This window comes from Flavobacterium pectinovorum, assembly GCF_900142715.1.
Classification (GTDB): Bacteria; Bacteroidota; Bacteroidia; order Flavobacteriales; family Flavobacteriaceae; genus Flavobacterium; species Flavobacterium pectinovorum.
In genome coordinates this window covers 1-57671 of sequence record NZ_FRBX01000002.1, presented here as the reverse complement: position 1 = coordinate 57671, position 57671 = coordinate 1, and the positions used below count along the sequence as shown (strand labels likewise).

The 57671-nt window shown below is 34.2% G+C and carries 50 protein-coding genes and 1 pseudogene (1 of these 51 running past the window's edge); 38 read left to right on the top strand and 13 right to left on the bottom strand.

Annotated features, from left to right (window positions below):
- The 6 genes from serS to proC form a co-directional block, all read left to right on the top strand.
- Positions 1-884, top strand: the 3' portion of a protein-coding gene (gene serS, locus BUE22_RS06825) for a serine--tRNA ligase (RefSeq protein ID WP_073394335.1). 388 nt of this gene lie to the left of the window's left edge; 884 of the gene's 1272 nt are visible here — the last part of the coding sequence; its start codon lies beyond the left edge, outside the window; its stop codon occupies positions 882-884.
- A 73-nt stretch (positions 885-957) separates the two neighbouring features.
- Positions 958-2739, top strand: a complete 1782-nt coding sequence (locus BUE22_RS06820; RefSeq protein ID WP_073394334.1) for a tetratricopeptide repeat protein — start codon at positions 958-960, stop codon at positions 2737-2739.
- Between the two features lie 61 nt (positions 2740-2800).
- Entirely contained in the window at positions 2801-3112 is a 312-nt protein-coding gene (locus BUE22_RS06815; protein WP_073394333.1) for a DUF4286 family protein, read from the top strand.
- 214 nt (positions 3113-3326) lie between these two features.
- On the top strand, positions 3327-4112 hold the full coding sequence (gene rsmA / locus BUE22_RS06810; protein WP_073394332.1) for a 16S rRNA (adenine(1518)-N(6)/adenine(1519)-N(6))-dimethyltransferase RsmA: 786 nt from the start codon (positions 3327-3329) through the stop codon (positions 4110-4112).
- Positions 4096-5445 carry a magnesium transporter gene (gene mgtE / locus BUE22_RS06805; RefSeq protein WP_042563528.1) on the top strand — a complete coding sequence of 450 codons (1350 nt, stop codon included), beginning with the start codon at positions 4096-4098 and terminating at the stop codon, positions 5443-5445. Before rsmA ends, mgtE begins: the two co-directional genes overlap by 17 nt.
- Positions 5446-5546: 101 nt before the next feature.
- Entirely contained in the window at positions 5547-6323 is a 777-nt protein-coding gene (proC, locus tag BUE22_RS06800; protein ID WP_073394331.1) for a pyrroline-5-carboxylate reductase, read from the top strand.
- Positions 6324-6547: 224 nt separating this feature from the next.
- Here the strand turns inward: proC and BUE22_RS06795 are convergent, their stop codons facing one another.
- From BUE22_RS06795 to BUE22_RS06780, 4 genes are all read right to left on the bottom strand, one after another.
- The gene (locus BUE22_RS06795; RefSeq protein ID WP_073394330.1) at positions 6548-6967 is read right to left on the bottom strand and encodes a c-type cytochrome; all 420 of its coding nucleotides are present in this window, start codon (positions 6965-6967) and stop codon (positions 6548-6550) included.
- Between the two features lie 68 nt (positions 6968-7035).
- Positions 7036-7557, bottom strand: a complete 522-nt coding sequence (locus BUE22_RS06790) for a hypothetical protein (protein ID WP_073394329.1) — start codon at positions 7555-7557, stop codon at positions 7036-7038.
- A gap of 5 nt (positions 7558-7562) precedes the next feature.
- Positions 7563-8705, bottom strand: a complete 1143-nt coding sequence (nhaA, locus tag BUE22_RS06785; RefSeq protein WP_073394328.1) for a Na+/H+ antiporter NhaA — start codon at positions 8703-8705, stop codon at positions 7563-7565.
- Positions 8706-8708: 3 nt separating this feature from the next.
- Complete coding sequence (locus tag BUE22_RS06780) at positions 8709-9401, bottom strand: aspartate/glutamate racemase family protein (RefSeq protein WP_073394327.1); 693 nt, start codon at positions 9399-9401, stop codon at positions 8709-8711.
- Between the two features lie 104 nt (positions 9402-9505).
- Here BUE22_RS06780 and BUE22_RS06775 point away from each other — a divergent pair, with 104 nt between their 5' ends.
- From BUE22_RS06775 to BUE22_RS06760, 4 genes are all read left to right on the top strand, one after another.
- On the top strand, positions 9506-10453 hold the full coding sequence (locus BUE22_RS06775) for a 2-hydroxyacid dehydrogenase (RefSeq protein ID WP_073394326.1): 948 nt from the start codon (positions 9506-9508) through the stop codon (positions 10451-10453).
- Positions 10454-10680: 227 nt separating this feature from the next.
- Positions 10681-11106, top strand: coding sequence for a DUF805 domain-containing protein (locus tag BUE22_RS06770; protein WP_073394325.1), 426 nt, complete (start codon positions 10681-10683; stop codon positions 11104-11106).
- 26 nt (positions 11107-11132) lie between these two features.
- On the top strand, positions 11133-11510 hold the full coding sequence (locus BUE22_RS06765) for a DUF4234 domain-containing protein (RefSeq protein ID WP_042563521.1): 378 nt from the start codon (positions 11133-11135) through the stop codon (positions 11508-11510).
- A complete protein-coding gene (locus tag BUE22_RS06760) occupies positions 11485-11949 on the top strand; it encodes a DUF2752 domain-containing protein (RefSeq protein WP_042563520.1) in 465 nt (154 codons plus the stop codon). The genes BUE22_RS06765 and BUE22_RS06760 overlap by 26 nt, the downstream gene beginning before the upstream one ends.
- 424 nt (positions 11950-12373) lie before the next feature.
- Here the strand turns inward: BUE22_RS06760 and BUE22_RS06755 are convergent, their stop codons facing one another.
- The 3 genes from BUE22_RS06755 to BUE22_RS06745 all read right to left on the bottom strand — a co-directional run bounded on the left by BUE22_RS06755 (position 12374) and on the right by BUE22_RS06745 (position 16292).
- Positions 12374-13099: a hypothetical protein gene (locus BUE22_RS06755; protein WP_073394324.1), complete on the bottom strand. Its 726-nt coding sequence runs from the start codon at positions 13097-13099 to the stop codon at positions 12374-12376.
- A 440-nt stretch (positions 13100-13539) separates the two neighbouring features.
- Positions 13540-14262 (bottom strand): hypothetical protein, encoded by a 723-nt coding sequence (locus BUE22_RS06750; RefSeq protein ID WP_073394323.1) that lies wholly within the window; start codon positions 14260-14262, stop codon positions 13540-13542.
- 227 nt (positions 14263-14489) lie between these two features.
- Positions 14490-16292 (bottom strand): GNAT family N-acyltransferase, encoded by a 1803-nt coding sequence (locus BUE22_RS06745; RefSeq protein WP_073394322.1) that lies wholly within the window; start codon positions 16290-16292, stop codon positions 14490-14492.
- A gap of 118 nt (positions 16293-16410) precedes the next feature.
- Here BUE22_RS06745 and BUE22_RS06740 point away from each other — a divergent pair, with 118 nt between their 5' ends.
- From BUE22_RS06740 to BUE22_RS06720, 5 genes are all read left to right on the top strand, one after another.
- The gene (locus BUE22_RS06740) at positions 16411-17172 is read left to right on the top strand and encodes an exodeoxyribonuclease III (RefSeq protein WP_042563516.1); all 762 of its coding nucleotides are present in this window, start codon (positions 16411-16413) and stop codon (positions 17170-17172) included.
- Between the two features lie 150 nt (positions 17173-17322).
- Positions 17323-18267, top strand: coding sequence for an OmpA family protein (locus tag BUE22_RS06735; RefSeq protein ID WP_073394321.1), 945 nt, complete (start codon positions 17323-17325; stop codon positions 18265-18267).
- Positions 18268-18453: 186 nt separating this feature from the next.
- Positions 18454-18705 carry a hypothetical protein gene (locus tag BUE22_RS06730; RefSeq protein WP_073394320.1) on the top strand — a complete coding sequence of 84 codons (252 nt, stop codon included), beginning with the start codon at positions 18454-18456 and terminating at the stop codon, positions 18703-18705.
- Complete coding sequence (locus tag BUE22_RS06725; RefSeq protein WP_073394319.1) at positions 18698-18997, top strand: type II toxin-antitoxin system RelE/ParE family toxin; 300 nt, start codon at positions 18698-18700, stop codon at positions 18995-18997. The genes BUE22_RS06730 and BUE22_RS06725 overlap by 8 nt, the downstream gene beginning before the upstream one ends.
- A gap of 210 nt (positions 18998-19207) precedes the next feature.
- Positions 19208-20245 carry an aldo/keto reductase gene (locus BUE22_RS06720; protein ID WP_073394318.1) on the top strand — a complete coding sequence of 346 codons (1038 nt, stop codon included), beginning with the start codon at positions 19208-19210 and terminating at the stop codon, positions 20243-20245.
- 188 nt (positions 20246-20433) lie between these two features.
- Here BUE22_RS06720 and BUE22_RS06715 read toward each other — a convergent pair whose 3' ends face one another.
- The 5 genes from BUE22_RS06715 to panC all read right to left on the bottom strand — a co-directional run bounded on the left by BUE22_RS06715 (position 20434) and on the right by panC (position 26685).
- Positions 20434-22398, bottom strand: a complete 1965-nt coding sequence (locus BUE22_RS06715) for a biosynthetic peptidoglycan transglycosylase (protein WP_073394317.1) — start codon at positions 22396-22398, stop codon at positions 20434-20436.
- Positions 22399-22559: 161 nt separating this feature from the next.
- Entirely contained in the window at positions 22560-23921 is a 1362-nt protein-coding gene (radA, locus tag BUE22_RS06710; RefSeq protein ID WP_073394316.1) for a DNA repair protein RadA, read from the bottom strand.
- Complete coding sequence (locus BUE22_RS06705) at positions 23921-25075, bottom strand: alpha/beta hydrolase (protein ID WP_042563511.1); 1155 nt, start codon at positions 25073-25075, stop codon at positions 23921-23923. The genes radA and BUE22_RS06705 overlap by 1 nt, the downstream gene beginning before the upstream one ends.
- Before the next feature lie 366 nt (positions 25076-25441).
- On the bottom strand, positions 25442-25792 hold the full coding sequence (gene panD / locus BUE22_RS06700; RefSeq protein WP_026727479.1) for an aspartate 1-decarboxylase: 351 nt from the start codon (positions 25790-25792) through the stop codon (positions 25442-25444).
- A 14-nt stretch (positions 25793-25806) separates the two neighbouring features.
- On the bottom strand, positions 25807-26685 hold the full coding sequence (gene panC, locus BUE22_RS06695; protein ID WP_073394315.1) for a pantoate--beta-alanine ligase: 879 nt from the start codon (positions 26683-26685) through the stop codon (positions 25807-25809).
- Between the two features lie 78 nt (positions 26686-26763).
- Between panC and BUE22_RS06690 the strand changes: the two genes are divergently transcribed.
- The 23 genes and pseudogenes from BUE22_RS06690 (at position 26764) to BUE22_RS06575 (ending at position 56760) form a co-directional block, all read left to right on the top strand.
- Positions 26764-27570, top strand: coding sequence for a glycogen/starch synthase (locus tag BUE22_RS06690; RefSeq protein WP_042563509.1), 807 nt, complete (start codon positions 26764-26766; stop codon positions 27568-27570).
- A 22-nt stretch (positions 27571-27592) separates the two neighbouring features.
- Positions 27593-29221, top strand: coding sequence for a BamH family beta-barrel-assembly machinery protein (locus BUE22_RS06685; protein WP_073394314.1), 1629 nt, complete (start codon positions 27593-27595; stop codon positions 29219-29221).
- A 9-nt stretch (positions 29222-29230) separates the two neighbouring features.
- Positions 29231-31078, top strand: coding sequence for a glutamine--fructose-6-phosphate transaminase (isomerizing) (gene glmS, locus BUE22_RS06680; RefSeq protein WP_042563507.1), 1848 nt, complete (start codon positions 29231-29233; stop codon positions 31076-31078).
- Positions 31079-31213: 135 nt separating this feature from the next.
- On the top strand, positions 31214-31660 hold the full coding sequence (locus BUE22_RS06675; protein WP_073394313.1) for a T9SS type A sorting domain-containing protein: 447 nt from the start codon (positions 31214-31216) through the stop codon (positions 31658-31660).
- A 5-nt stretch (positions 31661-31665) separates the two neighbouring features.
- Positions 31666-37923, top strand: a complete 6258-nt coding sequence (locus BUE22_RS06670) for an FG-GAP-like repeat-containing protein (protein WP_073394312.1) — start codon at positions 31666-31668, stop codon at positions 37921-37923.
- Between the two features lie 4 nt (positions 37924-37927).
- The gene (locus BUE22_RS06665; RefSeq protein WP_073394311.1) at positions 37928-38338 is read left to right on the top strand and encodes a WapI family immunity protein; all 411 of its coding nucleotides are present in this window, start codon (positions 37928-37930) and stop codon (positions 38336-38338) included.
- A gap of 560 nt (positions 38339-38898) precedes the next feature.
- Positions 38899-39810, top strand: coding sequence for a tail fiber protein (locus BUE22_RS06655; protein ID WP_073394309.1), 912 nt, complete (start codon positions 38899-38901; stop codon positions 39808-39810).
- Between the two features lie 2 nt (positions 39811-39812).
- Positions 39813-40601, top strand: a complete 789-nt coding sequence (locus BUE22_RS06650) for a tail fiber protein (protein ID WP_073394308.1) — start codon at positions 39813-39815, stop codon at positions 40599-40601.
- A 29-nt stretch (positions 40602-40630) separates the two neighbouring features.
- Positions 40631-40933, top strand: a complete 303-nt coding sequence (locus BUE22_RS06645) for a hypothetical protein (RefSeq protein ID WP_073394307.1) — start codon at positions 40631-40633, stop codon at positions 40931-40933.
- An 8-nt stretch (positions 40934-40941) separates the two neighbouring features.
- Positions 40942-41517 (top strand): tail fiber protein, encoded by a 576-nt coding sequence (locus tag BUE22_RS06640; protein ID WP_073394306.1) that lies wholly within the window; start codon positions 40942-40944, stop codon positions 41515-41517.
- Positions 41518-41519: 2 nt separating this feature from the next.
- Positions 41520-42455: a tail fiber protein gene (locus BUE22_RS06635; protein ID WP_073394305.1), complete on the top strand. Its 936-nt coding sequence runs from the start codon at positions 41520-41522 to the stop codon at positions 42453-42455.
- A gap of 3 nt (positions 42456-42458) precedes the next feature.
- Positions 42459-43397, top strand: a complete 939-nt coding sequence (locus tag BUE22_RS06630) for a tail fiber protein (protein ID WP_073394304.1) — start codon at positions 42459-42461, stop codon at positions 43395-43397.
- A 299-nt stretch (positions 43398-43696) separates the two neighbouring features.
- On the top strand, positions 43697-46507 hold the full coding sequence (locus BUE22_RS06625) for a carboxypeptidase-like regulatory domain-containing protein (protein ID WP_073394303.1): 2811 nt from the start codon (positions 43697-43699) through the stop codon (positions 46505-46507).
- A gap of 87 nt (positions 46508-46594) precedes the next feature.
- Positions 46595-48166 (top strand): SGNH/GDSL hydrolase family protein, encoded by a 1572-nt coding sequence (locus BUE22_RS06620; RefSeq protein WP_073394302.1) that lies wholly within the window; start codon positions 46595-46597, stop codon positions 48164-48166.
- A 233-nt stretch (positions 48167-48399) separates the two neighbouring features.
- Positions 48400-49911 carry a F0F1 ATP synthase subunit beta gene (gene atpD / locus BUE22_RS06615; protein WP_042563499.1) on the top strand — a complete coding sequence of 504 codons (1512 nt, stop codon included), beginning with the start codon at positions 48400-48402 and terminating at the stop codon, positions 49909-49911.
- Between the two features lie 81 nt (positions 49912-49992).
- Complete coding sequence (locus BUE22_RS06610; RefSeq protein WP_073394301.1) at positions 49993-50274, top strand: F0F1 ATP synthase subunit delta/epsilon; 282 nt, start codon at positions 49993-49995, stop codon at positions 50272-50274.
- A 65-nt stretch (positions 50275-50339) separates the two neighbouring features.
- Positions 50340-50870, top strand: coding sequence for a hypothetical protein (locus BUE22_RS06605; protein ID WP_073394300.1), 531 nt, complete (start codon positions 50340-50342; stop codon positions 50868-50870).
- Positions 50871-51035: 165 nt separating this feature from the next.
- Positions 51036-51671: an NAD(P)-dependent oxidoreductase gene (locus tag BUE22_RS06600; protein WP_073394299.1), complete on the top strand. Its 636-nt coding sequence runs from the start codon at positions 51036-51038 to the stop codon at positions 51669-51671.
- A 69-nt stretch (positions 51672-51740) separates the two neighbouring features.
- Positions 51741-52877, top strand: a complete 1137-nt coding sequence (locus BUE22_RS06595) for an aminotransferase class I/II-fold pyridoxal phosphate-dependent enzyme (protein WP_073394298.1) — start codon at positions 51741-51743, stop codon at positions 52875-52877.
- An 88-nt stretch (positions 52878-52965) separates the two neighbouring features.
- Positions 52966-53193: pseudogene (locus tag BUE22_RS06590) on the top strand (GxxExxY protein); the annotation flags it as partial.
- A 270-nt stretch (positions 53194-53463) separates the two neighbouring features.
- Complete coding sequence (gene bioD, locus BUE22_RS06585; RefSeq protein ID WP_073394297.1) at positions 53464-54102, top strand: dethiobiotin synthase; 639 nt, start codon at positions 53464-53466, stop codon at positions 54100-54102.
- 101 nt (positions 54103-54203) lie between these two features.
- Positions 54204-55475: an adenosylmethionine--8-amino-7-oxononanoate transaminase gene (bioA, locus tag BUE22_RS06580; protein WP_073394296.1), complete on the top strand. Its 1272-nt coding sequence runs from the start codon at positions 54204-54206 to the stop codon at positions 55473-55475.
- A gap of 115 nt (positions 55476-55590) precedes the next feature.
- A complete protein-coding gene (locus BUE22_RS06575) occupies positions 55591-56760 on the top strand; it encodes a beta-ketoacyl synthase N-terminal-like domain-containing protein (RefSeq protein ID WP_073394295.1) in 1170 nt (389 codons plus the stop codon).
- A gap of 77 nt (positions 56761-56837) precedes the next feature.
- On the opposite strand, the gene BUE22_RS06570 is transcribed toward BUE22_RS06575, so the two are convergent.
- A partial coding sequence (locus tag BUE22_RS06570; RefSeq protein WP_143165853.1) for a T9SS sorting signal type C domain-containing protein occupies positions 56838-57671 on the bottom strand: 834 nt, incomplete at its 5' end.

The following is a 57671-nucleotide window of genomic DNA, read 5'->3' as shown; positions in this document are numbered from 1 at the left end:
AAGGCGATATTCCGGTTTTACACGAAAGCGCACAGCCACATTGGGAATTGGTAAAAAAATACGACATCATCGACTTTGAATTGGGTGTAAAAATTACAGGCGCAGGATTTCCGGTTTATAAAGGAAAAGGAGCTCGCTTGCAACGTGCCCTAATCAATTATTTTTTAGATAAAAATACGGCTGCAGGGTATAATGAAGTTCAGGTTCCGCATTTGGTAAACGAAGCTTCAGGTTATGGAACAGGTCAATTGCCGGATAAAGAAGGGCAAATGTATCATTCAACAATTGATGATTTATATTTGATTCCAACTGCTGAAGTTCCGGTAACGAATTTATTTAGAGATGTTTTATTAAGTGAGACGGAATTGCCGGTTTTATATACGGCTTACACACCATGTTTCCGTCGTGAAGCAGGTTCTTACGGAGCGCACGTTCGCGGATTAAACCGTTTGCACCAATTTGATAAAGTTGAAATCGTACGCGTTGAACACCCGGATAATTCTTATGCAGCATTGGACGGAATGGTAGAACACGTAAAAGATATTTTAAAAGAATTAAAATTACCATACCGTGTTTTACGTTTATGTGGTGGCGATATGGGTTTCACATCGGCTTTGACTTATGATTTTGAGGTGTTTTCTACAGCACAGGATCGCTGGTTAGAAATTAGTTCAGTTTCTAATTTTGAGACTTTCCAGGCCAATCGTTTGAAATTACGTTTCAAAGACAAAGACGGAAAAAACCAATTGGCACACACACTTAACGGAAGTTCATTGGCTTTGCCAAGAGTTTTGGCCGGAATTTTAGAAAATTACCAAACGCCGGAAGGAATCGTAATTCCAGAAGTTTTACGCCCTTACTGCGGATTTGATATTATAGATTAACTTTATAGTTAAACCTGACGGGTTTTTAAAACCCGTCAGGTTTTCTAAAACCCACGACTAAAAAAACTGAAATATGAAAAACATCTTTATCTATATCGTTTTGTTGTGGTCGACTTTTGCAATATCCCAAAATGAGCAATTGGCTCAATATTACTACGATAAAGGCGATTTCGAGAAAGCAAAAATAGCTTACGAACAGCTTTTAAACAGTTCGCCATCCAACACCCAATATTTTTTAAGAACAGTCGAATCTTACCAGCAATTACAACAATTTGACGTGGCTCAAAAAGTAATTCAGGAAAGATACAATCGCTACAAACAAGGCGTTTTTTTAGTGGAATTGGGTTATAATTACCAGCTTCAAAAAAACGACTCGAAAGCCAAAAATTATTACGAACAGGCTATCGAAAAAATCAAAACAAGTCCGAATGATGTTTACGGAATTGGAAGTTCGTTTGAGAAAAAAGTATTACTGGAATATGCTTTGAAAGCGTATGAAACAGCAATGCAGGTTCAGCCCAACTACAATTTTAATTTTCAAATAGGAATGTTGTACGGTCAGTTAGGAAAAACCGATACGATGATTGATCTTTTATTGACAGAATCCTATAAAAATCCGCAGAATTCAAATTTGATTCAAACGCAATTGTCCCGCTTTATGCAGGGTGAAACAGACAATACAGCTTTTAAAGATGCTATGCGAAAAGCATTAATCCTGAAAACCCAAAAAGATCAGGATGTGTTTTGGAATCACTATTTGAGTTGGTTTTATGTTCAGCAGAAAGAATTTGGTAAAGCCTTTATTCAGGAAAAAGCGATTTACAAGCGCGAACCGGAATCTTTGATGAGTATCGTTAATTTAAGTCAGTTTGCGATGAATGAAGATGACGACGAAACAGCAACTGAAATCCTGAATTTTATTCTGCAAAATACCAAAGATGTAGATTTATTGATTCAGACGAATGCTTATTTGATGCAGATCAAAATTGATAATGCACAGGAAAAAGATTATCCGTTAATCAATACCGAATTGCAACAATTGCTCGCAACTTATGATATAACTCCTTTTACCTTATCTTTGCAAATAATTCAGGCGCATTTCCTGGCTTTTAATTTGAAAAAACCTGAAGAAGGTAAGACGATTTTAAAAAGAGCGTTAGATCTCAATTTAAATGATTATCAAAAAGCAGATGCCAAAATGGAATTGGCGGATATTTTGCTTTTGGAAGAAAAGTTTAATCAGGCATTGATTTATTATTCGCAAATTCAGTTGGATTTAAAGAATGATGTAATGTCGCACGAAGCGAGTTTGAAAGCTGCAAAAACAAGTTATTTTAAAACCGATTTTGAATGGGCTTTAAAACAATTTAAAGAATTGAAATCGGCAAGCACACAATTGATTGCCAATGACGCTCTTGAATATTTTTTACTGATAAACGATAATACGGTTGCTGATTCGACACAAACAGCATTAAAGCAATTTGCAAAAGGTGACTTTTTGATTTATCAGAATAAAAAACCGGAAGCAATTGCGCAGTTTCAGAACATTCTAAAGTCGTTTAAAGGACAGGAAATTGAAGCTGTAACAATGTTGCGTTTAGGTAAAATCTATGAAAGTCTCAAAGATTATAATTCGGCTTTAAGCCAATACCAGCAAATCATTGACAATCATAGCGACGGAATTTACGTAGATGAAGCGCTGTTTTTTTCGGCAGAAATTTACAACGATGAATTGAAAGATGTAGAAAAGGCAAAGCCATTATATGAGAAGGTAATTTTTAACCATCAGGACAGTATTTACTTTGTTGATGCCAGAAAAAAATACCGCGAGTTAAGAGGAGACAAAAATTTATAGTTTGGTTGAACCGTTTATTCGGTTAAACGTTTAACCGAATAAACGATTAAACAAGAAAAAAATGATTATTTACAACGTTACCACAAATATACACGAAAGCGTTCACGACCAATGGTTAAAATGGATGCAGCAAAAACACATACCGGAAATTCTGGCAACAGAAAAATTTTCTTCAGCAAGAATTGTTAGGGTTTTAATTGAAGAAGAAATGGGTGGAATTACGTATTCGGTTCAATATACAACAGACAGCAAAGAAACCTTAGAGAAGTATTATCTGGAAGAACAACCAAAATTTGATAGAGAAGCTTTGGAATTATTTGCCGATAAAATGCTTTCTTTCAGAACGGAGTTAGAAGTTATTTCGGAGCATTAATTTTTGAGTTTCAGTAACAGAAATTGCCCGCTGATTTGACGGATTAAACAGATTTCCGCTGATTTTTAGATTTTAAAATTTGCGATAATTTGTGTAATTGCTTCGACTGTTCGCTATCGCTCGGGTTGTGGCAAAAAAATAAATAATAAACTTTGCGTCTTAGTGCCTTCGTGGCAAAAAAAACATAGTGCCTTCGCGGCAAATAAAAGATAAAATGGAAAAAGTAAAAGCCAAAAAACATTTAGGACAACACTTCCTGAAAGACGAAAGTATCGCAAAAGCAATTGCAGATACTCTAAGCTTAAATGGATACGATGAGGTTTTAGAAATAGGACCAGGGATGGGTGTGTTGACTAAGTATTTGCTTGATAAACCAATAAATACGCACGTAATCGAAATTGATACCGAATCGGTAGTGTATTTAGGTGAAAATTATCCAAAATTAAAAGATAAGATTATCTCTCAGGATTTTCTGAAATACAATATCAATGAGGTTTACAAAGACAAACAATTTGCTATAATTGGAAACTTCCCATACAATATTTCGACTCAGATCGTTTTTAGGACTTTAGAGTTCAGAGATCAGATTCCTGAGTTTTCCGGAATGTTTCAAAAAGAAGTAGCAGAACGTATTTGCGAGAAAAAAGGATCTAAAGCTTACGGAATCTTATCCGTTTTAGCGCAGGCTTTCTATATTACCGAGTATTTGTTTACTGTTGACGAAAATGTTTTTATTCCTCCGCCCAAGGTGAAATCGGGTGTGATGAAAATGACCCGAAAGGAAGATTATAGTCTTCCGTGTGGCGAAAAGTTGTTCTTTACTGTGGTGAAAACTGCTTTTCAGCAAAGACGAAAAACATTACGTAACAGTTTGAAAACATTAAATTTAACTGATGATTTGCGATTAGACACTATCTTTGATAAACGTCCCGAGCAACTTAGTGTAGAAGAATTTATTGAACTGACTCAAAAAATAGAAGCCGATGGAGTTCAAAGTTAGCAAAGAATTAATACACCAACTAGAAGAGCATATTGTTCAGAAAAACGACAAAGAACTTGAAGTTTTATTGAACGATCTGCACCATGCCGATATTGCCGAAATTCTGGATGAACTGGATTTCGACGAAGCAACCTATATTTTCAGGGTTTTAGATAGTGATAAAACAGCAGAAATTCTTCTGGAACTTGAAGATGATTTGCGTGAAAATATCTTAAGCCGACTTTCGCCTAAAGAAATTGCAGAAGAGCTTGATGAGCTTGAAACCAATGACGCAGCGGATATTATCGGGGAACTTTCGCAGGAAATCAAAGCAGAAGTAATCTCTGAAATGCTTGACGTCGAGCACGCAAAAGACATTGTAGACTTGTTGCGTTACGACGAAAATTCTGCCGGTGGTTTAATGGGAAAAGAGTTAGTAAAAGTCAATGAAAATTGGAATGTACTAACGTGTGTGAAAGAAATGCGTATTCAGGCCGAAAACGTATCGAGAGTACATTCTATTTATGTTGTTGATGATGAAAATCGCCTAAAAGGGAGATTGTCACTTAAAGATTTATTGACAACATCAACCAAAACTCAAATTGGGGATATTTATATTCGAAAATTAAATTTCGTAAACGTAGATACCGAAGATGTTGAGGTAGCGCGTATCATGCAAAAATACGATTTGGAAGCCATTCCGGTCGTAGATGAATTGGGCCGTTTAGTTGGTAGAATCACGATTGATGATATCGTAGACGTAATCAAAGACGAAGCCGATAAGGATTACCAGTTGGCGGCGGGTATTACACAAGACGTTGAATCTAATGACAGTGTTCTGGAACTGACAAAAGCGCGTTTACCGTGGCTTTTAATCGGTATGGTAATCGAAATTGTAGCTTCTTTTGTGTTGAAAGGAAACGAAGAGATATTCAAACTCCATTCTACTTTAATTATTTTCGTGCCTTTGCTTTCGGCAACAGCCGGAAATATTGGGGTTCAGGCTTCTGCTATCGTAGTACAGGGTTTGGCAAACGGAACTTTAAAGGAATTTAGCCGTGGTTATTTTACGAAGGAAATTACCGTTTCGATGATTTCCGGAAGTATTATTTCATTGCTTTTGTTAGGCTATCATTCGATTATGTACCAACAATATTTAGTAGGATTTGCCATTTCAATTTCGATGATTGTTGTTATTTTATTTGCTGCGACTTTAGGAACTTTAGTACCGCTTTTTCTTCATAAAAATAAAATCGACCCTGCTATTGCAACCGGTCCGTTTATTACAACAACCAATGACGTTTTTGGAATCATGCTCTACTTTGGAGTAGCAAAACTGATTCTTGGATTCTAAATTTTTTGCAACAAATTAATAGATTGCAGTGATTTAAGATCTGTAAAATCTGCGTAATTTGTGGCTGAAAAATATGCTATTAACCAGCCAATAAATAAGAAATGAAAGTACACATAATAGGAGGAGGGAACCTTGGGGTTTCTATTGCCTTGGGAATTGCAAAATTTTCTAAAAATAATCAGGTTACAGTAACGAGAAGAAACATTGCCAGTATTCAGTATTTAACTGAATTTGGAATCACGGTTTCTAACGATAACAAACATAATATTCAGGAAGCCGATGTCGTGGTTTTGACCATAAAACCCTATCAGGTTGATATTGTTTTAGCAGAAATTTTACCGGTAATTGCTGGTAAAACAATTGCTTCGGCAGTAAGCGGCTTGTCTCTTGAAGCGCTTCAGACAAAAACAAATAACGAATATCCGGTTGTTAGAATCATGCCGAATATCGCAGCACAATTTGGAGAATCAGCAACTTGTATTTCTTTCCCTGAAAAGGATAGGGAAAAAGCCTTGCCAATTGTTGATTTATTTCAGGATTTAGGAACTGCTCCGGTTATCGACGAAAAATTAATGGATGCAGCAACAGTTCTTGGCGCTTGCGGAACAGCTTATGCTTTAAGATATATTAGAGCTTCAATGCAGGCCGGAATCGAAATTGGATTTGATTCTCAAACCGCTTTGGCAATTGCGGCACAAACCGTAAAAGGAGCCGCAAAAATGTTATTAGAGGAAAAAGTGCATCCGGAACAATTAATCGATCGTGTAACGACGCCTCAAGGCTGTACAATCGTAGGATTGAACGAAATGGAGCATAATGGTTTCAGTTCGTCTTTAATAAAAGGAATCAAGACTTCTTTGAAACAGATTAAAGGATAGGTTTTTAAAGAAATTCCAATATAAAAATTCCAAATTCCAATTCTAATTGGGGTTTGGAATTTTTGTTTAACGCACAGTTTGTCATTTCGACGTAAGGAGAAATCACATTAGAAACTCGACAAAGATTGTCGATTCTGTTTGTAGAATTGCGAGTGTGATTTCTCCTTACGTCGAAATGACAATATTGCTTATAATTGGAGTTTGGAATTTGTTGTTTTTGGAATTTAATAACGTATTGTTGAACAATAATCTATTAATAAAGGAAGATTTTCTTCATTAATAAAATCTTTAAACATCGTTCTGTGATAATCTAATCCTAATTCATCAATTTTAGTACTGTCGATTTTGTGGTTTTTCTCAATCATCCATTTTACATATACCAGTGAATCTAAGTTGCGAAGTGCCGGTCCGGTACTTTTTGCGTCTAGTTTGTGGCAAGCTGTACAAACAGAATTAAATATTTCTTTTCCTTCAGATTGGTTTTCTGTTAATTTAGGACTTGATGTTCCACAAAAAGGGACTGGAATTTGGTAATTCAAATCAGGCTGCGGGTCTTTAATTGTTATTATTAGATATAATATTATCCCAACAAGCAAAATGATCAATGTTATAGAAGAAAAAAGTATTTGATTGATTCTTTTCATTTAAAGTAAAATTGGAATTTGGACTCGAGCACTAGCGAACAGGCGAAGCAATTTAAAAGATTGGAATTTTACTTTTTTACTAGTTGAATATACTTCAAACCACATTCAGAAATCTTAGTATAAGAATTCATCGCATTGCCATAATTCTGAATCGTGAGCGTATCTTTTCCATAACTCGCGTCAATTCCAACAGGAATTTCTAATTCGTGTTTAGGTTTTGAATCGGCAAGAGAATCATTTTCTTCCTCATTGCTAATATCTCCTTCGTATTCATCCCATTTTATTCCTTCCAGAACCAAATATTTTTCGCCTGATTCATTTGTAGAAAAAGTCGCTTTGCCTTTTACTTTGCGAAGATTTGTTTTTAAAAAGTATTGATAACCGTCTTTGTTTTTTGTTATTTCTACAGAAATATCACATTCGGCGGTTTTATAAATCCCTTCAATTGATTCTTCATTTTTATTTATTTCAACAGAAATTTCGGTTTTAGGAATATCTTTTTCAACGACATTCTCAACTTTTTTATTCGTACAAGCTGAAATTAAAAAAACAGAAAGAATGATATAAACGATTGTAAATACTGGTTTCATCGTAATTAAGCTTTTTTCTTAGACAAGATATATTTGAGATAAACAAATCCGAAAATTCCCGAAAGAAGAGAAGCAATCAGAATCGCGATTTTTGAGAAAACAATAACTTCCGGATCTTTAAATGCCAGTATTGTAATAAAAATAGACATTGTAAAGCCTATTCCGCCCAACATTCCTGCGCCCAAAATATGTGTCCATTTTAGTTTTTTTGGCAGAACACAATATCCCGCGCTCACTCCGATAAAAGAGAAAAGTAAAATACCAAGTGGCTTGCCAATAACAAGCCCTAAAATAATACCCAAAGTATTAGAATGATTTAATCCCTGATGCCAGTCAGATCCAATGGCGATGCAGGTATTCGCAACAGCAAACAAGGGCAAAATAATAAAGGCAACCGGTTTATGTAAAAAGTGTTGTAATTTGTATGAAACTGATTTTTCGCCGCCATCTCCAAACGGAATCACAAATGCCAATATAACGCCCGTAATAGTTGCGTGAACTCCTGAATTCAGCATAAAATACCACATTGCAACTCCGCCAATTAAATACGGAATTAGGTTGTGAATTTTCATTCTGTTCAACACAAACAAGAATGCCCAAATTCCTAAGGCAATAGCAAGGTTTACAAAAGCAATAGAAGTAGTGTAAAAAATAGCAATTACAATAATAGCGCCCAAATCATCAATTACGGCAAGTGCTGTTAAAAACACCTTCAATGATGGCGGGACTTTATCGCCTAAAAGCGATAAAATTCCAATTGCAAATGCAATATCTGTAGCCATAGGAATTCCGGCTCCGTTTTGAGTATTGGTTCCGTAATTTAAAGCCAGAAATATGGCTGCAGGAACCAGCATGCCTCCAAAGGCCGCCATAATGGGTAAAGATGCATTTTTTATACTTGATAATTCACCATGATAAATTTCGCGTTCTAATTCTAAACCAATCAGTAAAAAGAAAATCGTCATTAAACCATCATTAATCCAATGCGTGATCGAATGCCCGCCTAAATCTGTTTCCCACAAATCAATATATTCTGTCTGTAATGAAGAGTTGGCAAGACAAAGCGAAAGTATAGTGACAAAAAGCAGTAAAAGACCTCCTGATTTTTCGTTTTCAAAAAAAGCTTTAAAAGTTTTCGTTAGTTTCATATTTTATTTTAATGCAAATTCGACAGCTTTTTTGGCGTGAATTTCTGCAGTGTTAAACAATTCAGCAGTAGTAAATTCATTGTTAATTAAGAGTTCAATTTCTGTACAGCCTAATATAATTCCTTCTGCACCTTTATCAATTAAATCAGATATTATTTCTAAAACAATATTTCTTGATTCATTATTTACAATTCCTTTTACCAATTCATCGTATATAATTCTATGTATTGCTGCTCTTTGGGTTTCATCCGGAATTATGGTTTCTATTTGATGCCTGTTTAATAAACGGCCTTTAAAAAAATCCTGTTCCATAGTAAATGATGTTCCTAATAAACCTACCTTTTTAAAATTCTTTTCTTTAATTTTTTGAGCGGCAGCATCACCAATATGAATTAATGGAATCGAAACACTGGCTTCTATTTCGTCAGATAATTTATGCATCGTGTTTGTACATAATACGATAAAATCGGCACCGCCTTTTTCTAGACTTTGAGCGGCCTCAACCATTAATTCGCCTAGTTTTTCCCAGTTTCCTTCTTTTTGCAGTAAGGCAATTTCATTAAAATCTACAGAATATAATATGCATTTTGCAGAATGTACACCACCTAGTTTCTCCTGCGTCGTTCGATTTATTATTTGATAATATAACGAAGAACTTTCCCAGGACATTCCGCCAATTAAGCCAATTGTTTTCATAAATCCCTTTTATGCGAATTTACGCATTTCTTCCCAAATTTATTTTGTTAAAATAATAAAGGCTATTTTTTGTTACTTTGTTTTCCTAATAAAGTTTTTAATTTATGAGTACTAAAATTCTACATATCGACAGCAACCATCCCATACTTTGGGCGCAATTAGAAGAAGCTGGTTTTGAAAATCACGCCGATTTTAAATCATCAAAAGAAGAAGTCGAAGCAAAAATCCAGGATTATAACGGAATCGTAATTCGAAGCCGTTTTAAAATTGATAAAACATTCCTGGATAAAGCAACCAATTTACAGTTTATTGCCAGGGTTGGCGCGGGTTTAGAAAGTATCGATTGTGACTATGCCGAAGCAAAAGGAATACACTTAATTGCGGCCCCGGAAGGTAATCGCAACGCTGTTGCAGAACATTCACTTGGTGTAATTTTGTCTTTATTTAATAATTTAAATCAGGCAGACGCCGAAATAAAAGCGGGACACTGGAATCGCGAAAGTAATCGCGGTCACGAACTTGACGGCAAAACAGTTGGTATTATTGGTTATGGAAACATGGGTAAAGCTTTTGCTAAAAAACTTCGTGGTTTTGAGGTAGAGGTTTTATGTTATGATATTTTGGACAATGTAGGAGACGAAAATGCAAAACAAGTTTCATTGCAAGAATTACAGCAAAAAGCGGATGTTTTGAGTTTACATCTTCCGTGGACTCCTGAAACAGACAAAATGGTTAATGCTAATTTTATTAATGCATTTTCTAAGCCCTTTTGGATAATAAATACTTCGCGTGGCAAAAACATTGTTACGGCAGATTTGGTCGAAGCTATGAAGGTTAAAAAAGTTTTGGGAGCAGGTTTGGATGTTTTGGAGTATGAGAAATTATCTTTTGAAACCCTTTTTCAGGATAAAAATACGCCGGAAGCTTTTCAGTATTTATTGCAAGCCAAGAATGTTTTATTGACTCCGCATATTGCAGGGTGGACATTCGAAAGTCATGAAAGGCTGGCACAGGTTATTGTAGATAAGATTAAAAAAGTTTATTCTAAGTAAATTGAATAAGTAAATTGAAAATTTTAATATTTCTGCAGAAAAGTCACTATTTACAGTTATTTCGATTGAAGTTGTAATAACAAGCTTTTTCTTTTTAAAAGAAATTTCCATAATTAGTTTTTAAGATAATTTTTTGTTAATATTGTTTCGAATTTTAACAAAATTTTTAAAAAGGAGAAGCCGAAAATCCAAAAGAGGAGGCATTAAACTAACTAATTTTATTAATTATGATTGAATGGTACAAAAAAGTGGTTTTTGAAAACTATGCAAACTTTAAAGGTCGCGCCAGAAGAAGCGAATATTGGTATTTTGCACTTGCAAATGGATTAATTTCTATTTTATTAATTGTTATTGGAGCTATCATTGGAGCCATTTTTGGCGATGCGGTTACAGGAGGAATAATTGGATATGCTTTTTTTGGTCTTTATACGTTAGCAACGTTTATACCAACTTTGGCTGCAGTAGTAAGAAGATTGCACGACGTTGGAAAAAGCGGCTGGTTTTATTTTATCTGCCTGGTTCCGTTTATTGGAGGTATCTGGTTGCTTATTTTGTTGTTTACAGAAGGTGATTCAGGTCCAAATGATTATGGACAAGATCCTAAAAACAATATCGAAGAAATTAATGAAATTGGAAAAGTTGAATTACAATAATAATAACTAAATATAAATAATAGAAAATGGAATTACAAGAAACATCAAACAATTTTAATGAGCCAATCCCAGTATTTAAAGTGGACCCTATTATGGTTTTACTTTTTGGATTTTTATCATGCGGATTGTATTTAATTTATTGGAACATTAAAGTTGCAGAGGTTTTTAATGCTGTAGCAAAGAAAGAAGTTATTTCGCAGCCAATTGCAATTTTTGCAGGATGTTGTATGCCGGTAAATATTTATTTTTATTATTTAGCAGGAAAAGAAGCTTTGCCAAAAGTGTATGAGCAAACTGGTGAACTTCAAAAAGATCAGTCTACTTTATTAATTGTTTTAGGATTCTTTTTTCCTATTGCAGCAGCAATGATTGTACAAGGTGACATCAACAGATTATACAAATAATAGTAGAATAAAACGTAAAATTTACGGAATTATCGGTGCAGCAATTACACTGATAGTTCCGTTTTTTTTAATGCTCAATAATCATAACGATCATTTAGAGTCGGATCAGTCTTTTTGTCCCTTTAAAATGGTCACGGGATTTCCTTGTCCTGGTTGTGGTATTACAAAATCACTGGTTTATTTTTATCAGGGAGATTTATACAAATCTATTAGTTACCACATTTTAGGGCCTTTTGTAATTGCTTTTTGCTGGGTAACTATCATTGTGCTGGTAACAGAAATTATTACCAAAAAAGAATATTTTACAGGATTACTATACAATAAAAAACTAGCCTATAGATTGGCTTATTTTTTAGCTATTTATCATTTTATACGATTGATTCTTTTTGTAAAAAACAATTCAATTGATGATATAATGCATCAGTCGATTTGGTTTTAAACATAAAAAAATCCCATTCAGTCAGAAATGGGATTTTTTTATGTTTCTAAATAATAGGTTTTCTTTTTCTGGTATGCCTTTTTTTAATACAATAATAGCTTATTAGGTACAAAATTAATGCTTGAGGCCTCTAGTTTTGTTTCAGATTTAAAAGGTCGTATAAAGCTTTCTAAAACTATAAAACTGATTGCTCATCATAAATTAGTTTTAAATAAAAATTGTAATTAAAAAAATCCCATTTGCTAACGTAAATGGGATTTTTTATTTTGCCTGTATAGAGAGTGTAAAAAAAGAGCCAGAAAACTGTATGTTCTCTGGCTCTTTTATTTTTTGATTGGCCTTATAAAAGCTAGGTGTAGTACCTTAAGATTGTATTATCAACAACAACAACCAAATTTGTTCGCTTTTTTATTGTAACGTATTTTTATTGTAGTTTCTCAATAAAGATAATAACCTGAGCAGGAACTATTGGTATATTTAGCCCAGTATTAGCATTAATTTGCGCATTACAAATTAGTGATACACGGTAAATTTCTTGTGAATTATGCAAGGTAATCATTAAGTTATACGTATCACGGTTAGCGGGGGTGACACCTTGTCCAGTTGCCACGTACCATGTATTTGCTCCTGCTGAGGTGGTTCTCCAGTTAGCAAAATAATTTCCACCGGCACCTGATACTTCACCAAAGGCAGTAACCTGATTTGGGACTTTTGTTTGAAATTCAATCGAGTTAGCAGAACCTGTGCTACCGCTGTTAAATCGAATTGATAGATTACCAATAGTAGTGATAGAATTTAGAGATGTCTGCGCATTAATTGGTGTTGAAGTACGAGCATATTGTATTGTCTTAATATCAGGTGATGCAGTGATTGCAACACCATCTATAGTTCCTACAACACCATTTGCGTCGACAACTACAGTTTTAACTGCGCTGTAAGTTTGATCTTTTGCAGTAGATGCAGTACCGTCAGTTTTTGTAGTAATTGCATTTGTTGCTCCATTTACCGGAAGACTTCTTAAACGGGTTGTTCCGTTTACGTCTAGCGACTCGGTTGGTGCTTTTACATTAACACCTAGTTTGTTGTTTGTTTGAGAGTACCCAAAAGCACAACATAAGATAAAAAGTGAAGAAAGTACTTTGTTTTTCATATTAATTTAATTTACTGATTAATAATTTTTTTCAAATTTTTAGGTTGTCAACCACACTAAAAAGTCTAATGTTTTAAGTATTAAGACTTAATCAAAGTTGAGACGGCAAAATTAGCTTATGTTTTCAGTGCAATATCACCTCTAAAAGCTTTTAGAGTTGTACTTTAGGGTAAATAACTAAGTTGTTATAATGCAGGTCTTAATATGAAATTATAAACGAAATAAGATATGAATTAGTTCTATAGAAAAAGCCTGAACTATATTAGGCCTGCTGAGCGTTTCTGTAAGTATCTGTCGGAATTATATAGATAATAAGATATTCAAAATACATAAATAAAAAAGCCCCAACAAATGGGGCTTTTAAAATTCTGGATAATTTACTTTGTATTGGAAGTTTTTCTCGAGATTTCCATTAATAGTAGTGATCATGCATGCTTTTGTTATTGTAGTTTCTCAATAAAAATAATAACCTGAGCTGGTACTGCTGGTATTCCACCGCTCGCAGCTATAGAACCATTGCAAATTAATGATACACGATAAATTTCTTGTGAATTATGCAATGTTAGCATTAAGTCATAGGTATCCCGGTTAGCGGCAGTGACACCTTGTGCAGTTGCCGGGTACCATGTATTTGCGGCGGCAGCAGTGGTTCTCCAGTTAGCAAAGTAATTTCCACCGGCACCGGAGACTTCAGCAAATGCCGTAACCTGATTTGCTACTGAGGTGTTAAATTCAATCCAGTTACCGCTGCCGGTAGTTGTACTGTTAAAGCGTATTGATAAAATACCAATTGAAGTTATCGAATTCACAGGTGTCGATGCATTTATTGGTGTCGAAACACGGGCATATTGTATTGTTTTAATAGTTGGTGCTGTAGTAATGGCTATTCCATCAATAGACCCAACAACCCCATTTGCATCGACTACTAAAGTCTTAACGGCGTTAAATGTCTGGTCTTTTGCAGTCGATACTGTACCATCTGGTTTTGTATAAATTGCATTCGGGTTTCCGTTTGCCGGAATGTCTCTTACACGAGCTGTTCCGTTTACATCAATTATTTCGGTAGGTGTTGTGGTAGTAAAACCTACTTTATTGTTTGTTTGTGAATGTACACAACAATAACAACATATAATAAAAACCGAAGAAAGTGTTTTGTTTTTCATATTATTCAGTATTAATGATTTGTATTTATTTTTAAACTGCAATGAGGCAACAAAAATTCAATATTCAAAAAATAGATAATAGGCGAAAAAATGGTATGTTCTTCATATAGCATTACCTTCTAAAGGTTTTTAGGGAAACCTTTAGGGGGTAATAGATAAGATAATTTAGGCTTTTATTGTGCGTTTAGGTAGTACTGTAAAAATCAGCGTATAATTTAAATAGGGTATTAGTCTTCTTTTTCAGATAGTTTACGTTCCAGTTCTATTTGAAACTCTTCGATAACCGGTTTCATTGTACTTTCCGGAATATCTGCAATGCGAATGTACATTAAACCATCGATCGCATTATTAAACAACGGATCAACGTTAAAAGCAACTACGCGGGCATTTTGTTTGATGTACTTTTTAATTAAAACCGGCAAACGTAAATTTCCTGGTTCTAATTCGTCAATAATTTTGTCAAATTTATTAAGATCTGATTCGGCTTCATCAAAAATAAAGTCTTTGTCAGCGTCTTTTAGTTTTACTTTGTAAGCTTTTTTAGGATGAATGTACTGTGCGATATAGGGATCGTAATAATTTGATTTCATAAACTCGATCATCAATGATTTCGAGAAATCAGAGAATTGATTACTGATACTTACTCCACCTAATAAATACTTATGTTCAGGATAACGTAATGTTGTATGAATGATACCTTTCCATAATAAAAACAAAGGCATTGGTTTTTGCTGATATTCCTTAACAATAAAAGCGCGTCCCATTTCGATAGATTTATGCATCATATCGTGCAATTCCGGTTCAAATCTAAAAAGGTCATTTAAATAAAAACCTTCAAGACCATATTTCGGATAAATTTCAGATCCCAATCCCATACGGTAAGCACCTGCAATTCGTTTGGTTTCATCATCCCACAAAAACATATGGTGATAATATTGGTCAAATTTGTCTAAGTCAATAGATTCGTTTGTTCCTTCACCAACTTCACGGAAAGTGATTTCGCGCAAACGTCCAATTTCATGTAAAATGTTTGGAACAGACTTCGCTGTTGCAAAAAAAACTTCGTAGTTTTTACTTTGCAGTAAACGGCAATCGCTGTTTCTTAACGCATTTACCTCGTCAATCATTTTTGATTCGTTTGCCGGAGTAACGATTTTTTTTGGTGCTTTCGGAATTTTTAAACTTGCTGTATCAATCAGTTTGCTGTCCTTTTCAAAAGGATTGGCAAGCATATAGGTTTTCTTTCTTAAAAATTCTGAATACTCTTCAAACGATTCAATTTCGTTTTGCTCGTTTACCGAAATCGGCTTACCAATACGAACTTTAATAACACGATCTCTCTGCGTCAATAATTCCGATGGTAATTTTGCAGTTCGTAAAGTATCGTCAATTTTAGAAAGCCAATAGAATAATCTGCTGTTTTTAGCGTGAAAATAAATGGGTACAACCGGAACTTTTGCTTTTCTAATCAATTTCAATGCACCCTCTTCCCAAGGCTTATCTACTACTAATTTACCATCCTTATAGGTTGAAACTTCCCCGGCAGGGAAAATTCCCAACGGTTTTCCGTCACTTAAATGGCGTAAAGTTTCTTTAATTCCCACCACACTCGATTTTGCGTCCTTATGATTTTCAAAGGGATTAACCGGCATGATATATTTTTTAAGCGGAACAATTCTATGTAATAAAAAGTTGGCAATGATCTTGAAATTAGGTTCTCTTTCAAGCATTAATTTCAATAATAAAATACCGTCAATTCCTCCAAGCGGATGATTTGAGATAGTAATATAAGCGCCATCTTTGGGTAATCGTTTTAAATCTTCTTCAGGAATTTCAAATTTGATTTCCATTTCATCCAAAATTCCGTTTAAAAACGCGACATCCTCTAAATGTTTGTTATGATCGTAAATTTTATTAAGGGTAGAGATCTTAAGAACCTTCATAAGAATCCAGCCTGAAAAAGTACCAAGAACCCCGTACTTCTCAACATTTATTGCCTTTGCAACTTCTTTCGCGGTAACTAAACCCATGTACTATTTTTAATTTATTAGAGCAGCGAACAAAGATAACAAAAAACTCTACTTTTCGTTGATACAAATGCAAACTTTCCACTTTTTTATTACATTTGGGTTCCTAAAAAAAACTTGAATGAAAATTATTTCTTATAATGTAAACGGAATCAGAGCGGCAATTACAAAAGGATTTATAGAATGGCTGCAACAAGCCAATCCTGATGTTATTTGTCTTCAGGAGATAAAAGCGACACAAGAGCAAATTCCCGTTGAAGCAATTACCGATGCCGGTTACCCTTATCAATATTATTATCCGGCTACCAAAAAAGGATATAGCGGCGTGGCTATCTTATCTAAAATAAAACCCAATAATGTCGTTTTCGGAACCGGAATTCAGCATATGGATTTTGAAGGTCGTAACCTTCGTGCTGATTTTGATGATTGTTCGGTAATGAGTTTATACCTTCCATCGGGAACTAATATTGAAAGACTTGATCATAAATTTATGTTTATGGATGATTTTCAAAATTACATCAACGAACTTAAAATTACAATTCCAAACCTGATTATTTGCGGTGATTACAACATTTGCCACGAAGCGATTGATATTCATGATCCGGTTCGTAATAAAACTGTTTCAGGATTTTTGCCTGCAGAACGTGCCTGGCTTGATGGGTTTATAAAATCCGGTTTTATAGATAGTTTCCGTCATTTCAACAAAGATCCGCATCATTATTCGTGGTGGAGTTATCGTGCCGGAGCCCGCGGAAACAACAAAGGCTGGCGTATCGATTATAATTTAGTAAGCGATTCATTAGAACACAGATTAAAGCGTGCTGTAATTTTACCAGATGCCGTGCATTCAGATCACTGTCCGGTTTTAGTTGAAATCGAATAAAGTTTGGTATTGTTATTGTTAAAAGAATAGCAGTTTTAAAGTGAGTCTTTTTGGAATTTGGAATTTAACTTTTGGAATTTTAATTAAGCTCTCCGTAAAACAAGAAATTTTGAATTATTAATAAGCCCCAAATAAAAACCAAAAAATAAGATGATTAAAAAAGCCTCCATCGGATTGCTAGTAGTAGCTTTATCCATGACTTCGTGTGTTTCTAAGAAAATTTACAATGATCTTGAATCTAAATATTCAGATCTGAAAAAAGAAAATCGCTCCATTGCTGATCAAAATGCAGATTTGCAAAAAGCTAAAAATCAATTAGAATTAGATCGTGATAAATTAACAAAAGATTTGGCAGGCACAAAAGACGATCTTGCAAAACAAAAAGCAGATCTTGCCGCTGAACAAAAAAAATACAAAGTACTGCAGGATTCCTACAATGCATTGGAGAAAAACAGCAATGATGCATTAGAAAGCAATATGGCTAAAAACCGTGAATTGCTGGCACAATTAGAAGCAAAATCTAAAAAACTGGCCGAAGAACAAGCGCGTCTTGATAAAACGGCAAACCGCTTAAACGAACTTGAAGCTATGATTGCGGCCAAAGAAGCGGCAATGAAAAAATTAAAGGAAACTTTATCAAAAGCCTTAAACGGTTTTGAAGGAAAAGGTTTGACAGTAGAACAAAAAAACGGAAAAGTTTATGTTTCTATGGAAAACAAATTACTTTTTAATTCAGGAAGCTGGGCTGTTGGTACCGAAGGTAGAAAAGCAGTTGTAGAATTAGGAAAAGTTCTTGGAGATAATCCTGATCTTTCGGTTCTTATTGAAGGACATACAGATGATGATCCGTATGCTGGTTCAGGACCAATTGCAAACAACTGGGATTTATCAACAAAAAGAGCAACAGCAATTGTAAATATTTTGAGTGAAAACACAAAAATCAACAAACAAAAACTAACGGCTGCCGGTCGTAGTGAATTCTCTCCATTGGCAAGCAACGCCACTCCGGAAGGAAAAGCCAAAAACCGCAGAATCGAAATCATCTTAACGCCAAGATTAGATGAAATCGCGGAAATGCTTAATAGTATAAATTAAGTTTTTTAGTTACAAAGGTTCAAAGGAACAAAGGCTCAGAGTTTTAAACTTTGAGCCTTTTTAGTTTCCTGCAAGGTTTCTAAAATCTTGTAGGTTTAATTATGTTGAATTTTAGGTTTGGAATTTAAAATTTAGAATTTCGATTCTTATTATTTTGTAACTTTGAAAATCTTAAAGAATATAATTATGGGACTTCCGGAATTAAAAGATAAAATAAGAAATCAATTAGATTTAGCAGATGAAAAAGTATTGCGCATTGTCTCTTCTGTATTTGATAACTATTTAAATGAAGTTGTTTCTTACGATGCAAAAGGGAATTCTTTAACCTTGTCTGAATATCATAATAAAGTTGAAGAAGGTTTGAATGATGTTAAATACAATCGAATAATTTCACAAGAAGATTTATCGAAAGAAATGCAGGATTGGGATAATGAGTAATATTAAAATTGAAGTTTTCTGGACAGCAAATGCTAAAGAAGATTTGAAAGAAATTTACATTTCACTAAAGAAGAAAATCTCTAAAGAAACAGCAATTAAAATTAGAGATGAATTATTTAATAGTCCAAATAAAATTGTTTTTGCTGAACAATTTCAATTAGACGAATATAGATTGGATTGCAGAAGAATTATAGTAAGGAATTTTAAAATTCTATATCAAATTAAAGAAAATTCTATTTTTATTATTAGAGTTTTTAATTCCCTTCAGAATCCTATAAAAAGTTTGAAATAAAGGGGTTCAAAGTTTTAACTTTGAACCCCTTTATTATCCTGGATTGAAAGATTAATTTCATTATTTAAAATTTTAAAATTCACTTTTTATATCCTTTTTAACCTTTGTCGAATTTTCATTTGAATAATCCCGTTGTATATTTGAAGCTTCTTATTCAAAAGAAAAAACTTAGAAATCTTAGCAACTCAGCACCTTAGCACCTCAAAAAAAATGAAATACACAACTTTACCCAATACCGATATAAAAGTTAGTAAAATCTGTCTCGGAACCATGACTTTCGGGCAACAAAACACAGAAGCAGAAGGTCATGCTCAAATGGATTATGCTTTTGAACGCGGAATTAATTTTTTTGATACTGCCGAAATGTATTCGGTTCCGGCAAGTGAAGCAACTTACGGAAGCACAGAAAAAATCATCGGGACATGGTTTAAAAAATCAGGAAATCGCGAGAAAGTAGTTTTGGCTTCAAAAATTGCGGGGCCAAACGCAAATTTTGGTTATATGCGCGAAAAACTTGATTTTTCTCCTGCAAGTATTAAATATGCTTTAGATAATAGTTTAAAACGTCTGCAAACAGATTATATCGACTTGTATCAAATGCATTGGCCGGAACGTAAAACAAATACTTTTGGTCAGCGTGCTTTTAAAGTTCAGGATGATGCGTGGGAAGATAACTTCAGAGAAGTTCTGGAAACGTTTGAAGGATTAATCAAAGAAGGAAAAATAAAACACATCGGAGTTTCGAACGAAAATGCCTGGGGAATGATGCGTTTTCTGGAAGAAAGCAAATATCAAAATTTGCCAAGAATTAAAACGGTTCAAAATCCGTATAATTTATTGAACCGTCTTTTTGAAGTTGGTTCGGCTGAAGTTGCCATTCATGAGAATGTAGGTTTGTTGGGATATTCACCTTTAGGATTTGGAACATTGACTGGCAAATTTTTAACCGGAGAAGAACATCCAAAAGCAAGGGTTAAACTTTTCCCGCAATATACCCGTTACGGAAGCGATCAATGTACACAAGCAACAAAATTATATCAGGAAATCGCCCATAAACACGGATTAACGTTAACGCAATTATCAATGGCTTTTGTGTTGCAGCAGCCATTTTTAACGAGTGCCATTATCGGAGCTACAACATTGGAACAATTAAAAGAAAATATTGACACGATTGATATTGTACTTTCAAAAGAAATTTTAGCCGGAATTGATAAAGTTCAGGCTATTATTCCTGATCCGGCTCCGTAAGTTATTGCCACGAAGGCGCTAAGACACAAATATTTATTATTTATTTGCATTTTGTGTCATTTCGACCGAAGGGAGAAATCACACTAGAAGCTCGACAAAGATTGTAGATTCTCTTTGTAGATGAGTGTGATTTCTCCCTTCGGTCGAAATGACAATACTTTGTGCCTTGGTGTCTTCGTGGCAATCGTTTACAAATCAAATTCCTCCTCCATCGCCAAAGAATCATTTTTAATTGCTGTCGAATCCGGTGCTTTGATTCGTATTAAAGAACGCGCATTTCCGGAAATATAAACCGGAAACTGGCCAATAGTGTCTTCTGGAATTAAAAGACCTCTGCGAAACATTAAGTTTCTTAAGAATTTTTGATTTTTTACGGCATAATCTTTTAGATTTCCTTCATCATTAAACTGATACATAAATTTTCTTGGCTTTGGAATTATAGTAGCCAGAAATAAACATTCGTCTACATTTAAAGCAGAAGGGCTTTTTTGGAAATAAAATTGACTTGCTTCACCAATTCCGTATACATTTGGTCCCCATTCGATAATGTTGAAATAAACTTCAAGCATTCTTTCTTTGCTTACAACTCTGTTATTTTCTAAAATATAAACCAATAGAATTTCTTCCAGCTTACGCGAAAGTGTTTTTTCACGGGTTAGAAATACATTTTTAATCAATTGCATACTGATTGTACTGGCGCCGCGAGAGAATTTTTTAGTTCTGATGTTTTTCAGAATAGATTGTTTGAAGGCTTCATTTATAAATCCGCGATGCGAAAAGAAAGAAGGATCTTCTGTTGTCAATACTGATTTTCGTAAATAAGGCGAGATTTGGTCTAAAGGTGTATAATTGGGATTTGCACTTCCAACCAAAACCGGACGCTGCAACACATTCTGAATGATAGCGCGATAAACAAATTCTCTGTTTAATTTATTAAGATCGGCTTCACCATATTTCGTGATTCTTAGATCTTGTTTGTTTAGTTTACTGTCAAAAACTAAAGTATTAGGTTTGTTTTTATTGAATTTGAAATCCAATTTATAATCGAAAATTCCCGTCGCTTCCATTCCTTGAAAATGGGTAAACAATCCGTCTGGTAAGGAAACAATAAAATCCTGTGCCTGCATTTTCGGAATCTCGACTTGTAAAGTATAAACCGTGTCTTTTTCCGTATTATACGAAACGTAAGGCTTTACTTTTATTTTATTCAATTGCATTGTCGAAGTGCTGTCAATCGAAATAAAATCATCACCAAGCAAAAAACGATAATCAAAACGGGCATTTTTAATTACAACATCTTTGCTCGCAATTTTTGGATGATTGATTTTTAAATTGGTGATAGAAGTATAACCATCAATATGCAATTCACTTCCGTCCTTATCAATATTGGCAACATTTAATCGAATAGAATCAAAGCTTGCCTTAAAGTTGTAACGTTCGTCAAGATACGGAACGCGAATGGCTCCGGTATCAAGATTAAAAAACCGGATGTCTGCTTTTTTATTTCTTGGGTCAGCAAATCCTTTAATATTCCATTTTTGATCAAAATTTTTACTTTGAACATGAAGATTCGTTTCAAGTTGTTTATTGTCTAAAACGAGTTTATTTATCTCAATAGAGGCTTTTTTACCATTATCATCAATTTTAAAATTCAGGTTTTCCAATTTCATATCTGTTGGAACTAAATTTAATAGCTTTGAAATGATTTGATAAGCAAAAGTGGCGTATTTGCGTTTTTCGTTTGTATCAGAATCTGATTTATCTCTTTTTAGAAAAGCATCAAAATTGCGCACTTTCCCCTTTTTTACTAATTGAATATAACCATCGTTGATTTTTAAGGTTCCAACCTGAACATCTCCAATTAATAAATTCGATAAACTAATACTGGTTTCTATTTTGTGAATGTGGCAAAGCGTGTCCGCATTATTAGGAACTAAAATAACATCAGTTAATTTGATTCCAGATAATCCTTCAAATGAAGCTGATTTTACAGAAAATTTACTGTCATATTCTGTATTCATTTTCAAGGTAACTTTTGCAATGGCTTGTTTTAAAAGTGAATCGCGAAAAAAGTAAAGACCTAAAAAAAGCACTACTAATACCAGGGCAAGTATTAGAAGTGCTTTTAATATTTTTTGTTTTGGAAATTTCATAAAGTAGGTTTATAAAAATTTAAGGAATTTTCGTGGTGTAAATTTTTTGCCACGAATTTCGCTAATTTCTCGAATTATATATGACTTGGATATGTAAGATTTCACATTAAATTTAAATAAAAATTCGTGTTTAATTTGTGAAATTCGTGGCAAACAAAAATTTAACCAAAAAGAAAACTGGCAACATCTTCAATCTTGGCAACAAGTTCAATTTTGATTCCTGTGTTTTTTAAGGCAATTTTATTGTATTTTGAAACAAAGATAGTATTGAATCCTAGTTTTTCGGCTTCCTGAATACGTTGATCTACGCGATTTACAGGTCGGATTTCTCCGGATAAACCAACTTCGCCGGCAAAACAAAAGCCTTTCGTTATTGGGATATCTTCATTTGAAGATAAAATAGCGGCAACAACAGCTAAGTCAATTGCCGGATCATCAACAGAAATTCCTCCGGTAACATTCAGGAAAACGTCTTTTGCGCCTAAACGAAATCCGGCTCTTTTTTCTAAAACCGCCAAAATCATGTTTAGCCGTTTGGCGTTGTAACCAGTAGTACTGCGCTGCGGCGTTCCGTAAACGGCTGTGCTTACCAAAGATTGAATTTCGATCATTAACGGACGCATACCTTCCATGGTTGTGGCAATTGCCGTTCCCGACATTTCCTCGTCTTTATGCGAAATCAATATTTCTGACGGATTGCTTACTTCTCGCAAACCGCTTCCCAGCATTTCATAAATTCCTAATTCGGCAGTAGAACCAAAACGGTTTTTTAGCGAACGCAGAATTCGGTAGACATGATTTCTGTCGCCTTCAAACTGCAAAACGGTATCGACCATATGTTCCAGGATTTTTGGTCCAGCGATATTTCCGTCTTTCGTAATATGTCCAATCAATATAACCGGAATATTGGTTTCTTTTGCAAACTTGATCAGTTCGGCAGTTGTTTCTCTAATTTGAGAAATACTTCCGGCTGTCGATTCAATATAATCTGTATGTAAAGTCTGGATTGAATCTATAATTACAATCTCTGGCTGGATAGCTTCAATTTGTTTGAATATATTTTGCGTTTTAGTTTCCGTCAAAATATAGCAGTTGTCGCTATTTGGCGTTATTCTTTCGGCACGCATTTTTATTTGTTTCTGACTTTCTTCTCCGGAAACATATAAAGTTTTATAAGGCAGTTTTAAAGAAATTTGCAGCAAAAGCGTACTTTTTCCAATTCCCGGTTCACCTCCTAAAAGTGTCAGAGAGCCAGGAACAATTCCGCCGCCTAAAACACGATTCAATTCGCCATCAGTTGTATCCATTCGAATTTCCTGAGCCGAATCAATTTCATTAATTTTTAAAGGTCGCGGTGCTTTACTGGTAGAAGTAGGTTCGCTTTTCCAGGCTACCTTTTCCTGCTTCTGAATAATTTCTTCGGCAATAGTATTCCATTCCTTGCAGGCATTGCATTGCCCTTGCCATTTGGCATATTGGGTTCCGCAATTCTGGCAAAAAAAGGAAGTTTTAACTTTAGACATTATTTGGTTTTTTTAGCAAGCGTATTCATTTCGTCGATTTTCTCGTACATCACATCTTTATTCAAATCCCCAATTGGTTCCATTTGCGATGCATTTTGATATTTTTTTGAAGCTCTTTTTGGATCTCCCATTTTTTCGTACATCAATCCTAATTCATATTCGCCCAACATGGCTTTTGGATAATTTACGTTTCCAATTTCGGCCATTTTGCCTAATTCATCATACGCATTTTTTTTAAGGATAAGGTTTTCAATTATTTTGAAATCACTCATTCTCACCGGAATCTGAACGCCTAAAACTTTAGACATCGTGTTGTATTTATTTTCTAAATAATCAGCATATCCTGTTTCAAGAACAGCAATTTTATCATTATATTCTGCTGAATTGATAGGTTTGTATACTTCAAAAATTTGGTACAAAGCACTCGGAATTGCATGTAAAACCTGAGTGTAATGTGTAGTGCCTTTAAATAAATCGTATTTGTAGTTTACCAAGGGATTATTGGCAAGTTTAATATTGCTGTCTAATTTTTCTATTGGTTCTTTGATTTTTTTATTGTCACCATCTGCAGCAGATAAATAGTAAAATACAGGTTCTGTTACTTTTGCAAATTTCTCCGGAATTCGAACTTCCATTTTAGGAGCCAATTCTGGACTAAAACAAATATAAGCGTTAAACAACGGTTGTTCTTTGTACAAATAAAAGTTGACAAAACTTGCTGTAAGGTCATGACCGGCAATAATTCTAAAAGGCGAAGTGCGGTATTTTTTTTCGATATAAGGAACTAATTCGGCACCAACAAATTCAAAAAACTCCGCGCCTTTTTCAAAAGGAAGTCCTTCATTTTGGTCAATAGTGGTGTCGTCTTCTCTTTCGTCGTTTTTATTTTGATGAATGCCAATGATAATCATTTCGGGCAAATCGCCCCAATAAGTACCATAACTTACAGCACCAGAGAATGGGTCAAATAAATAATCGCCGTCTAACAAATATAAAACAGGATATTTTTTTTCAGGATTGGCTTCGTAAGATTCCGGAAGTCCGATTGTAATTCTTCGTTCTTCTCCAAGTTTTTCAGATTGAATGTTGTCGAATTTCTTCTGGGCAAAAGCCGAGATGGAAATTAAAGCAAATAGTAAGTAAACTTTTCTCATGATTTGGGGTATTTCAGTGGATTAAAAAGTATTGAAATAGTGTAGCAATATAACATTTTATTTGCTTTTTTATTATTGTAGGATTTTTAAAATAGCAATGTAGGTCAGATTTAAATAAATAAATCAAAATTAACCGCAAAGCTCGCAAAGATTTTACGCAAAGTTAAAGATAAAGCTTTGCGAACTTTGTGTTTGCTCAACACAAACTAAATAAAAATTTTGCGAGCTTTGCGGTTATTTTTTTATCACTACGCAGGTTTTCAAATTGATCCTTTAAAATCAATATTGAATTTAAGCCAATAAAATACTGTTTGTACCATCAAAATTGGAACAAACTAAAAGTAGATTTAAGTGTAAAAGGAAAGCTTATGTTAGCGAATTATCGTTTTCATTTGGAAAAATGATCCATGGTTTGAAGGTTTTAGCTTCTTCAAATTCCAGGGTTGCATAGGATATAATAATGATAATATCGTCTTTTTGAACCTTTCTGGCTGCAGGACCATTCAGTGTTATTTCACCTGAATTTTTTTCTCCTTTAATAGCATAAGTTTCAAAACGTTCACCATTATTGATATTTACAATAGATACTTTTTCGCCTTCAATTATGTTTGAAGCTTCTAGTAAAGTTTCATCAATAGTAATGCTGCCAATATAATTTAAATCGGCGCCGGTTACTTTTACTCGATGAATTTTAGATTTTATAACTTGAATTTGCATGTTGCAAAGGTAAATTAATTTAATGAAATGGTGTCAATCAACCTAATAGAATTAACAAATACTGCTATAAATGCGCGGTAATTTTTGCCTTCTCTTTTAAGATCGATAGGTAATAATGTAGATTCGTCAGCAATTACGAAATATTCCAGGTCAAACTTTTTATTGTCTTTGAAAGAATTTTCTACAAATTCGATTGTTTCTTCCGGACTTTTTGTTTTGAATATTTCTTTTGCTTCGGTTAAAATTTTATAAATGATAGCAGCTTCTTTTCTCTCTTCGGGAGTTAAGCGCTCATTTCTGGAGCTCATTGCCAATTGGTTTTCTTCTCTAAAAATAGGGCAGCCCACAACATTTACCGGCAAATGATTTTTTTCGACCATTTTTTTAACGATCTGCAATTGCTGAAAATCTTTTTCGCCAAAATAAGCATTTGTAGGAGTTACGATTTCAAATAGCCTTTTTACGATCGTGCCAACACCATTAAAGTGTCCGGGTCTGAATTTTCCTTCCATTTGATTTTCCAATCCGTCAAAATCAAAATCCTGCGAAACCGTATTTCCTTCATAAATATCTTCTACAGAAGGAGCATAGAGAATCATTTTATCGCTCAAACCACGCATTTTTTTTACGTCCTCTTCTAAAGTTCTAGGGTATTTTGCCAGATCTTCGGGATTGTTAAATTGAGTTGGGTTTACGAAAATACTTACTACAGTATCGTCGTTTTCTTTAAGGGATCTTTGCATCAAAGCCAGATGCCCTTGGTGTAAAGCACCCATTGTAGGAACAAACCCGATGGTCGAATTTGCCGTTTTGATAGTTTTTAAATAGGCTATCAAAGCTACTTTACCGTAGAAAATATGCATGTTGGTAATATTAAAATTTAGTGCAAACATAATATATTAGTTATAAACTGCATAAATTTTTGTAATTTTGCAACGTTTTTATTACCAAAAATTAAGTAAAATACTATTATGAAAGATAAGAGGATATTATATGTATCATCTGAAGTCGTGCCTTATTTGGCTGAAAATGAAGTTTCTTTAATGTCTTATGACGTTCCCAAAATGATTAATGATCAGGGAGGTCAGATAAGAATTTTCATGCCAAGATATGGAAATATCAACGAAAGAAGACACCAGTTGCATGAAGTTATTAGACTTTCAGGAATGAATTTGGTAGTGAACGACTTAGATATGCCATTGATTATTAAGGTAGCTTCAATTCCGAAAGAAAGAATTCAGGTTTATTTTATTGATAATGATGAATATTTCAAACGTAAAGCAACTTTTGCTGACGAAGAGGGAGCACTGTACCCTGATAATGACGAAAGAGCAATATTTTTTGCAAAAGGAGTTGTTGAAACAGTAAAAAAACTAAATTGGGTTCCGGATATTATTCACGTTCATGGCTGGCTGGCTGCTATGTTGCCAATTTACATGAAACATTACTATAAAAACGAAGCTTTATTTTCTGAAACAAAAATCGTAACATCTGTTTACGGGCAATCTTTTGATGAAAATTTAGATTTAGAAATGATTAATAAGGTGAAATTTGACGGTGTTCCTCACGAAGCAATTGCTGATTTGGAAACTCCAAATTATGAGAATGTTCTAAAGGCTAGTATCTTACATTCTGATGCTGTTATCATTGCATCTGAAAATGTATCGCCAAGTTTAACAAAATTTATAGAATCTTCAGGAAAACCTTTTTTACCTTTCGCCACGAAAGATGCATTCGCAGAAGCGTATACAAATTTCTATAAAACGATGGGTCTTTAAATTTTAAACTTTATTTTTAAACATGTATAATACTTCTTTCTTTAAGAAAATTCTATTAATAAGTACTGTAGTTCTTTTATATTCTTGCGACAAAGATTTTAATGCCATTGGAGATGATTTGATTGGAGACGATCATTTTGGTCTTGAATCTGAAAAATATGATGTTTTGGCTTACAATCAGGAAGTAACACCAATTCAGTCAAATTCTTTGACAGTAAATGCTTTAGGTATTTATGATAATCCGGTTTTAGGAACAACAACAGCAAATTATACCACGCAGGTTGCACTTGCTGCTTATGCTCCTTCTATTGGAGAATCGCCGGTAATACAAAGTGTTGTACTTAGCGTGCCTTATTTTAGTCATATAACAGCCACTAACCTTGATGGGAGTAGTACTTATGCATTAGACTCTATTTATGGAGCGCCGGAAGGAAAGTTAAAATTAAGTGTTTACGAGTCTGGTGTTCAAATGCGTGCTTCTTATTTTGATGGTGGTAATCAATTTGCACAATTGTATAATACCGATATGGATACCGATACTGGTGTTCCAGAATATATAAATTTTGATACAAAAAAAGTTGGTAGTCGATTAAATACAGGAGGTGTATTAGAAAATGATCAATTCTTTTTTGACGCAAAACAAATCACTGATGTAACAACTACTGATGGTAAAGAAGTTACCACAAAAGTTGCTCCCGAAATGCGTTTGAATTTAGATAATGCCTTTTTTCAAAGTAAAATATTGAGTGCTCCGGCTGCAAAACTTGCTACTGCTGATGTTTTTCAGGAATATTTCAGAGGATTATATTTTCAAGTAGAAAGGTCAGGGAGTGATCCAAGCAATATGGCTTTGATGGATTTTACAAAAGGTAAAATTACTATTAAATACAAGGCTAAAACTGATATTACGACTGATGGGGAAACTGTAGAAGACAGAACATTGGTTATTAATTTAACAGGAAGTACAGCTAGTTTACTTAAGGATGCCAAAAGTTCTGACTATGCAACTGCAATACAAAATCCGAATCCGGCAGGAGATGAAAGACTTTTCTTAAAAGGAGGCCAAGGATCACTTGCTGTATTAGAACTTAATGGTCTTGCTGCAAAATTAGAAGAAATTAGAGCCAATAAATGGCTTGTTAACGAAGCAAATTTGGTTTTTTACATCGATACTTTACAAATGGCTAAAACAGCTGATGGTAGTACTGATATAAAAAAAATGGCTAAAGAGCCGAAAAGAGTTTACTTGTATGATCTGGATAATAATTTGCCAATTGTAGATTATGCGGCAGATGGTAGTACAAGTATAACAACTGATCCTAGAATGACAAAAGTTATTTACGGTGGAATAGTGAATGTAAATTCTACTACAAAAAGAGGGTCATATTATAAAATCAGGTTGACTAATCATATTCGAAATATCATAAAAGATGCTACTGCTAAAAATGTTAGATTAGGTTTAGTTGCTATTGATGATATTAGTATTACAGCTTCGAATAAGTTGAAATTAAAAAACAGCGTTATTTCAGAAGCTCCAAGATCGACAGTTATAACACCGGTAGGAACAGTATTGTATGGAGGTAATTCAAGTTCAACAATCCCGACTGGTAAAAAATTACAACTTGAGATTTACTACACGAAACCAAATTAATAAATATATATGTGTGGAATTGTTGGATATATCGGTCATAGAGAGGCTTATCCTATTATTATAAAAGGATTAAAGCGTCTTGAGTACAGAGGATATGACAGTGCCGGGGTTATGTTGTATGATAACTCAGGTATAAAACTTTGTAAAACAAAAGGTAAGGTTTCAGATCTTGAAGAGAAAGCAAAAGATAATTTTACAACAAACGGAACTATAGGGATTGGGCACACTCGTTGGGCAACTCACGGAGTTCCAAATGATGTAAACTCACATCCGCATCTTTCAAATTCTGGTGAATTAGTAATTATTCACAATGGAATTATTGAAAATTATGCACCTCTTAAAGAAGAATTAAAAAAGAGAGGATATACTTTTAAATCTGATACAGATACAGAAGTATTGGTGAATTTGATTGAAGAAGTTCAGAAAAAAGAAAATATAAAATTGGGTAAAGCAGTTCAAATTGCTTTAAACCAAGTTGTAGGTGCTTATGCGATTGCGGTTTTTGATAAAAAAAATCCGAACGAAATCGTAGCAGCAAGATTAGGAAGTCCGTTAGCAATTGGGGTTGGAGAAGGAGAGTTCTTTATTGCCTCTGATGCTTCGCCTTTCATTGAATATACCTCTAATGCTATTTATCTGGAAGACGGAGAAATGGCAAACATTAGATTGCATAAACCTCTTAAAGTTAGAAAAATTAAAGATGACTCTTTAGTTGATCCTTATATTCAGGAGCTTCAGATGAATTTGGAGCAAATTGAAAAAGGCGGTTACGATCATTTCATGTTAAAAGAAATATACGAGCAGCCAAGTGTTATTAAAGACACCTACAGAGGAAGACTTCATGCCAATGAAGGAATTGTTCAGATGGCTGGTGTTGAAGATAATTTAGAAAAATTCTTAAACGCAAAACGTATTCTAATTGTAGCATGCGGAACTTCATGGCACGCAGGTTTAGTAGCAGAATATATTTTTGAAGAGTTTACTCGTATTCCTGTTGAAGTTGAATATGCTTCTGAATTTAGATACCGTAACCCAATTATCAATAAAGATGACGTTGTTATCGCGATTTCTCAATCAGGAGAAACTGCAGATACAATGGCGGCTATTAAATTGGCAAAAGAAAATGGTGCTTTTGTATTTGGTGTTTGTAACGTTGTTGGTTCTTCTATTTCAAGAGAAAGTCATGCCGGTGCTTACACGCACGCAGGACCTGAAATTGGAGTAGCTTCAACAAAGGCATTTACAACTCAAATTACGGTTTTAACTATGATCGCTTTGAGATTAGGTAAAGCTAAAGGAACTTTGTCAAATACAGACTATCATACTTACTTGCAAGAATTAGAAATAATTCCTGAAAAAGTAGCAGAGGCATTACAGACAAACGACAGAGCAAAAGAAATTGCAGCAGCTTTTAAAGATGCTCCAAACTGTTTGTATTTAGGTCGTGGATATAACTTCCCGGTTGCATTAGAAGGCGCTTTAAAATTAAAAGAGATCTCTTATATTCATGCTGAAGGTTACCCGGCAGCAGAAATGAAGCATGGTCCAATTGCATTGATTGATGAGCACATGCCGGTTATTGTAATTGCGCCTAAACAAGGTCATTACGATAAAATTGTAAGTAATATTCAGGAAATAAAATCAAGAAGCGGTAAAATTATTGCCGTAGTTACAAAAGGCGATACACAAGTTCGTGAATTAGCCGATTATGTAATCGAGATTCCTGAAACTTCAGATGCGTTATCACCACTTATTACTACGATACCGTTGCAATTACTTTCTTATTACATCGCTGTAATGAGAGGTTGCAATGTTGATCAGCCTCGAAATTTGGCAAAATCAGTTACTGTAGAATAAAGTTTATAAAATATTTATAATGCTATAAAAGCGAGACTTAGGTCTCGCTTTTTTTATGGTTTTATTAACATTTTTTTTGTAGGCATTGAATTATAATTTTATATTTGCCGAAAATACATTATTATACCTCCCTTCATGAAAAAATATTTATTTATTGTTCTTTTTGTACTGTGTTTCTCAGCAAATGCTCAAACAAAACTAACCTTTAGTTACGACGCTGCAGGAAATCAAATTAGCCGAACGCTTTGTATTAACTGTGTCTCAAAAACAGTTGAAGAAATAAAAGAAATCGAAGCCATTACGCAAGATGACTTATTTCAGTTTTCAGAAAAAGATTTTATCTCTTACTATCCAAATCCCGTAAAAGAAGAATTGTATTTACAATGGCAATTGATTAATGAGAATTACATCACTTCAGTACAATTATATTCAGTCACAGGTCAGGTTTTAAGAACATATCAACGAAACAAACAAGAAAACAATCTTACAATACCTTTTCAGCAGTATCCTTCGGGAATTTATATTGTATTGATGTCATACAAAGACGGAGGAGAAAAATCGATTAAAATCATCAAACAATAAAAGCCATGAAAAAACTTTACTTTACACTTCTATTTTTAGTTTTTGGCTTTTTGGTTTCGGCTCAGACTTCTACCGAAGTTGGTGTCACCGAAGGACAATTATCTGTTTCTTTATCGGGAGCTGCCAATTATACCATTCCTATTGCTGTTCCTCCTGGAATTAATGGAGTTGTTCCTCAAATTAGTTTGGTTTACAATAGTCAGGGCGGGAATGGTTTGGCTGGATATGGTTGGAATATTTCAGGAGTTTCTACTATAAGCAGAATTCCGTCCACGAACTTTCATGACGGAGTTATTGATCCTGTCGATTTTAATGTTTTAGATCGTTTCGCCCTTGATGGCCAGCGCCTGATTGTTAAAAACGGAACCTCAGGAGTTTATGGAGCAAATGGGACTCAATACGAAACGGAGAGCTTCTCTAATATCAAAATAACATCTTACGGAGTGAATCCCGACGGAGCTAAGTTTGGGCCTTCTTATTTTATTGTAGAATATCCTGATGGTTCAAAAGCGTATTATGGTAATTCTGCAGATTCCCGATCTATAACAGATTGGGCAATTACATATTGGGAAAATCCGCAAAGTGTGAGAATTAGTTATGCTTATTCTTTAGTTAATAACAGTTTAGATATTGCTTCCATAAAATATGGATCAAAATCAGCAGGAACCCCGATTAACGAAATCAAATTTGAGTATAGTAATAGAAAAAGAGTTCAGCAAATTTATGTTGGTGGATTAAGTATTACGAAAAGAAAAATTTTAAATAAAATTAAAGTTATTGGAAACAGTATTGGCTTTAGGAATTATGTATTAGGATACGATGAAACTACTTTAGACTATCAGAGATTAACTACTATTACCGAAAAAAATGGTGATGAGTCCAAAAGTTATAACCCTACAATTTTTGAATATGAAAAGTCTGGCGTGACAACAATAGCTACTCCAAATATAACAACTATTGGAATGAGTAATATCAACTCTGATACTGCAGCTACTATTTCAGGGGATTTTGACGGAGATGGAAAGATGGATTTTATATTATATCCAACAAAAGGAGATCAGGTAAAGCAAAAATTTTGGCTTTTTACAGATATTAAAAATACTTCGAGAAATATCCCCAAAGAAACTTTGACAGGGGCTTTTGAAGAATTGTTTCCATCAACTTTTTTAATTAATAATAAGATTTCAGATTCTCAAGGGATTACTGCTGTACAGAAGGCAACAGATTCAAAAGCAATAAATTTTAATACTTATTATAATTCTTCCTATGGTGCTGCTGTTTTAAATAAAAAACAAATTGTTTTTCCTGTTAGGAATGTTGCTAATTGCGCTTATGGGAGGCCTAGTTTAGAAGACCAATCACAGGAAAAGAAATATTATAGTGGTGATTTTAATGGAGATGGATTAACCGATGTGATAGCCATAGATAAGGAAGTACCTGAAAGAGACTCATCTTGTAAAATAATTAGATATTTATCTCCAGGTAAAGTTTATTTTGTAGATCTTGACTCAAGGAAAACGAGTAATTTCTGGAGTGAAGCTGGTACTATGTTAGACTATGTGCTTATTAGAGATCAGTTTTCAGACAATGACCAAATTGAAACTTTTGATGTAAATGGCGACGGCAAAACTGATATTCTTCATTTTAAATCTGGAAGTGTAACTGTTTACACACTAGATAGTAATAACAAACTAACATTGTTGTGGAAAATGACAGATCCAAACATTGTTACAAATTTATCTATACTCCCGGGAGATTATAATGGTGATGGAAAAATGGATTTCATTATCCCTAAAAGTGCCGGACTAACTGCTTATGACTATTTTAAATTTACATCAACAGGTGTTGGGTTTGAAAAAACCACTCAATCATACTCTTTTCCTAATGCCGGCACGGGAACTATAGTTGAAAGTGGCGGTGGAGTATCTGTTAATGCTCTTATTCCTCTAGATTTTAATGGTGACGGAAAGACAGATATTGTGCACTTTAGATCTATTTATGGAAATACTTCAAAATTAGGAGCTATAATAATAAGATCATTTAACAATACAGATACCACTTTTAGTTTTTTTTCTGAATCTACAATTGATCCTACGCTAAATATTAAGAGTTACGCTATTCCTGTCTTTTTATCTCCCAATCAAAACAATCAATATGCAGAAGTCGGAGCAATAACTGATAACCTAATATACACTTTTGATTCTCAAAAAGACACAAGCAAGGAAACGTTAATTAATACTATAACGACGGGTAATGGTGTAAAAGAAATAATTACATACAATCCACTGAAACAAGATCAGTACGAACCTTTTTACACACCAACTAGTTTTACGGAAATATATCCGAATATTGATATTACAGTTGCCCCTAATTTTAAAATTGTAACTAAAGTCGAAAAACAAAGCTCATCAGATTATAGTAAACAATTGTTTTTTTATAGCGGTGCGGTTTCCAATGCTGACGGAATAGGTTTTTTAGGTTTTAGATCAATGGTACGAACCAACTGGCATGATCTTGATAGTAACATGATTTCGAGTGTTACCAGAAACGACATGACTTTAAGAGGGGCTAACATAGAGAATTATTCTGTATTAGGGCTTGGAACTGCTTTAAGACCTAATTCGATTCAAACTGAAAGTAATATTATTAAAGAGAAAAGCTATACAGTTACAGGCTCAGATAATTTAGTGGCAACGCAAAGCATCACATTAAAACCTGATACCTGGATTAAGCCGGGTAGTACTTTTTCGGCAAAAATAAATGAAGAGGCTAATAATTCACCAAATACCCCTGTAGATTTTATTACAAAATCCAGATTAACATATGAAAGTGAACTTTTGCCAAATAAAGTATTTAAACTTAAAAATACGATTACAAAGCAACTTAATACTTTAGACAATACAGGCACGGAAACTTATACGGATTTTGATGCAAACAATAATCCGTTAAAGTCTGTTACCTATTTAAAAGAGGCTGGAGCTACAGTTCAAACAACAGTTTCTAATGTAAGTTATGATGCAGCAACATTAACTCCGTATGTACTGGGAAGACCATCGGGTAAAACTCAAAGTGTTGCAATTGCAGGTGATGTTATGACATCTGAAGAGTTATACTTTTATGAAAATAGTTTACTTACCAAAATTAAAAAGAAAGGAACCAATACAGATTATATTACAGAAGATAATGTTTACGATGCTTTTGGTAATATTCTTAAAAAGACGATAACTGCATCAGGACTCTCACCAAGAATTACCAGTTATGAATATGATCCTTCGGGGCGATTTTTGACAAAAAGTACAGATATAGAAGGATTGTCAACATCTTTCGTTTATAATTATTCAAATGGAACGTTAGAATCTGAAACAAATCCTTACGGATTAAAGACTTCTTATTTATATGATTCATGGTTTAAGAAAGAATTTACGATAGATTATTTAGGAAAAAAGAATGCTTATGTCTATACTAAAAAAGGTTTTAGATCAATTGTAACATCAACTGCAGATGATGGAAGTGTAACGGAGGAAACATTTGATGATTTAGGAAGAAAGTTAAAAACGGGAACTAAAAACATAAATGGCATTTTTTCATATGTAGAATACCTATACGATATTCACAGCCGAATTGGTAAAGTGAGTGAACCTTATTTTGGTACACAGGCAACGCAATGGAACGAAACTAACTTTGATGTTTACGGCAGAGTAATTAAAAATATTTCTTTTACAGGAAAAGTGACGGATATTAGTTATTCTGGACTTACCACGATAGTGAACGACGGAACAAAATCAAAAACGTCGACCAAAAATGCAATAGGAAATATTATCTCGATGACAGATACTCCGGGAGGAACAATTAGGTATTCCTATTTTGCAAACGGAAACTTAAAAGAATCTGATTATAATGGAGTAAAAACTACCATTTCGCAAGATGGCTGGGGAAGAAAAACAAAACTGGTAGATTCATCTGCAGGAACCTATACTTATGTGTATAATGGTTTTGGAGAAACAACAAGTACAACGACTCCTAACGGAACAACCAACTATGTTTTGGATGCAGTTGGCAAAGTAACCCAAAAAACAATTTCGGGTACGAATACAAATTCCAAAACAACTTATTCTTACGATCCTTCAAGCAAATTAATTACCAGCAGTAAGTTTGAAGACTTAGCTAGTGGAGCAAATACAATATTTAATTCATTTACTTATGATGCGTCAAAAAGAATTAGCAAAACAGTAGAAACAACACCTTATGCGGTATTTACTAAAGATTTTACTTATGATGGTTTTGGTCGTGCAGATACTGAAACATCAACAGCAGCTACAGGCGGGAAATCCAGTAGTAAAGTCATAAAAAATACATATAGTAATGGATCGCACTGGCAAATAGTAGATAACAATACAAATGAAATATTGTGGCAAACCAATACTGTAAATGCAAGAGGACAACTTACTAGCGCACAAAATGGACCGACAACAATAACAAATTTATATGATACTTATGGTTTAGCCTCTCAGTTTAAATATGACAAAACATCTGGCTCAATTAATATTTTGACTTTAAGTACTGTTTTTGATGCCCAGAAAGGCAATTTAACAAGCAGGACAAATAGTTTGTTTAACAGAGACGAAAATTTTAAATATGATGCTCAAGATCGTTTAACAGAATTTACAAATGTTCAAGGCATACAAGAAAAACAATTGTATGATGATCAGGGTAGAATTACAGAAAACATTTTAGGAAAGTACACCTACTCAAACGAAAAACCATATCAAAACGCATCGATAACCGTTACGCCTGAGGCATTATCGTATTATACCACAAAGCCAACACAAATTATAACCTATAATGCCTTTAAAAGCCCGGTACTTATTGATGAAACAGGAATAGACAAAATAAGTTTTGAATACAACGATAATAACAGTCGTACTGCCATGTTTTATGGAGGCTTGCAGGATGATAAATTAGAAAGGCCTTTACGAAAATACTATTCTGCCGACGGCAGTATGGAAATTAAGGAAAATAAAACAACAGGTGTGTATGAATTTGTCACCTACATTGGCGGAGATGGCTACTCTGCACCAATTGTATTAAAAAGCAACGGAATAACACAAGAATATTTATATTTACAAAGAGATTATCAGGGTTCTATCATTGCTATAACAAACCAGATAGGAACAGTTGTAGAAAAACGATTGTTTGATGCCTGGGGAGCAATAGTAAGCGTGCAGGACGGAGCAGGAAATGTACTGGCAGGATTAACTGTTTTAGATCGAGGGTATACCGGTCACGAACATTTACAAAGTGTTGGTCTTATAAACATGAATGGCCGTATTTATGATCCTAAACTGCATCGTTTTTTACAACCGGATAATAATATTCAGGATTTTTATAATACTCAAAACTTTAATAGATATGGTTATGTTTTAAATAATCCATTGCGTTATACAGATCCTAGCGGAGAGTTTTGGCATATTGTTATTGGGGCAGTAATTGGCGGTGTTGTAAATTGGGGAACTCACGGTTTTAGAATGGATATGGAAGGTTTAAAAGCCTTTGGCATTGGTGCAGGAGCAGGAGCTCTTGGAGCCGCGACGGGAGGAGCCGCATTTGGTCTGGCAGGTGGAGCTGCTGCCGGAACTGGAGGTTTTGCAGCAGGGGCATTTAGTGGCGGTGTAGGTGCTATGTATTCCTCAATGTTTTTAAGTTTAGGAAATAATGCTGCATTTGGCGATCCTTTAATGTCAGGAAAGGACTTTGTTAAAGGAATTGCTATTGGTGCAGTTACAGGAGGCATACTTAACGGTGTTACAGCATTGGCGAATGGCAAAACATTCCTGACAGGAAGTAAGCCAATTGCAGTACAACCAGTAACTTTGCCTGAAGTAGCAGGATTAGCTGAGACGAAAAGTGGGGCACAAATAAAAACAGATGCAAAACTGCCTAGTACAGTTGAGACAAGCGCGAAACCAACAACGCAGACCAATACAACAGGCAAAGCTACCCTAACAAAAAATGTAGATGGCAGTTATAAAATCGAGGGGCTTGAGTATCATCCAAGAGTTGAAGAAGCTACAGATCTTTATCACAATTTTCCGCAATCGTTTGACGAACATATAATTCAAAACGGTGCATGGGCTCAGCGAATTAAAGATGGTGCTAATTGGTTTGAATTGAAAGGTACAATAAATGGAGTTAATGGAACTTATCAAATAGGGATTAATGAGTCAAATGTTATTTTTCATAAAAGTTTTATCCCTTTAAAATAAAAAGATGGAAATAAAAGATAAAGAAGGAAATGAAAGAATTAAACTAAGTAATTTTAAAAAATTATTTAGAGAAGATCCAATTTTTATAAATGTTTCGGTAGAAATAAATATGAATATTGCAAATGCAAAAGAAGAGATAATTATAGAGCTTACGGATTTTGATGAGTTTTTAAAAAATTTAAAGAAGCTTAATGAAACACTAAAATATACTTTTTATTTTCAGCATAACGATGAGCAAATGCAAATTAAATTTGAGGCAGAAAATTCAGGTAATATTAATGTGACAGGATTTTTAAAAGATAATCAATATCTAAATTCATTGAATTTTTCTTTTGAAATGCCTTCAACAGAAATATTAGTTCTAATAAAACAAGGAAAGAATATAATGAAAAGAATATGTAGCGGGGAGCAGTAATTCCCTCTTGGGGAGTTGGAGGTGCTTATGCAGGGACTTATGGAGTTTTGGCTGGGATTGTAATAGATAGTGGATTTTAGGGCTTAGAATATTCATATAATATTATTGTGCTACAAGTCCAATCAAGTTATAATAGTTTTGTAAATAATTATATTCTGTTTCTTATAATGCCCCTGCTGGCGCGAGCATCTTGCTCGTGAACGTAAAAGAAGTTAAGTTTGTTCTAGATGAAATAATTAAACGGATATAAAATGTAAAGAATTGTTGTTTAGGAAATGAACTGATTGATTTTGATTGCGTTTACGAGTAAGATGCTCGCGCCAGTGAGGAGCCACACGAAAGGATTCGTGCGGTAGTGGAGGAAATGGTTTAATGCTGGCAGAGATAAATCTATATTTGCTTAAGAAAATAGAAGAAATCCTACTTTATATGATCGAATGGGTAAAGAAAAGCATAAACAGTCTTTGTAAATTGAGATATTACAAAAAGAAAATGAAGGTATTAGAACTATTTTCGAAAGATTATCTAAAATTGAACAAAAAACTAAAATAAATAAATACATGAAAAGAACATTCCTTTTTTTTACAATACTCTTTTACGCGTCTTCTTACAGTCAAACTTTTGATGGTAATTTGGGGACTAAAAGTTTGAATTGGGCTCAGAATCAAAAAGATTTTACTAGTTCTCCACGAGTTGGTATAGATCCTATGTCCATAAAACTTTGGGATAATTATAATAGTGCAAATTCACCTTCTCAATATGGTTCATTGTTAGAAATAAATGGAAGAGTGAATCATTTAGTTTCTCAGCTTTATTTTGTTGGTACAGGAGCTGACAACGACAGGATAAAGTACAGAACGGCATTTTATGGTCAAAATAACTGGACTGATTGGCGTAACATATTAGATTCAAAAAATGATGTTGAATCTATAGGTAATCTAAAAATTGAAGGGAATGGTTATATAGGTGGAAATTTTTCAGTTGGAAATAATCACGGTGTTAAACTGGCAGTAGGGAATTCTACATGGATAAGTACTTCGATAATTGAAACTGGTTATACTGATGCTTTAGGAGATTTTACAGATTTAAAAGTTGCAAGTTATCGTGATAGTTATGGTTTTATTCGAATCTTGAAAAATGGAAATGTTGGCATTGGCACAACAAACCCAACTTCAAAACTCACAGTTGCCGGAAACATTCATGCACAAGAAGTAAAAGTAACAATTAATGCAGGATCAGTTCCTGATTATGTTTTTGCAAATGATTATAAATTAAAATCATTACAGGAAGTTGAAGAATATATTAAGCAAAATAGTCATTTACCCGAAATCCCATCTGCAACGGAAATAGAGAAAAATGGATTAATGCTGGCAGAAATGAATTTGAGTTTGCTTAAGAAGATTGAAGAATTGACGCTTTACATGATTGAAATGAAAAAGGAAATTGAAATATTAAAAAAAAATAAGAGCTAATTATGAAAATACTCTGCGTGATATTCGTTATTGCATCTATTAATGCATTTTCTCAAAGTGGAAGTAATGGTTTCACTTACAATGGTCTTGCTGATGTGAATTTTAGATTTATAGAAAGGGGATCTGGTGGAAGAGCATTTGTGCATGATATTTATAATGTTTTATCATTAAATTATAATGAGGATTTTACTGGTGGAACACGAATTGGTAAAGAAGTTTATTTTAAAGATGGAGGGAATTCTTTTATTGCATCTGGAAATTTTGGTATTGGTACTTCTGCACCTGATGCAAGATTAACTGTATATGGTGTTTCCAGATTTTATCCAAAAAGAATTGGTACAGGAGATGGAAGAAATATTTCAATAGATTATGTTTTTACTAATCCTGATTTTATAAACAATCTTTACCCTGTTGTTTTAGCTACCGGAGGAGGAAATCAACCTTTAATTTTAGATGCTGCAAGAGTCGGCATTGGCACCACAAATCCAGATTCAAAACTTACAGTTGCCGGAAACATTCATGCACAGGAAGTAAAAGTAACCATTAATGCAGGATCAGTTCCTGATTATGTTTTTGCGAATGATTATAAACTAAAATCATTACAGGAAGTTGAAGAATATATTAAGGAAAATAGTCATTTACCCGAAATACCATCAGCCGGGGAAATAGAAAATAGCGGTTTAATGTTGGCAGAAATGAATTTGAATTTACTTAAGAAAGTTGAAGAATTAACGCTTTATATAATTGAACAAAATAAACGAATTGAAAAATTAGAAAAAGAAAAAAGATAAACTACTATGAAATTTTTTAACTATATAAAATGAAAGTAAATAAATTTTTAATTGCAATTGTACTTGGGGTATTAGGTGTAATAACTGTAAATGCACAAACTTTAAATCCAACTTTTACTATAACCGCACCAGGTGCAGCTGATTCTTTTCGTGGAGGATATACATTTTCGTATATAGCAGCAGGAACTCCATGGAATGGAGCGTTAATAAGTTTCGGAGGAGCTGGAAACAATTATGATTGCCAAATAAGCTCTGATTATCAAAAAACCGAATTTCCTTTAGAACCAGAAATGGAGATTATAGTAATTCTTGGAATCCATGGAATGAATTAGTAACGACATTGGGAGACAATAACTTTAGCGGAAATCAAAATATCGCAGGATCTGTAGGTATATCTACATCGGTATTAACTTCTCCATTGACAGTAGGGGAATTTCATGGGGTAAAATTATCAGTGGGTGGAACAACATGGGCAAGTAACAAAATTCTTTACACAAGTTGGATTTCGGGAATTGGAGATTTTACTGAAATAAATGTTGTAGGTAAATATGCAAATAATGCTTCTATAAGATTAATTGAAAACGGTAACGTGGGTATTGGTGCAGATAATCCCGATTCTAAACTTACAGTTGCTGGAAACATTCATGCAAGAGAAGTAAAAGTAACAGTTAATGCAGGATCAGTTCCCGATTATGTTTTTGCGAATGATTATAAACTAAAATCATTACAGGAAGTTGAAGATTACATTAAGCAAAATAGTCATTTACCGGAAATTCCATCTGCAACGGAAATAGAGAAAAATGGATTAATGCTGGCAGAAATGAATTTGACGTTGCTTAAGAAGATTGAAGAGTTGACGCTTTATATGATTGAAATGAAAAAGGAAATTGAACTTTTAAAAAGCGATAAAAAATAATTATGAAAAATATTGTCACCTTTATCTTCATTATTGCATCCTTCAATGCATTCTCTCAAATTAACTCCCCAAATGGAAGTAATATTTTTAGTTACAATGGTCTCGCTGATGTGACTTTTAGGTTTACAGATAGAGGGTCAGGGGGAAGGGCTTTTGTTCATGCAGACTCCAATGTTTTGGCTTTAAATTTTGAAAATGATTTTAGTGGAGGAACAAGAATTGGTAATGATGTGTATTTTAAAGATAGAGGAAATTCTTTTATTGCTTCTGGAAATTTTGGTATTGGTACCACTAATCCTTTGGCAAAACTTGAAGTAAGGAATGGGAATATAATTGTGAGAAACTTTGAAAATAGGCTTAATGAATCAGCAATTATGATTGCGCATTCTATTAGTATTGGGGAGTATGATACCTTTGGAACTTCTGTTAGAACTTTTACCGAAAGTGCTGATGCAAATACTTATGCGCTGCAGTTTTTTACTCAGCAATCTCATCAAACAGGTCAAACTGAAAAATTGCGAATTCAAGGAAATGGCAACGTCGGCATCGGCACAACGAAACCAGATTCAAAACTTACAGTTGCCGGAAACATTCATGCACAGGAAGTAAAAGTAACCATTAATGCAGGATCAGTTCCTGATTATGTTTTTGCGAATGATTATAAACTAAAATCATTACAGGAAGTCGAAGATTACATCAAACAAAATAGTCATTTACCGGAAATTCCATCGGCAACGGAAATAGAAAAGAACGGATTAATGCTGGCAGAAATGAATTTAAGCCTGCTTAAGAAAATAGAGGAAATGACCCTTTATATGATAGAACAAAATAAGAAAATTGAAAAACAAATCCTGCAAATTGAACAGATAAAGAAAGAAAATGAATCTTTTAAAACTGTTTTCGAAAGACTATCTAAAATTGAACAAAAATTAAAATAACAGATGCATAAAAAAAACGAGACTAGTAAAATAATTATAGTACTGGCAATTGTATTGTTTAATGCAACAAACATGGTAGCGCAAACTTTAAACCCAACTTACAGTATAGCGACACCTGATGAAGCAGATACTTTTAAAGGAGGCTATACTTTTTCATATGCGACTGCAGGGACGCCATGGAATGGTGCATTAATAAGTTTTGGAGGTTTTGCCAATAGGTATGATTGTCAGATTAATGCCGATTACGGCCCAAATGGGGGTAATCGAATTTCTTTTAGAACCAGAAATGGGGATGGAGTTGGGAATTGGAATTCATGGAATGAATTAGCGACCCGAAGCTCAAATACTTTCGATGGAAATCAGGTGATTAATGGGAATATTGGAATAGGTGTATCCTCACCATCGGCTTTTTTAGAAATTTATTCTCCAATTTTGGCACAAGGAAAATATGACACACAAAAGTGGTCGACCAGAGACGTTAATTATAATCTTAAATTACAAACTATTTGGGATAATAATGGAATTAACCAGGAATTTGTACAGCGTTATAATGGTATAGATTATGCTGCTCTCTCTTTTTATTGTGGAAATATTGGGGTAGGTGTTTCAAAGCCAGATTCAAAGCTTACAGTTGCCGGAAACATTCACGCACAAGAAGTAAAAGTAACAATTAATGCAGGATCCGTTCCTGATTATGTTTTTGCTAATGATTATAAATTAAAATCATTACAGGAAGTCGAAGATTACATCAAACAAAATAGTCATTTACCTGAAATTCCATCGGCTACAGAAATAGAGAAAAACGGATTAATGCTGGCAGAAATGAATTTAAGCCTGCTTAAGAAAATGGAAGAAATGACACTCTACATGATCGAACAAAATAAGCAAATCATCGATTTAAAAAACCGATTAGAAAAAGTTGAATCAACTTCAGTAAAATAATAAAAAAACTATAATGTTAAAAAGCGAGATTTTATATCTCGCTTTTTTTATTTGTCAAATATTTTTCTACAACGTTGTATTTTTATTAAATCCTCATATTTTCTCTTAATTTTTATATGTATGCATAGTAATTAATATTTCAAAAGAGATCTTCTTGCTGTTAGTTTAACAAAACAGAATACAGAAAAGTTAAAATACAGGCAAAAAACATGTGTAATATTAATTTTTTTTAACGTTTTTTTATTAATATCAAAATTATTTGTATTTTGGTAACATAAACTAACAAAAAACCTAAACCAATGAGAGTGTATTTGCTAATTATGTTGTTTTTCTGCGGAATTTCCTTTGCGCAGAATACAGTTACCGGTTCCGTAACCGACAGTAACAAACAATCTATTCCTGGTGCCAATATTAATGTAGTGGGAAGTTCGAGTGGAGCTTCAACCGATTTTGATGGTTCCTTTAAATTGAATACTTCTGCTAAACCACCTTTTGTAATTAAAGTTTCGGCAGTAGGATTTGAAACAAAAACAATCAATATTACATCATTAAATCAAAATGTCAGTGTAGTTTTAAAAGATGAAGAAACTAAATTAGATGAAATTGTAGTTTCTGCTTCAAGAACTCCTGAACGTGTAATCGAATCTCCTGTTACGATTGAAAGAATGGGAATTCAGGAAATTAAAAACACCACAGCAGCTACTTTTTATGACGGTTTAGAGAATTTAAAAGAAGTAAATTTTAATACAAGCAGTATTTCTTTTAAATCAATAAATACCCGAGGTTTTGCTACAGTGGCAAATACTCGTTTTATGCAATTAGTCGACGGAATGGATAATTCATCACCAGCCTTAAACTTTGTATTAGGAAACTTAATTGGTGTTTCTGATATTGATGTGGCAAGTGTAGAACTTTTGCCAGGAGCATCTTCTGCATTATACGGAGCAAATGCTTTTAACGGTATTATGTTTATGACTAGTAAAAGTCCTTTTGCTAATGAAGGAATAAGTGTTTATTATAAATACGGACAAACAAGTCAGGACGCTGCCGGAACAAATGATTATAATGATTTTGGAATCAGGGCGGCAAAAGCATTTACTAAACATTTTGCTTTGAAAGCGAATTTCACTTACATGGAGGCTTCCGAGTGGATCGCAGCAGATACGAGAAGTATGACAGGCGGTTCTGTTGGACATGCAATGAATCAAAATTATGATGGATTAAATATATATGGAGATGAGGTTACAACTTTTATCCCGAATGTAGGGCAGGTAAGCAGAACCGGATACCGCGAGCAGGACTTAACTGATAACAAAGTTACAAGTATGAAGGCCGATTTTAGCGCTCACATCAAGCGTTTTGCAGATGATACTGAAATTATATTGCAATATAAAATCGGTACAGGAAGTACAATTTATCAGGGAGCAAACAGATATGCTTTGAAAGATTTCTTAATGCAACAGGGTAAATTTGAAATAAAAGGAAAGAACTTTTTTGGAAGAGTTTATTTTACAAGTGAAGATGCTGGAAATTCTTATGATATGAGATTTGCCGGATGGAATGTAAACAGATTAGCAAAATCAGATAAAAACTGGTTTACAGATTATGGAACAGCATTTCAATTATCATCAGCGGTACTTGGTTTTAATGCAAATGATGCTGCTAATTATGCAAGAAATTTTGCTGATTACAATGTTGCGCCAGGTTTAGGATTAACTCCAAATATTGATCCCCTTAATCCAAGTGCTCCAAGATCAGCAAGATTTGAGCCGGGTTCTGCACAATTTAATAATGCGCTTACTACTGTAACTTCTAATCCTGATTTAACTCAGGGAGCAAAATTTATTGATCATTCAAAATTATATCATTCAGATATAAATTATAATTTCAGAGATCTTATCAAATTTGCAGAAATTCAGGTTGGTGGTTCTTGGAGAAAATATATAATGGATTCAGAAGGAACAATCTTTACAGATTACGATGGTCCGATCGATTATAAAGAATATGGTGCATATGCACAATTGCAAAAAAAATGGATGGACGACAGATTGAAATTTACAGGATCTGTACGTTACGATAAAAGCCAGAATTTTGACGGTAATGTTTCGCCAAGAATTTCATTTGTATATTCTGCAGGTGAATCAAAAAGACATAATTTCAGAGTATCCTATCAAACAGGTTTCCGTAACCCAACTACTCAGGATCAATATATTGGTTTAGATTTAGGACCTTTTGCATTAATTGGTTCTGCAGCTGATAATTTAGATCGTTTTCAGGAAACTCAGCCTGTAAGTCTTGCCGGTCAGGCTTTACCAGGTAATGGGGCAACAGTTGATTTATCAGGTCGCAGTGCTTATGAAAACTCTTATACGTTAGCTTCTGTTCAGGCATTTGCGGCATCTGCAAATCCAGCAGATCTTAAAGTAGCAAATCCTAGATTAGTAAAACCAGAAGAAGTACAGGCTTTTGAAGTAGGGTATCGTACAGTGGTTCAAAACGACTTGTCTATTGATATCAATGGATACTACAATATTTACAACGATTTTATGAATACCTCGAGAGTAATTACTCCTTATTATGGAACAGCAGGATCAGATCCTACAGATCCTAATGTTCAGTTAAGTTATGCTGCTTTGGCTTTTGGTGACAGAAGAGTTTATCAGGTCTATACCAATACTACTGCTCAAATTACATCATTAGGTTTTGGAGTTGGTTTATCTAAAAAAGTATATAAAGACTTTGAATTAGGAGTTAATTATAATTATGCTCAATTTGATTTTGATCAAACAGAAGATCCAAGTTTTGTTGCAGGATTTAATACTCCGAAACATAGAATTAAAGGTTCTTTTGGAAATGCAAAAGTGGCTAAGAACTTAGGTTTTAATGTGAATGTAAGATGGAATACAGAATATTTGTGGCAATCTTCTTTTGGAGACGGAATGATTCCGGAAAACACAGTGCTTGATGCTCAGATTAATTACGGTATTCCAAAATTAAAATCTGTTATTAAAGTTGGAGCAACAAATCTTTTCGGGAAAGATTACCTTCAGGTAGTTGGTGCAGGTATGGTAGGTCAGATGTGGTTTGCTTCATGGATAATCAATCCTTAAAACGAAAATGATTATTTGATCAAAAAGATTTTCTTTCTTTTTACGGCTTACTAATAAGAAAGAGCTAATAATTTAAAAGTTAATAACATGAAAAAAAATATAAAATGGCTATTATTGGTTTCTTTGACCTTTATGGCAGCTTGTAATAATGACGATGATAACAATACTCCCGAAGAAGTTCCTGTAACTCCCGGTTCGGCAGTTTTTACAAAATATGTAGCGCTTGGAGATTCTTTTGCTGCAGGATATAGTGATAATTCATTGTTCAAGAAAGGACAGGAAAATGGATATGCCAATATATTATCTCAGCAATTTGCAGCAGCAGGCGGTGGTACTTTTACGATACCGTATGCAAATGATAATATTGGAGGATTATTGTTTGGAGGTCAGGTAAATCCGGCTTTCGGACCACGTTTGTACTTTAACGGAACCGCACCACTTCCTGTATCTGGCGTGCCAACGACCGAAGTTATGACACATCTTACAGGTACTTTTAATAATTTAGGAGTTCCTGGTGCTAAAAGCTTTCACTTAGTAGCAAACGGTTATGGTAATCCGGCAGGTTTGGCAATTGGGGCAGCGAATCCTTATTTTGTTCGATTTGCAAGTTCACCTTCAACTTCAGTTTTGGCAGATGCATTAATTCAGACACCGACATTTTTCTCTTTGTTTATTGGAGGAAATGATGTCCTGAGTTATGCTACTTCTGGCGGAGTTGGAAAAGATCAGACAGGAAATCCAAATCCGGCAACTTACGGTAGCAATGATATTACAGATCCTGCTGTTTTTGCAAATGTATATTCTTCTATGGCAACTGCTTTAACTGCAAATGGAGCAAAAGGAGTAGTGGCAAATTTACCTTATATCACGGCTTTGCCTTATTTTACAACAGTTCCTTACAATCCGCTTACGGCTAAATCAATTGGACTTAATAATGAAGAAGTAGGGAAAGCTACCATAAAAGCACTTAATACACAATTATACGGTCCGTTAAAACAAGTGCTTACTGCATTGGGAGCCGGAGACAGAATTAATTTATTATCTGAAACTGCTTCAAATCCGGTATTGATAAAAGATGAAAGCTTACCAAATTTAGCAACTCAATTAGCTCAGGCATTTGCGCCAACTTTAGGAGCGCAAACTGCGGGTTTTTATGGTGCTGTTTTTGGACAGGCGAGACAAGCTACAGCTGCAGATCTTGTAGTGCTGCCAGTACGAACTGTGATTGGTACAGTGCCTAGTGCTGCTGACTCGGGAATTGGTATGATTCCGCCTGCCCCATTAGATAAATTCGGAATCACATTTCCATTACAGGATAAACACGTTCTTATTCCAACAGAAAGTGCTGAAATTAAGAAAGCAACAGATGCTTACAATACCACAATTTCTGCAGTTGCAACCGAAAAAGGTTTGGCATTTGTTGATACAAGAGCGGTTTTAACGCAATTGGCAAGTACAGGAATCAAATTTGGAAATTTCAGTTTAACGTCAGCCTATGTTACCGGCGGTGCTTTTTCATTAGACGGAATTCACCCAAGCGCAAGGGGTTATGCATTAATTTCTAATATTTTCGTAGATGCCATTAATGCAAAATACGGTTCAACTTTACGCCATGTAGATTTGAGCGCATATCCAAGTCAATATCCTAAATCATTATAAAAAACCATTTTTTTTCTAAAAAGCCACTCGTTTTTAAAATGTAGTGGCTTTTTTTAATTGTGAAAAAAATTGCCATTTTAGATATTTCAGGCCTCACTTTTAGGAATCAAACAAAATCATGGTATTTTTTATGAAAAAAAAATTGATTTTATATTTTAAAAAATTATCTTTGCGCTCTGAAAAAAGAGGTATTTTCGATAAACCTAAATAGCTATTTAATAAATACATAAGTAATGTCAAAAGTAATAGGAAAAGTTGCTCAAATCATTGGACCAGTAGTTGACGTAGTTTTCAACGGTAAGGATGTTGAACTTCCAAAAATTTATGATTCACTAGAAATCACTAAAAAAGACGGAACATTGTTAGTTCTAGAAGTGCAATCTCACATTGGAGAAAACACTGTTCGTACCATTTCTATGGACTCTACAGACGGTTTGTCAAGAGGATATGAAGTAGTTGGAACAGGAAATCCAATCCAAATGCCAATCGGTCCAGATGTATATGGAAGATTATTTAATGTAATTGGAGATGCAATTGATGGTTTAGGAAACTTGCCAAAAACAGGAGAAAATGGTTTGTCTATCCACAGATCAGCTCCTAAATTCGAAGATCTATCAACTTCATCAGAAGTTTTATTCACAGGTATTAAAGTAATCGATTTAATAGAGCCTTATGCAAAAGGAGGTAAAATTGGATTGTTTGGTGGTGCAGGTGTTGGTAAAACAGTATTGATTCAGGAGTTGATCAACAATATTGCAAAAGGTCACGGTGGACTTTCTGTATTCGCAGGAGTAGGAGAAAGAACACGTGAAGGAAATGACTTGCTTCGTGAGATGTTAGAGTCAGGAATTATTAAATACGGTGATGATTTCATGCACTCTATGGAAAATGGAGGATGGGATTTATCTAAAGTAGATATGCCAGGAATGAGAGAGTCTAAAGCTACTTTCGTTTTCGGACAAATGAATGAGCCTCCTGGAGCTCGTGCACGTGTGGCACTTTCAGGATTATCTATCGCAGAGTACTTCCGTGATGGAGCAGGAACTGATCAAGGTAAAGACGTATTGTTTTTCGTTGATAACATCTTCCGTTTTACACAAGCAGGTTCTGAAGTATCAGCACTTTTAGGTCGTATGCCTTCTGCAGTAGGATACCAACCAACTTTGGCAACAGAGATGGGAGCTATGCAAGAGCGTATTACATCTACAAACAAAGGATCTATTACATCTGTACAAGCGGTTTATGTTCCTGCGGATGACTTAACTGACCCTGCACCGGCAACAACTTTCGCCCACTTAGATGCTACAACTGTATTGTCTCGTAAAATTGCTGAGTTAGGTATTTATCCAGCGGTTGACCCGTTAGATTCTACTTCAAGAATTTTGACTCCTCAAATTTTAGGAAATGAGCACTATGACTGTGCACAAAGAGTAAAAGAAATTCTTCAAAAATACAAACAATTGCAAGATATTATTGCGATCTTAGGTATGGAAGAATTATCAGAAGAAGATAAATTATCAGTATCAAGAGCACGTCGTGTTCAACGTTTCTTGTCTCAGCCTTTCCACGTAGCGGAACAATTTACAGGTATTCCTGGAGTATTGGTTGACATTAAAGATACTATCAAAGGATTTAACATGATTATCGACGGTGAGTTAGATCATTTACCTGAAGCAGCTTTCAACTTGAAAGGTTCTATTCAGGATGCTATCGAAGCTGGAGAAAAAATGTTAGCTGAAGCTTAATATAATTATGATTTATGAGTTATAAATTATGAGTTTCAACTCACTTATAACTCATAACTTATAACTCATAACTAAAAAAAGATGATTTTAGAAATAGTATCACCAGAAGCAAAATTATTTTCAGGAGAAGTAACTTCAGTTACATTGCCTGGAGTTGATGGAAGCTTTCAAATATTGAATAATCACGCTCCTATTGTTTCTATTCTGGAAAAAGGAACTGTAAAAATTACAGCTCCAAAGTTTAATTTTTCTAAAGAGGTAGCGAGCAAATTCACGAAAGTAAACGAACAGACCTATACATTAGAGATCAATTCAGGTACAATCGAGATGAAAGACAATAAAGTAATTGTTTTAGCAGACTAAAACAGTTTCAAAATAAATGAAAAAGCCATTCGCCGCGGTGAATGGCTTTTTTTTATTTTTAGCAAATGGAAGAAAAAATAGATTTCGAAGTTTCGATTTTTGAAAAGAAAAGAAGTTGGTACGAATTGGCTTTGGCAGCTGTGTTATTCAGCATTTTTATTTATTTACTGATATATGTGATATATAGTTGTTGTTTTGATACTTCTGTTGTTATAATTACCAAACGTTTACGAGGTTTAATTATAATAGGAGGCTTTTGTATTGCTTATGGCTTAAAATTTTCCATGACAAAAAACATGCTAATAGATTTGGATACAAGCATAATAGTTTCCAGATATGTTGTTGGGCCATTTTCATACGATGTTAATTCAAAAGTAACAGAATTTGAATATGTTTCTTTCTTTAAAAATAAGTTGGATTGTTATGGAACTAATCTTTGGTATGTCAAAAACAAACATTATAAAATGTATGATTTTAACAACAAAGAAGCAGCTTATCAATTTGCACTTGACATTTCCAATAAATTAAATATCGATCTACTTGACGCTACCGAAAAAGGAAACTTCGTCTGGATAGAAAAAGAAAATCTAAAATAAATAAAAGCCAGACAATTACGAATCGCTTTTATTTTTTACTTTTGAAGTATTAAAATCTCTTTATAAAATATTGATCATTATAAAAGTTCAGTAAGCTTTTATTATTTCGTTTTATCGCGTTGATAAAGCGTGATTTATTTATGTCAAATTTTATAAAGAAACTATATGAAAAATATAAAAAAAGTTGCCGTTCTTGGAGGCGGTGGCAGAACTGGAAAATATCTTGTAAACCAGTTATTAAAAGAAGGATTTAGCATAAAACTTTTGTTGCGACATCCTGAAGATTTTACAATTCAAAATCCAAATATCGAAATTATTAAAGGCGACGCGATTAATTCTAAAAGTATTCAGTTATTACTTGAAGATTGTGATGCCGTTATTAGTACAATCGGTCAGCGTCAGGGCGAACCTTTGGTAGCAAGTTCTGCTACAATAAATGTTTTGAAATCGATGAATGATTTTGGAATAAAACGCTACATTTTATTGGCAGGACTTAATATTGATACACCTTTTGATAATAAAAGTACCAAAACTATTTTGGCTACAGAATGGATGAAAACCAATTTTCCGGTAATTCAGGAAGATCGTCAAAAAACGTATGACCTTTTGGTGAATAGCAATGTAGACTGGACATTAGTTCGCGTTCCGTTTATTGAATTTACAGATGTTAATTCAACCATAATAGTTGATTTGGAAGATTGTCCCAGTGATAAAATCAATGCTGGAGATATTGCAAGTTTTATGGTTGGCCAAATTACAGATGATGAATTCATTAGAAAATCACCATTTATAACCAATTAATAGGCTTTAAAATAAACAGCGGGTGATATCAAACCCGCTGTTTAATATCATTTTCATAACTTTGCTTTTATGAAATTACCTCAAAACCTTATACAGAAATTAGAAATCCGAAAGGAGAATAACTCACTAAGAAAGTTGCCAAGCTTTAATAATCTTGTCGATTTTTCTTCTAATGATTATATTGGTTTTTCAAAATCAGAAAGCATTTTCAAACAAACGCATCATTATTTGATTGAAAATGAAATATTGCAAAATGGCGCAACAGGTTCTCGATTGATTTCTGGAAATCATGATGCATACCAAAACACAGAAATTTTTATAGCGCAATTTCATGACGCAGAATCGGCTCTAATTTTCAATTCGGGTTACGATGCCAATGTTGGCTTTTTTGGCGCTATACCGCAAAGAAATGATGTTATATTGTACGATGAATTAAGTCACGCTTCAATCAGGGACGGAATTACAATGTCGAATGCCAAATCGTATAAATTCAATCACAATGATTTTGAAGATTTAGAACGATTGATACAAAAGTTTCCCGAAACTAATATTTATATTGTTACAGAAACCGTTTTTTCGATGGATGGTGATAGTCCGAATCTGGAAGAATTGGTTTTACTTTCAGAAAAATACAATTGTTATTTAATTGTTGATGAAGCGCATACGTTGGGCGTTTTTGGAGATAAAGGTGAAGGTTTAATGCAGTATTTGAATCTGCACAATCGCATCTTTGCCAGAATAATGACTTTCGGAAAAGGATTAGGCTGTCACGGGGCAGCAGTTTTGGGAAGTTCTGATCTTAAAGAATATCTGGTCAATTTTGCCCGAAGTTTTATTTATACAACTGGATTATCCCCACATTCCGTAATTACAATTCTCACTGCTTATCAACATCTGGAAATCGAAAAAGCAAATATTGAAAAATTGCGCCAGAACATTGTGTTTTTTAATCAGCAGAAAAATTTATTAGGATTAAAGCCAATGTTTGTTCGAAGCAAATCAGCTATTCAATCGGCAATAGTTCCGGGTAACCAAAATGTAAAACAATTGGCTCAAGAGCTTCAGGATAAAGGTTTTGATGTAAAGCCAATATTGTCTCCAACTGTTCCGGAAGGTCAGGAACGTTTGCGTTTTTGCATTCACAGCTATAATTCAGAAGAAGAAATTAATCAGATCTTAGAATTGTTAGGAAATTTCGTATTTTAGCCCGCCGATTAAACGGATTAAGCAGGTTTGCACGGATGATTATGACTGATTTACTATATAAAGAAATTTCTAAACCTATTTCAAAAATAAATTAGTTGGCGAGTTTTATGCTGATTTATTGGTTGAAGACGCAATAATTCTTGAACTCAAGTCTTGTGAGTGTTTAGTAAATGCACATGTAGCTCAATTAATGAATTACTTAAAATCCACAAAAATTGAAGTTGGATTAGTGCTTAATTTTGGAGAAATCCCAGATTTTAAACGCTTAGTTTATACAAATAACAGAAAGCATAATTTGAAGAATCTCTCGGAATGAACATTTAGGAAGTTGATGTTTTTAGTTTAATAATTGTGATAACGAAAATGCAAAAGGAAATCAAAAAGATTTGAGACGAATTAAAAGAAGAATAGAAAAAATAGAACCCATCGTAATGATGGGTTTATTGTTTATTGGTATTTTTGTGGAATAACTCAAGTACAAAACAGATCGAACTGATTTATACAAATTATCTAGTTGGGTTTGTACAAATTAAAAAATAAATCCGCGATAATCGGCTCAATCTGTGTCATCCGCGGTCTATTAATTATGAAAATATTTATTACAGGTATTTCTACCGATGTTGGAAAAACCATAACTTCGGCAATTGTTGTTGAAGCCCTCGAAGCAGATTATTGGAAACCTGTTCAGGCAGGAGATTTAGATAATTCGGATAGTCACAAAGTAAAAAGCCTATTAAGTTGTCATACTGAGCGAAGTCGAAGTACCAAGTCCCAATTCTATCCCAATTCTTATCAATTAAATACGCCCGCAAGTCCGCATTTGGCTGCAGAAATTGATGGAATTACAATTGATTTAAAAAAAATTCAGGAACCAAAAACAGATAATCATTTGGTTATTGAAGGGGCAGGAGGAATTTTTGTTCCGTTAAACGAAGAAGATTCAATTATTGATTTAATTCAGCCCGATTATAAAGTCATTGTAGTTTCAAGACATTATCTGGGAAGCATCAATCATACATTGTTGACCATTGAAGCCATTCGAAATCGAGGATTTGAAGTCGCAGGAATTATCTTTAGCGGAAGCGAAAATAAATCAACAGAAAGTTTAATTCTGAATAAAACCAAGATAAAATTTATTGGTAGAATTGATGAAGAACCGTATTTCGACCAAAATGTAATTCGCGAATATGCCGATTTATTCCGTGACAATCTTCTAAATTTATAGAACAAAGAATATAGAATAAAGAAAATAGACTTTCCTATCTTTGTCAAAATTATAGAAGTCTAGTCTTTTCTCTATACTCTCTACTCTATTTTCTAAATACCATGACTTTAACAGAAAAAGACAGCCAATATCTTTGGCATCCTTATACACAACACAAAACAGCACAAACTCCAATCGCAATTTCAAGAGGCGAAGGAGCATTGCTTTGGGATGAAAACAATAAAGAATATATTGATGCAATCGCTTCGTGGTGGGTAAATCCTTTTGGGCATAGTAATAAATTTATTGCAGATGCGATCTATAAACAATTGACTACTCTGGAACATGTTTTATTTGGCGGTTTTACACATGAACCGGCGATAAAAGTGGCAGAAAAACTAATGGAGATTTTGCCTAAAAATCAACAGAAAGTATTCTTTTCAGATAATGGTTCAACGGCTGTTGAGGTTGCGATTAAAGTAGCTTTGCAATATTTTTTTAATAAAAGCGAAAAGCGAACCACGATAATTGCTTTTGAAAATGCCTTTCACGGTGATACTTTTGCGGCAATGGCGGCAAGCGGCATTTCATTTTATACGCAGGCATTTCAAGGAATGTTTATTGATGTTGTGAGAATTCCGGTTCCGGTAAAAGGGCAGGAGCAAGCTAGTTTTGATACTTTGACAAATGTAATTAAAACTCATAATTGTGCCGGATTCATCTTCGAACCTTTGGTGCAGGGAGCAGCCGGAATGGTTATGTATGAGCCGGAAGCATTAGCAAAATTAATTCAGATTTGTAAAGAGAATAATGTTTTGACTATTGCCGATGAAGTAATGACAGGCTTTGGTAAAACCGGAAAAACTTTTGCGATGGATTATGTTGATGAAAATCCAGACATGATTTGTTTGTCGAAAGCTTTGACAGGAGGAACAATCCCGATGGCTATTACAACTTTTACTCAGGAAGTTTTTGATGCTTTTTATGATGATGATATTAATAAGGCATTATTTCACGGACATACTTTTACGGCAAATCCAACGGGTTGTGCCGCAGCTTTGGCAAGTATTGATTTATTGCAAACTACAGAAATGCAATCTAATATTGAGAGAATAAATGCGAGTCATTTGAGATTTCAAAAGAAAATTGAAAATCACGCAAAAGTTGTAACTGTCAGAACTTTGGGGGTTATTTTTGCAGTTGAAATTAAATCAGATTCAGAAGAAAGTTATTACGGCTCAATGCGTAACAAACTGTATAATTTCTTTATTGAAAAAGGAGTTATTTTACGTCCGGTTGGAAATATAGTATACATTCTTCCACCATATATTATGACAGACGAACAGCTTCAAAAAGTTTACAAAACAATTGAGGAAGCCATTGAAATGGTGTAATTTTGCCCACAGATGGCACGGATTAAACAGGTTTCACCGGTTTTAATAAATTACCAGCGTAAATCAGTTTAATCCGTGTCATCCGTGGTCCATTTTTTTTACTAAATAAAATATTTTGAATACACAAAAAATCTCCATAACAGCTTTTTCTTCTATTTCTCCGTTAGGAAATAATACTGATGCTGTTTGGAAAAAATATGTTGATAATCAACACTGTTTTTCGAAACAATTTTTAGATCAACAAGAAACTTCTGTTGCCGCTCTCGATCAGGAGTCAAAGCAAATTGTTGCTGAAGTCCGCGAATCAGATATTAAATATAAATTTCTGGATGATTCTGTATTGTTTGCTTTAACGGCTTCACGAAAAGCTGTTGAACAGGCAGGCTGGAGTTCGAATGATGTTTTTGGAATTAATATTGGTTCTTCACGTGGAGCGACAGATCTATTCGAGAAACATTATAAAGAATATCTAGATAGCGGAAAAGCACAAACTTTAGCGTCGCCAACAACTACTTTAGGAAATATTTCATCCTGGATTGCTCACGATTTACAAAGTGTAGGTCCGGAAATTTCACACTCTATTACGTGTTCTACAGCGCTTCATGCAGTATTGAATGGAGTTGCATGGCTGAAATCCGGCATGGCCGATAAATTTTTGGTAGGAGGAAGTGAAGCTCCGCTGACTGATTTTACGATTGCTCAAATGCGTGCTCTAAAAATATATTCGCGTATTGATCAGGAAAAAGAACTTTGGCCAAATCTGGCTTTTGATTTTGAGAAAACACAAAACACCATGATTTTGGGTGAAGGTGCTGCAGTTTGCTGTTTAGAAGCTGGAGAAAAAGAAAATGCAATTGCTTATATTACCGGAGTTGGTTATGCAACTGAGATTTTAGAGCATAATATTTCAATTTCTGCAGAAGCAGATTGTTTTCAAAAGTCTATGAAAATGGCTTTAAAAGATGAAAGTTTAGAGGATATTGATGCAATTGTAATGCATGCACCGGGAACAATAAAAGGAGATTTAACTGAGTTGCGTGCGATAGAAAAAGTATTTGGAGAGAATTTACCTTTATTAACAACGAATAAATGGAAAATAGGACACACTTTTGGTGCTTCGGGAATATTGAGTTTAGAGTTAGCTCTTTTAATGATGAAAAATAATACTTTTATAGAAGTACCTTTTTCAGCAAAACAGAATCACACGAAAACAATAAAAAAGGTTTTAATTAATGCTGTTGGTTTTGGTGGAAATGCTGTTAGCATTTTGATTGAAAAAGCATAGTATTTGAATTGAATTTTAGCCATAAAAAAAATCCATTCCGTTTTGCGGAATGGATTTTTTATTTAAGATTGCCACTTTTAATTAAAAATAATCTTTTTAGTTGCAGTAAAGTCATTCTCAAGAGTAACTTTTACAAGCAGTACCTGATTGGATGATTGCAGGTTTTGTATCTGCAGCTCTGTTGTGCCTGCTTTCTTCTTGCTGTAAAGCAGTTTTCCTGAGATATCGAAAACCGTTACCTCTTTTATGTTTTCTGTTGAAGAAGTTACCTTGATGGTTTTGTCTTTTACAGAAACCAGAAGTCCGTTTTCAACATTTTCAAAATCTCCCGTTCCAAGTGTTTTGTTGGTATAACGCAATACCAAGCGATCAGTGAAAGTTCCTTTCTCGGTAGTAAAGGTATAATCGCTTTTTGTCAAATCGTGTATTACCCCGGTTTTCTTGTCTTCCAGATAAATGGCATGGCTGCTCAAATCACCATCGGTCTTATCAATAGAAATCGTAAAATCTCCGGTTATCGTTGTATTGTATCCCAAAGGAACCTGATCTGCATCTGTAAAAGGCAGGGCACGTCCCTGGATTACATAATTGTTTCCGTTGTCAATACTATAGAAGTCAACATACGGATTGGCATTAAAACTCACGCCGTCGTATCGGTCTTCATATTCATTGGTTGCCCCTTGCACGTAACCTACCAGCATTTGCTTGAAAACTCCCTTTGTATTGGTCATATTCAGCCATACGCGGTGCGCATCAGTAGTTTCTTTTGATGCTGATTTGAAAAACTGTGTGTTATCGGCAGCTCCAAGTCGCATATCATTGTTAAAGGTCACTGTTCCGCCAGCTTTGGACGTTGCAAAGAAGGATTGTCCGGCGCCTATGAATCCCGATGGTTCCTCGTTGTTACTTCC

Bases quoted from the DNA above. Each gene is read 5' to 3' on its own strand.
- BUE22_RS06820 (WP_073394334.1), top strand. From the start codon at position 958: ATGAAAAACATCTTTATCTATATCGTTTTGTTGTGGTCGACTTTTGCA.
- BUE22_RS06815 (WP_073394333.1), top strand. From the start codon at position 2,801: ATGATTATTTACAACGTTACCACAAATATACACGAAAGCGTTCACGAC.
- rsmA (WP_073394332.1), top strand. From the start codon at position 3,327: ATGGAAAAAGTAAAAGCCAAAAAACATTTAGGACAACACTTCCTGAAA.
- mgtE (WP_042563528.1), top strand. From the start codon at position 4,096: ATGGAGTTCAAAGTTAGCAAAGAATTAATACACCAACTAGAAGAGCAT.
- proC (WP_073394331.1), top strand. From the start codon at position 5,547: ATGAAAGTACACATAATAGGAGGAGGGAACCTTGGGGTTTCTATTGCC.
- BUE22_RS06795 (WP_073394330.1), bottom strand. From the start codon at position 6,967: ATGAAAAGAATCAATCAAATACTTTTTTCTTCTATAACATTGATCATT.
- BUE22_RS06790 (WP_073394329.1), bottom strand. From the start codon at position 7,557: ATGAAACCAGTATTTACAATCGTTTATATCATTCTTTCTGTTTTTTTA.
- nhaA (WP_073394328.1), bottom strand. From the start codon at position 8,705: ATGAAACTAACGAAAACTTTTAAAGCTTTTTTTGAAAACGAAAAATCA.
- BUE22_RS06780 (WP_073394327.1), bottom strand. From the start codon at position 9,401: ATGAAAACAATTGGCTTAATTGGCGGAATGTCCTGGGAAAGTTCTTCG.
- BUE22_RS06775 (WP_073394326.1), top strand. From the start codon at position 9,506: ATGAGTACTAAAATTCTACATATCGACAGCAACCATCCCATACTTTGG.
- BUE22_RS06770 (WP_073394325.1), top strand. From the start codon at position 10,681: ATGATTGAATGGTACAAAAAAGTGGTTTTTGAAAACTATGCAAACTTT.
- BUE22_RS06765 (WP_042563521.1), top strand. From the start codon at position 11,133: ATGGAATTACAAGAAACATCAAACAATTTTAATGAGCCAATCCCAGTA.
- BUE22_RS06755 (WP_073394324.1), bottom strand. From the start codon at position 13,099: ATGAAAAACAAAGTACTTTCTTCACTTTTTATCTTATGTTGTGCTTTT.
- BUE22_RS06750 (WP_073394323.1), bottom strand. From the start codon at position 14,262: ATGAAAAACAAAACACTTTCTTCGGTTTTTATTATATGTTGTTATTGT.
- BUE22_RS06745 (WP_073394322.1), bottom strand. From the start codon at position 16,292: ATGGGTTTAGTTACCGCGAAAGAAGTTGCAAAGGCAATAAATGTTGAG.
- BUE22_RS06740 (WP_042563516.1), top strand. From the start codon at position 16,411: ATGAAAATTATTTCTTATAATGTAAACGGAATCAGAGCGGCAATTACA.
- BUE22_RS06735 (WP_073394321.1), top strand. From the start codon at position 17,323: ATGATTAAAAAAGCCTCCATCGGATTGCTAGTAGTAGCTTTATCCATG.
- BUE22_RS06730 (WP_073394320.1), top strand. From the start codon at position 18,454: ATGGGACTTCCGGAATTAAAAGATAAAATAAGAAATCAATTAGATTTA.
- BUE22_RS06725 (WP_073394319.1), top strand. From the start codon at position 18,698: ATGAGTAATATTAAAATTGAAGTTTTCTGGACAGCAAATGCTAAAGAA.
- BUE22_RS06720 (WP_073394318.1), top strand. From the start codon at position 19,208: ATGAAATACACAACTTTACCCAATACCGATATAAAAGTTAGTAAAATC.
- BUE22_RS06715 (WP_073394317.1), bottom strand. From the start codon at position 22,398: ATGAAATTTCCAAAACAAAAAATATTAAAAGCACTTCTAATACTTGCC.
- radA (WP_073394316.1), bottom strand. From the start codon at position 23,921: ATGTCTAAAGTTAAAACTTCCTTTTTTTGCCAGAATTGCGGAACCCAA.
- BUE22_RS06705 (WP_042563511.1), bottom strand. From the start codon at position 25,075: ATGAGAAAAGTTTACTTACTATTTGCTTTAATTTCCATCTCGGCTTTT.
- panD (WP_026727479.1), bottom strand. From the start codon at position 25,792: ATGCAAATTCAAGTTATAAAATCTAAAATTCATCGAGTAAAAGTAACC.
- panC (WP_073394315.1), bottom strand. From the start codon at position 26,685: ATGTTTGCACTAAATTTTAATATTACCAACATGCATATTTTCTACGGT.
- BUE22_RS06690 (WP_042563509.1), top strand. From the start codon at position 26,764: ATGAAAGATAAGAGGATATTATATGTATCATCTGAAGTCGTGCCTTAT.
- BUE22_RS06685 (WP_073394314.1), top strand. From the start codon at position 27,593: ATGTATAATACTTCTTTCTTTAAGAAAATTCTATTAATAAGTACTGTA.
- glmS (WP_042563507.1), top strand. From the start codon at position 29,231: ATGTGTGGAATTGTTGGATATATCGGTCATAGAGAGGCTTATCCTATT.
- BUE22_RS06675 (WP_073394313.1), top strand. From the start codon at position 31,214: ATGAAAAAATATTTATTTATTGTTCTTTTTGTACTGTGTTTCTCAGCA.
- BUE22_RS06670 (WP_073394312.1), top strand. From the start codon at position 31,666: ATGAAAAAACTTTACTTTACACTTCTATTTTTAGTTTTTGGCTTTTTG.
- BUE22_RS06665 (WP_073394311.1), top strand. From the start codon at position 37,928: ATGGAAATAAAAGATAAAGAAGGAAATGAAAGAATTAAACTAAGTAAT.
- BUE22_RS06655 (WP_073394309.1), top strand. From the start codon at position 38,899: ATGAAAAGAACATTCCTTTTTTTTACAATACTCTTTTACGCGTCTTCT.
- BUE22_RS06650 (WP_073394308.1), top strand. From the start codon at position 39,813: ATGAAAATACTCTGCGTGATATTCGTTATTGCATCTATTAATGCATTT.
- BUE22_RS06645 (WP_073394307.1), top strand. From the start codon at position 40,631: ATGAAAGTAAATAAATTTTTAATTGCAATTGTACTTGGGGTATTAGGT.
- BUE22_RS06635 (WP_073394305.1), top strand. From the start codon at position 41,520: ATGAAAAATATTGTCACCTTTATCTTCATTATTGCATCCTTCAATGCA.
- BUE22_RS06630 (WP_073394304.1), top strand. From the start codon at position 42,459: ATGCATAAAAAAAACGAGACTAGTAAAATAATTATAGTACTGGCAATT.
- BUE22_RS06625 (WP_073394303.1), top strand. From the start codon at position 43,697: ATGAGAGTGTATTTGCTAATTATGTTGTTTTTCTGCGGAATTTCCTTT.
- BUE22_RS06620 (WP_073394302.1), top strand. From the start codon at position 46,595: ATGAAAAAAAATATAAAATGGCTATTATTGGTTTCTTTGACCTTTATG.
- atpD (WP_042563499.1), top strand. From the start codon at position 48,400: ATGTCAAAAGTAATAGGAAAAGTTGCTCAAATCATTGGACCAGTAGTT.
- BUE22_RS06610 (WP_073394301.1), top strand. From the start codon at position 49,993: ATGATTTTAGAAATAGTATCACCAGAAGCAAAATTATTTTCAGGAGAA.
- BUE22_RS06605 (WP_073394300.1), top strand. From the start codon at position 50,340: ATGGAAGAAAAAATAGATTTCGAAGTTTCGATTTTTGAAAAGAAAAGA.
- BUE22_RS06600 (WP_073394299.1), top strand. From the start codon at position 51,036: ATGAAAAATATAAAAAAAGTTGCCGTTCTTGGAGGCGGTGGCAGAACT.
- BUE22_RS06595 (WP_073394298.1), top strand. From the start codon at position 51,741: ATGAAATTACCTCAAAACCTTATACAGAAATTAGAAATCCGAAAGGAG.
- bioD (WP_073394297.1), top strand. From the start codon at position 53,464: ATGAAAATATTTATTACAGGTATTTCTACCGATGTTGGAAAAACCATA.
- bioA (WP_073394296.1), top strand. From the start codon at position 54,204: ATGACTTTAACAGAAAAAGACAGCCAATATCTTTGGCATCCTTATACA.